Source organism: Streptomyces achromogenes, from assembly GCF_030816715.1.
GTDB classification, from domain to species: domain Bacteria; phylum Actinomycetota; class Actinomycetes; order Streptomycetales; family Streptomycetaceae; genus Streptomyces; species Streptomyces achromogenes_A.
The window spans coordinates 8480259-8536602 of sequence record NZ_JAUSYH010000001.1 but is presented as its reverse complement, the minus strand read 5'-3'; the positions used below and the strand labels follow the sequence as shown (position 1 = coordinate 8536602).

Annotated in this window: 53 protein-coding genes and 3 pseudogenes (2 of these 56 only partly in view); 34 read left to right on the top strand and 22 right to left on the bottom strand. The window is 71.8% G+C overall.

The annotated features are described in order from the left end of the window. On the top strand, positions 1-1275 hold the 3' portion of the coding sequence (locus QF032_RS37495; RefSeq protein ID WP_307059577.1) for a mucoidy inhibitor MuiA family protein. Its footprint begins 294 nt before the window's first position; only the last 1275 of its 1569 coding nucleotides appear in the window; its start codon lies beyond the left edge, outside the window; the stop codon is at positions 1273-1275. A 21-nt stretch (positions 1276-1296) separates the two neighbouring features. Here the strand turns inward: QF032_RS37495 and QF032_RS37490 are convergent, their stop codons facing one another. The 6 genes from QF032_RS37490 to QF032_RS37465 form a co-directional block, all read right to left on the bottom strand. Beyond that, positions 1297-1845: a hypothetical protein gene (locus QF032_RS37490; protein ID WP_307048952.1), complete on the bottom strand. Its 549-nt coding sequence runs from the start codon at positions 1843-1845 to the stop codon at positions 1297-1299. Between the two features lie 503 nt (positions 1846-2348). After that, entirely contained in the window at positions 2349-2660 is a 312-nt protein-coding gene (locus tag QF032_RS37485; RefSeq protein ID WP_307048950.1) for an L-rhamnose mutarotase, read from the bottom strand. Next, the gene (locus tag QF032_RS37480; RefSeq protein WP_307059575.1) at positions 2657-3721 is read right to left on the bottom strand and encodes an aldo/keto reductase; all 1065 of its coding nucleotides are present in this window, start codon (positions 3719-3721) and stop codon (positions 2657-2659) included. Before QF032_RS37480 ends, QF032_RS37485 begins: the two co-directional genes overlap by 4 nt. Continuing rightward, the gene (locus QF032_RS37475) at positions 3718-4476 is read right to left on the bottom strand and encodes an SDR family NAD(P)-dependent oxidoreductase (RefSeq protein ID WP_307048946.1); all 759 of its coding nucleotides are present in this window, start codon (positions 4474-4476) and stop codon (positions 3718-3720) included. The genes QF032_RS37480 and QF032_RS37475 overlap by 4 nt, the downstream gene beginning before the upstream one ends. Then, complete coding sequence (locus QF032_RS37470; RefSeq protein WP_306945913.1) at positions 4473-5810, bottom strand: L-fuconate dehydratase; 1338 nt, start codon at positions 5808-5810, stop codon at positions 4473-4475. The genes QF032_RS37475 and QF032_RS37470 overlap by 4 nt, the downstream gene beginning before the upstream one ends. An 11-nt stretch (positions 5811-5821) precedes the next feature. Further along, positions 5822-6673: a fumarylacetoacetate hydrolase family protein gene (locus QF032_RS37465; RefSeq protein ID WP_307059573.1), complete on the bottom strand. Its 852-nt coding sequence runs from the start codon at positions 6671-6673 to the stop codon at positions 5822-5824. A gap of 861 nt (positions 6674-7534) precedes the next feature. Here QF032_RS37465 and QF032_RS37460 point away from each other — a divergent pair. The 9 genes and pseudogenes from QF032_RS37460 to QF032_RS37420 all read left to right on the top strand — a co-directional run bounded on the left by QF032_RS37460 (position 7535) and on the right by QF032_RS37420 (position 20018). Next, positions 7535-8584 (top strand): sugar ABC transporter substrate-binding protein, encoded by a 1050-nt coding sequence (locus tag QF032_RS37460; protein WP_307048942.1) that lies wholly within the window; start codon positions 7535-7537, stop codon positions 8582-8584. A gap of 123 nt (positions 8585-8707) precedes the next feature. Further along, positions 8708-10309 (top strand): sugar ABC transporter ATP-binding protein, encoded by a 1602-nt coding sequence (locus tag QF032_RS37455; RefSeq protein WP_307059571.1) that lies wholly within the window; start codon positions 8708-8710, stop codon positions 10307-10309. 2 nt (positions 10310-10311) lie between these two features. Then, a complete protein-coding gene (locus tag QF032_RS37450) occupies positions 10312-11355 on the top strand; it encodes an ABC transporter permease (RefSeq protein ID WP_306945921.1) in 1044 nt (347 codons plus the stop codon). 87 nt (positions 11356-11442) lie between these two features. After that, positions 11443-12117: pseudogene (locus QF032_RS37445) on the top strand (FadR/GntR family transcriptional regulator); the annotation flags it as partial. A 797-nt stretch (positions 12118-12914) separates the two neighbouring features. Then, positions 12915-14054: a LacI family DNA-binding transcriptional regulator gene (locus QF032_RS37440; protein WP_307059569.1), complete on the top strand. Its 1140-nt coding sequence runs from the start codon at positions 12915-12917 to the stop codon at positions 14052-14054. 393 nt (positions 14055-14447) lie between these two features. Continuing rightward, the gene (locus QF032_RS37435; RefSeq protein WP_307059567.1) at positions 14448-15833 is read left to right on the top strand and encodes an ABC transporter substrate-binding protein; all 1386 of its coding nucleotides are present in this window, start codon (positions 14448-14450) and stop codon (positions 15831-15833) included. A gap of 72 nt (positions 15834-15905) precedes the next feature. Then, a complete protein-coding gene (locus QF032_RS37430; protein ID WP_307059565.1) occupies positions 15906-16847 on the top strand; it encodes a carbohydrate ABC transporter permease in 942 nt (313 codons plus the stop codon). Beyond that, on the top strand, positions 16844-17782 hold the full coding sequence (locus QF032_RS37425) for a carbohydrate ABC transporter permease (protein ID WP_307048935.1): 939 nt from the start codon (positions 16844-16846) through the stop codon (positions 17780-17782). The genes QF032_RS37430 and QF032_RS37425 overlap by 4 nt, the downstream gene beginning before the upstream one ends. A gap of 46 nt (positions 17783-17828) precedes the next feature. Continuing rightward, complete coding sequence (locus tag QF032_RS37420) at positions 17829-20018, top strand: beta-galactosidase (RefSeq protein ID WP_307059563.1); 2190 nt, start codon at positions 17829-17831, stop codon at positions 20016-20018. Positions 20019-20128: 110 nt separating this feature from the next. On the opposite strand, the pseudogene QF032_RS40780 reads toward QF032_RS37420, so the two are convergent. Both QF032_RS40780 and QF032_RS37415 read right to left on the bottom strand, forming a co-directional pair. Continuing rightward, positions 20129-20389, bottom strand: a pseudogene (locus QF032_RS40780) (hypothetical protein); the annotation flags it as partial. A 90-nt stretch (positions 20390-20479) separates the two neighbouring features. Next, complete coding sequence (locus QF032_RS37415; RefSeq protein ID WP_306945924.1) at positions 20480-20818, bottom strand: winged helix-turn-helix transcriptional regulator; 339 nt, start codon at positions 20816-20818, stop codon at positions 20480-20482. A 96-nt stretch (positions 20819-20914) separates the two neighbouring features. On the opposite strand from QF032_RS37415, the gene QF032_RS37410 reads away from it, so the two are divergent. The 3 genes from QF032_RS37410 to QF032_RS37400 are packed head-to-tail and all read left to right on the top strand — an operon-like array spanning position 20915 to position 24027. Then, positions 20915-21844 carry an NAD(P)-dependent oxidoreductase gene (locus QF032_RS37410; protein ID WP_307048931.1) on the top strand — a complete coding sequence of 310 codons (930 nt, stop codon included), beginning with the start codon at positions 20915-20917 and terminating at the stop codon, positions 21842-21844. 57 nt (positions 21845-21901) lie between these two features. Then, the gene (locus tag QF032_RS37405; protein ID WP_307048929.1) at positions 21902-23110 is read left to right on the top strand and encodes a T4 RnlA family RNA ligase; all 1209 of its coding nucleotides are present in this window, start codon (positions 21902-21904) and stop codon (positions 23108-23110) included. A 2-nt stretch (positions 23111-23112) separates the two neighbouring features. Further along, entirely contained in the window at positions 23113-24027 is a 915-nt protein-coding gene (locus QF032_RS37400) for a phosphatase domain-containing protein (RefSeq protein ID WP_307048926.1), read from the top strand. Positions 24028-24174: 147 nt separating this feature from the next. Here the strand turns inward: QF032_RS37400 and QF032_RS37395 are convergent, their stop codons facing one another. Next, on the bottom strand, positions 24175-24942 hold the full coding sequence (locus tag QF032_RS37395) for an NPP1 family protein (protein ID WP_307048924.1): 768 nt from the start codon (positions 24940-24942) through the stop codon (positions 24175-24177). Positions 24943-25308: 366 nt separating this feature from the next. Between QF032_RS37395 and QF032_RS37390 the strand changes: the two genes are divergently transcribed. From QF032_RS37390 to QF032_RS37380, 3 genes are all read left to right on the top strand, one after another. After that, entirely contained in the window at positions 25309-26100 is a 792-nt protein-coding gene (locus QF032_RS37390) for a hypothetical protein (RefSeq protein WP_307059561.1), read from the top strand. Beyond that, positions 26031-26843 (top strand): DUF1775 domain-containing protein, encoded by an 813-nt coding sequence (locus tag QF032_RS37385; RefSeq protein ID WP_307059558.1) that lies wholly within the window; start codon positions 26031-26033, stop codon positions 26841-26843. The genes QF032_RS37390 and QF032_RS37385 overlap by 70 nt, the downstream gene beginning before the upstream one ends. Before the next feature lie 556 nt (positions 26844-27399). After that, positions 27400-28044, top strand: a complete 645-nt coding sequence (locus tag QF032_RS37380; protein WP_307048919.1) for a hypothetical protein — start codon at positions 27400-27402, stop codon at positions 28042-28044. Between the two features lie 82 nt (positions 28045-28126). On the opposite strand, the gene QF032_RS37375 is transcribed toward QF032_RS37380, so the two are convergent. Then, positions 28127-29005, bottom strand: a complete 879-nt coding sequence (locus QF032_RS37375; protein ID WP_307048917.1) for a DUF3626 domain-containing protein — start codon at positions 29003-29005, stop codon at positions 28127-28129. A 383-nt stretch (positions 29006-29388) separates the two neighbouring features. Here QF032_RS37375 and QF032_RS37370 point away from each other — a divergent pair, with 383 nt between their 5' ends. Further along, the gene (locus QF032_RS37370; protein WP_373430434.1) at positions 29389-31020 is read left to right on the top strand and encodes a protein kinase domain-containing protein; all 1632 of its coding nucleotides are present in this window, start codon (positions 29389-29391) and stop codon (positions 31018-31020) included. Between the two features lie 8 nt (positions 31021-31028). On the opposite strand, the gene QF032_RS37365 is transcribed toward QF032_RS37370, so the two are convergent. The 3 genes from QF032_RS37365 to QF032_RS37355 form a co-directional block, all read right to left on the bottom strand. Further along, entirely contained in the window at positions 31029-31439 is a 411-nt protein-coding gene (locus QF032_RS37365) for a nuclear transport factor 2 family protein (RefSeq protein ID WP_307048915.1), read from the bottom strand. Between the two features lies 1 nt (position 31440). Then, a complete protein-coding gene (locus QF032_RS37360; RefSeq protein ID WP_307048913.1) occupies positions 31441-32247 on the bottom strand; it encodes an MBL fold metallo-hydrolase in 807 nt (268 codons plus the stop codon). 147 nt (positions 32248-32394) lie between these two features. Beyond that, entirely contained in the window at positions 32395-32736 is a 342-nt protein-coding gene (locus QF032_RS37355; RefSeq protein ID WP_307059557.1) for a hypothetical protein, read from the bottom strand. A gap of 367 nt (positions 32737-33103) precedes the next feature. On the opposite strand from QF032_RS37355, the gene QF032_RS37350 reads away from it, so the two are divergent. After that, complete coding sequence (locus QF032_RS37350; RefSeq protein ID WP_307059555.1) at positions 33104-34456, top strand: jacalin-like lectin; 1353 nt, start codon at positions 33104-33106, stop codon at positions 34454-34456. A 79-nt stretch (positions 34457-34535) separates the two neighbouring features. Here QF032_RS37350 and QF032_RS37345 read toward each other — a convergent pair. Beyond that, positions 34536-34676, bottom strand: a pseudogene (locus QF032_RS37345) (helix-turn-helix domain-containing protein); the annotation flags it as partial. Between QF032_RS37345 and QF032_RS40775 the strand changes: the two are divergent. The 5 genes from QF032_RS40775 (at position 34615) to QF032_RS37320 (ending at position 39162) form a co-directional block, all read left to right on the top strand. Continuing rightward, positions 34615-34908 carry an MBL fold metallo-hydrolase gene (locus tag QF032_RS40775; RefSeq protein ID WP_373430433.1) on the top strand — a complete coding sequence of 98 codons (294 nt, stop codon included), beginning with the start codon at positions 34615-34617 and terminating at the stop codon, positions 34906-34908. The pseudogene QF032_RS37345 and the gene QF032_RS40775 overlap by 62 nt on opposite strands. A 159-nt stretch (positions 34909-35067) precedes the next feature. Next, a complete protein-coding gene (locus QF032_RS37335; protein ID WP_307059553.1) occupies positions 35068-36789 on the top strand; it encodes a SpoIIE family protein phosphatase in 1722 nt (573 codons plus the stop codon). A gap of 311 nt (positions 36790-37100) precedes the next feature. Then, on the top strand, positions 37101-38009 hold the full coding sequence (locus QF032_RS37330; RefSeq protein WP_307059551.1) for a GNAT family N-acetyltransferase: 909 nt from the start codon (positions 37101-37103) through the stop codon (positions 38007-38009). Positions 38010-38132: 123 nt separating this feature from the next. Beyond that, complete coding sequence (locus QF032_RS37325) at positions 38133-38555, top strand: ATP-binding protein (RefSeq protein ID WP_307059549.1); 423 nt, start codon at positions 38133-38135, stop codon at positions 38553-38555. Between the two features lie 157 nt (positions 38556-38712). Continuing rightward, positions 38713-39162: an ATP-binding protein gene (locus QF032_RS37320; RefSeq protein WP_307059547.1), complete on the top strand. Its 450-nt coding sequence runs from the start codon at positions 38713-38715 to the stop codon at positions 39160-39162. Positions 39163-39215: 53 nt separating this feature from the next. Here the strand turns inward: QF032_RS37320 and QF032_RS37315 are convergent, their stop codons facing one another. After that, a complete protein-coding gene (locus QF032_RS37315; RefSeq protein ID WP_307048899.1) occupies positions 39216-40061 on the bottom strand; it encodes an RNA polymerase sigma factor SigF in 846 nt (281 codons plus the stop codon). 185 nt (positions 40062-40246) lie between these two features. Beyond that, complete coding sequence (locus QF032_RS37310) at positions 40247-41470, bottom strand: phospholipase D-like domain-containing protein (RefSeq protein WP_307048896.1); 1224 nt, start codon at positions 41468-41470, stop codon at positions 40247-40249. Positions 41471-41677: 207 nt separating this feature from the next. Here QF032_RS37310 and QF032_RS37305 point away from each other — a divergent pair, with 207 nt between their 5' ends. From QF032_RS37305 to QF032_RS37285, 5 genes are all read left to right on the top strand, one after another. After that, positions 41678-42298 (top strand): hypothetical protein, encoded by a 621-nt coding sequence (locus tag QF032_RS37305; RefSeq protein WP_307059545.1) that lies wholly within the window; start codon positions 41678-41680, stop codon positions 42296-42298. A gap of 313 nt (positions 42299-42611) precedes the next feature. Next, on the top strand, positions 42612-43358 hold the full coding sequence (locus tag QF032_RS37300; RefSeq protein WP_307059544.1) for a TSUP family transporter: 747 nt from the start codon (positions 42612-42614) through the stop codon (positions 43356-43358). A 124-nt stretch (positions 43359-43482) separates the two neighbouring features. Continuing rightward, positions 43483-44661 carry a spore photoproduct lyase family protein gene (locus QF032_RS37295; RefSeq protein WP_307059542.1) on the top strand — a complete coding sequence of 393 codons (1179 nt, stop codon included), beginning with the start codon at positions 43483-43485 and terminating at the stop codon, positions 44659-44661. 130 nt (positions 44662-44791) lie between these two features. Further along, positions 44792-45190, top strand: coding sequence for a DUF6153 family protein (locus tag QF032_RS37290; protein ID WP_307048888.1), 399 nt, complete (start codon positions 44792-44794; stop codon positions 45188-45190). 89 nt (positions 45191-45279) lie between these two features. Continuing rightward, positions 45280-45924 carry a DUF305 domain-containing protein gene (locus QF032_RS37285; RefSeq protein WP_307048886.1) on the top strand — a complete coding sequence of 215 codons (645 nt, stop codon included), beginning with the start codon at positions 45280-45282 and terminating at the stop codon, positions 45922-45924. 51 nt (positions 45925-45975) lie between these two features. On the opposite strand, the gene QF032_RS37280 is transcribed toward QF032_RS37285, so the two are convergent. Together QF032_RS37280 and QF032_RS37275 are read right to left on the bottom strand one after the other, a co-directional pair. Then, a complete protein-coding gene (locus QF032_RS37280) occupies positions 45976-46371 on the bottom strand; it encodes a DUF2267 domain-containing protein (protein ID WP_307059540.1) in 396 nt (131 codons plus the stop codon). Positions 46372-46522: 151 nt separating this feature from the next. Beyond that, a complete protein-coding gene (locus QF032_RS37275) occupies positions 46523-46957 on the bottom strand; it encodes an Hsp20/alpha crystallin family protein (RefSeq protein WP_306945973.1) in 435 nt (144 codons plus the stop codon). Positions 46958-47089: 132 nt separating this feature from the next. On the opposite strand from QF032_RS37275, the gene QF032_RS37270 reads away from it, so the two are divergent. Next, positions 47090-47845 carry a type III effector protein gene (locus QF032_RS37270; protein WP_307048883.1) on the top strand — a complete coding sequence of 252 codons (756 nt, stop codon included), beginning with the start codon at positions 47090-47092 and terminating at the stop codon, positions 47843-47845. Here the strand turns inward: QF032_RS37270 and QF032_RS37265 are convergent. From QF032_RS37265 to QF032_RS37255, 3 genes are all read right to left on the bottom strand, one after another. Next, the gene (locus QF032_RS37265) at positions 47772-48470 is read right to left on the bottom strand and encodes a hypothetical protein (protein WP_307059538.1); all 699 of its coding nucleotides are present in this window, start codon (positions 48468-48470) and stop codon (positions 47772-47774) included. The two genes, QF032_RS37270 and QF032_RS37265, sit on opposite strands and share 74 nt — an antisense overlap. A 217-nt stretch (positions 48471-48687) precedes the next feature. Then, positions 48688-48981, bottom strand: coding sequence for a putative quinol monooxygenase (locus tag QF032_RS37260; protein ID WP_306945979.1), 294 nt, complete (start codon positions 48979-48981; stop codon positions 48688-48690). Positions 48982-49153: 172 nt separating this feature from the next. After that, complete coding sequence (locus tag QF032_RS37255; protein WP_307059536.1) at positions 49154-50116, bottom strand: carbohydrate kinase family protein; 963 nt, start codon at positions 50114-50116, stop codon at positions 49154-49156. A gap of 334 nt (positions 50117-50450) precedes the next feature. Here QF032_RS37255 and QF032_RS37250 point away from each other — a divergent pair, with 334 nt between their 5' ends. From QF032_RS37250 to QF032_RS37235, 4 genes are all read left to right on the top strand, one after another. Continuing rightward, complete coding sequence (locus QF032_RS37250) at positions 50451-51467, top strand: sugar ABC transporter substrate-binding protein (RefSeq protein ID WP_306945981.1); 1017 nt, start codon at positions 50451-50453, stop codon at positions 51465-51467. 146 nt (positions 51468-51613) lie between these two features. Next, a complete protein-coding gene (locus QF032_RS37245) occupies positions 51614-52609 on the top strand; it encodes an ABC transporter permease (protein WP_307048877.1) in 996 nt (331 codons plus the stop codon). Further along, positions 52606-53442: an ATP-binding cassette domain-containing protein gene (locus QF032_RS37240; protein ID WP_307048875.1), complete on the top strand. Its 837-nt coding sequence runs from the start codon at positions 52606-52608 to the stop codon at positions 53440-53442. The genes QF032_RS37245 and QF032_RS37240 overlap by 4 nt, the downstream gene beginning before the upstream one ends. A 73-nt stretch (positions 53443-53515) precedes the next feature. Then, positions 53516-54538 carry a LacI family DNA-binding transcriptional regulator gene (locus tag QF032_RS37235; protein ID WP_306945986.1) on the top strand — a complete coding sequence of 341 codons (1023 nt, stop codon included), beginning with the start codon at positions 53516-53518 and terminating at the stop codon, positions 54536-54538. A gap of 81 nt (positions 54539-54619) precedes the next feature. On the opposite strand, the gene QF032_RS37230 is transcribed toward QF032_RS37235, so the two are convergent. Further along, the gene (locus QF032_RS37230; RefSeq protein ID WP_307048873.1) at positions 54620-54955 is read right to left on the bottom strand and encodes a YnfA family protein; all 336 of its coding nucleotides are present in this window, start codon (positions 54953-54955) and stop codon (positions 54620-54622) included. A 223-nt stretch (positions 54956-55178) separates the two neighbouring features. Between QF032_RS37230 and QF032_RS37225 the strand changes: the two genes are divergently transcribed. Then, positions 55179-56344, top strand: the 5' portion of a protein-coding gene (locus QF032_RS37225; RefSeq protein WP_307059534.1) for a cytochrome P450. Its footprint extends 22 nt past the window's final position; the window shows 1166 of its 1188 coding nt (coding positions 1-1166); its start codon is at positions 55179-55181; its stop codon lies off the right edge, out of view.

Below are 56344 nucleotides of genomic sequence, written 5' to 3'. Positions count from 1 at the left end.
CTGCTCGTCCTGGGCCGGCAGCGAGACCGGCTGCACACCCGCCTCGACACGCTCGGCCGCCTTGCCGCCGACCTGCTGCGCGAGATCGGTGAGGGCGCCGGTCACGGAGAGGTCGAAGGGCCGCGCTGGGACCGCGAACTGGACCGTCTGGACGGCGAGCGGGACTCCTGCGGAGAGCAACTGCGCACCGTGGACGCCCGGTTCGCCGCCCGCACCGCCGAACTCGCGGCGGCGCGGGGGGCGATGGACCTCGCTGAGGAAGAACCCGCCGAACTGACCGGCCACATCGAACTGACCGTGGAGGCCACGGCCGCGGGGCCGGCCGGTCTGCGGCTGAGCCACCTCACCGCCTGTGCGCTGTGGCGGCCCGTCTACCGAGCGGTGCTCGACGGGGACTCCCTCACCCTGGAGACCGACGCGATGGTCTGGCAGCGCACCGGCGAGGACTGGTCCGACGTGGCGCTGACCCTGTCCACGGCCCGTTCGGCGCAGGCTGCCGCCCCGCCGCGACTGCACGAGGACCGGCTCACCCTGCAGGACCGCTCCCCCGCGGAGCGCCGCATCGTCGACGTCGAACTGCGCGAGGAGGAGATCGCCGACCTAGGCCCGACTCCGGTGGTCGGCCTGCCGGGAGTGGACGACGGCGGCGAGACGCGGGTGCTGCACGCCCCCGCTCCGGTCCGCGTCCCGGGGGACGGGCGTGCCCACCGTGTGCCACTCTCCGCGTTCACCACGACCCCGGGCGTCGAGCACGCCTGCGCGCCCGAGTTGTCCCCGCTGGTCACCCAGGTGGCCCGGTTCGACAACCTCTCCGGCCACGCCCTGCTCGCCGGCCCGGTCGACCTGGTGCGCCGCAGTGGGTACAGCGGCCGCGGCGCGCTGGACTTCACCGCGCCCGGGGCCCGCGCCGAACTCGCCTTCGGCAGCCTCGACGACCACCGCGTCGTCCGGCAGACCGAAGAGGTCCGCGACACCTCCGCCCTCACCCAGCGGACCGTGCTGACCCGCACCGTCCGACTCCATCTGTCCCGCTTCTCCGCCCCCGACGCCCCGCACGCCCGCGAAGAAGGAGCGATCGTCGTGCGCGAACGGATGCCCGTCTCCGAGATCTCCGCCGTGCAGACGCGCCTGCTCGAAGACGCGTGCTCCCCCGCGCCCGATGCCGTCGACGCCGACGGCATCGTCCGGTGGAACCTCGCCCTCGCACCGGGCGGTCACCGCACCGTCACCCTCGTCTACGAGATGACGGCGAGCAGCAAGGTCAGCGGCCTCTAGCGGCCCGGGACCCCGCTCGTGTCAGTCCGGTACGACAACGTCCACCGACTGATCGTCGGCGGCGGGCAGGCCGGAGACCGGGGCCCTCACGGCCTGTTCCCACAACTCCAGCCCCACGAGGAGCAGTTCACGCACGGCCGAGGTCTCCTCGTGCGTCCAGGCCCCGTCGCCGGCGGCCGGCTCGAGGGCTTCGCCGCCGAAGATCTTCTCGTAGGCGCGGTCCTGGAGCGGTCCCCGGGAGGGCAGGGGCGGGACGTCGTCCAGGCTCTGGGCGAGGTCGTCGAAGAAGTTCCAGGCCTCCAGCAGCAGTCCCGCCGAGACCTGCCCGGGTTCGGGGTGTTCCACCCACCGGCGTACGACGGCGAGGTCGAGCGTGCCCTCGCCCTCCCGGACGAGGTCCCAGCCGTTGCGGTCGCAGTGGTTTCGGAGGGTGTCGAGGTCGTGGAACGCGAGGAGCCTTCCCCGGTCGTCGACGGCGAGCGCGTCGGGGTCGTCGCCCTCGCCGGGCCGCCAGATCAGGGTCACTTCCCCTTCCGTGGTGGCGATGCGGTACGGATAACAGTCGGCCATGCGGGACCTCCCGAGGTGCCTCAGTGCCGTGGCGTGCGGTGGCCACGGGGATCATCCTGCCCTGCCCGGTCGCCGCGTGGTGACCGGGACAGCAGGCGGAACCGGCGCAGCGCGCCGGTGACGACTCCACGGACGACGGGGTGTGTTCAGGACAGCGGGGCAGCTCTCCGCCGGGTGTGCCCTCGTTCTCGGAGGACAGCGACTCCTTGATCGCGCGGAGCAGGGATCGCCGCTCGACCAGTTGCGCTCCCGGTTCCTCCGCCAGGGGCTCTGGGTGTGGGCCGAAGCCGGACGCGGGAACGGGCAGGCCGAGCACCGCGAACGCCTCGTCGACGTGCTTGCGCGGATCACCGGTGCCGCGCAGCACCGCGGTGAGCGCACGATGATCGGCTGTGCCCTACGCGGTCGCCAGGGCGGTCGCCCTGGCCCGGAATCGGCTGCTGCCGGGCCGGCCCTCGCACGCGCGGTGGTCGTCCGTGCTGCCGGTCGGCACTCCCCTCAGGTCACAGCTGCCACACCACCGGCAGCGAGGCGTCCGCACCGTCCGCGGAGTAGTCGTGGGCGACGTCGAGCAGACCGGCCATCCGCGCCTGCCACGCGATGTTGACAGGCAGCTTCTCGAGTTCGGCGATCATCGCCGGGTAGTCCGCGACGTCCAGCAGGTGGAACAGGTCGGTGCCGCTGCGCCAGATGGTCCACTCGCTCACCCCCGCCGCGCGGATGGCGGCGGTCAGCTCCTCGGGCACCTCCCGGTGTGCGGCCTCGTACTCCTCCACGCGGTCGGCACGGACCTTGGTGTGCAGGGCGACCCTCATGACAGCTCCTTCGACGGCGTGACTCCCCCGACCGGGGCGGGGTGTCCGGCGGGTGCGGTCCGCCCGCTCGGCGTGGCCGAGGGGACGGGGGTGTCCGGGTCGAGCAAACCCTCGGCGCGCAGCTCGTCCCACAGGGCGTCCGGGATCGGGCGTCGCAGCTGGTCCACGGTGTCGTGCACCTCCTGCGGCGACCGCGCCCCGGTCAGGACGCTCGCCACCGCGGGATGACCGAACGGGAAGTGCAGCGCGGTGGCCCGCAGGGGCACGCCGTGGCGTTCGGAGACCTCCAGCAGCCGCAGCGCCCGGTCGAGCACCGGCCGGGGGGCCGGTGCGTAGTCGTAGGTGGCGCCGGGTCGGGGCGCGGTGAGCAGACCGGAGTTGAACACCCCGCCGACGACCACGGCACGGCCGCGGGCGGCCGCCTCCGGAAGCAGTTCGGCGAGCCCGTCCTGGTCCAGCAGCGTGTAACGGCCGGCCAGCAGGACCACGTCGATGTCGGTCTCCCGCACGAACCGGGCGGGCAGCGCCGACTGGTTCATCCCCACTCCGATCGCGCCGACCACGCCTTCGGCGCGCAGCCGCTCCAGTGCCGGGTAGGCCTCGCGCAGCGCCTGCTCGGCGTGGTCGTCCGGGTCGTGCAGCAGGGCCACGTCGACGCGGTCGACGCCGAGACGTCCGAGGCTCGCCTCCAGGGAGCGCAGCACACCGTCGGCGCTGAAGTCCCACACGCGGCGGTGGGTGGCCGAGACGGCGAAGCCGTGAGCGAGGTCGTCCTCGGCGTCCCCCTGCGGATGCGGGACGAGCAGCCGGCCCACCTTGGTGGAGAGGGTGTAGGCGTCCCGGGGGCGGTCGCGCAGCGCGGCGCCGAGCCGTCGTTCGGACAGGCCGAGGCCGTAGTGGGGGGCGGTGTCGAACGTGCGGATGCCGGCGTCCCAGGCGGCGTCCACCGTGGCCCGGGCGGCGTCTTCGGAGACCGGCCGATAGAGGTTGCCGAGGGCTGCGCAGCCCAGCGCCAGCTCCGAGACCGTCACCGTGCCGGCGCCCGGCCGCGTAATCCTCACGACGGGTCCGCCGGGCGCATCCGGAGCCCCTGCATGCCGCCGTCCACCGCGAGCGAGGTGCCGGTGACGGATGCCGCGGCGGGACTCGCCAGGTAGACGATGGCGGCGGCGACCTCGTCCGCTGTGACCAGGCGTCCCATGGGCTGGCGGGCGTTGAGGGCGGCGCGTTCGCTCTCGGGGTCGTCGGCGGCGTCGAGGAGCCGGGAGACCCACGGCGTGTCGGCGGTGCCCGGATTCACGCAGTTGACGCGGATGCCCTCGCGGACGTGGTCGGCGGCCATGGCGAGAGTGAGCGAGAGGACCGCGCCCTTGCTGGCGCAGTACAGGGCGCGCTGCGGAAGGCCCGCGGTGGCGCCGATGGAGCAGGTGTTGACGACCGCCGCGTGAGCGGAGCGACGCAGATGCGGCAGGGCGGCGCGGGTGACGCGCACGATGCCGAGGACGTTGACGTCCAGGACCCGGTGCCAGTCGTCGTCCGGGTTGTCCTCGATGGTGCCCACCGCGCCGATCCCCGCGTTGTTCACCAGGATGTCCAGGCCGCCGAGCCGCTCGGCGGCCTGGTGCACGGCGGTGCGCACCGAGGCGTCGTGTGTGACGTCGGCCCGCAGGCCGAGCAGCGGTCCGCCGACGCCGTCCGGGTCGAGGTCGAGGACGGCGACCGCCGCGCCCCGCGACGCCAGCGTGCGGGCGGTCGCGAGGCCGATGCCGGACGCGCCTCCGGTGACGATCGCCCTGAGCCCTGACAGATCGGTCATGCCGTGCCTCCCTGGGCAGCGCGATCGGCGGCCCAGAAGGCGCCGTCCGGGTAGTGGTAGGCGGCGACGGACTCCTCCCGCATGGTGGCGGAGAACCCGGGCGCGAGCGGCGCACGGTAGCGGCCGTCGCGCATGATCACAGGCGCGGTGAAGTGCTCGTGGAGGTGGTCGACGAACTCGATGACGCGGTTCTCGGTCGTGCCGGACAGCGTCAGGTAGTCGAACATCGACAGGTGCTGCACCAGCTCGCACAGGCCCACCCCGCCGGCGTGCGGGCAGACCGGGACCCCGAACTTGGCGGCGAGCAGCAGGATCGCGAGGTTCTCGTTGACGCCGCCGACCCGGGCCGCGTCGATCTGGAGGACGTCGATGGCGCCGGCCTGGAGGAGTTGTTTGAAGACGATGCGGTTCTGCACGTGCTCGCCGGTGGCGACCTTCACGGGCGCGACCGCACGCCGTACGGTGGCGTGGCCGAGGACGTCGTCCGGGCTGGTGGGCTCCTCGATCCAGTACGGGTCGAACTCGGCGAGCGCGTTGGTCCATTCGATCGCCTCGTCCACGTTCCATCGCTGGTTGGCGTCGATGGCGATGCGGATCCCGTTGCCGACGGCGGCGCGGGCGGTGCGCAGGCGGCGGATGTCGTCGTCCAGATCCGCGCCGACCTTCAGCTTGATCTGGGTGAAGCCGTCGGCGACGGCCTGCTTGGCCAGCCGGGTGAGCTTGTCGTCGGAGTAGCCGAGCCAGCCCGGGGAGGTGGTGTAGCCCGGGTAGCCGTTCTCGAGGAGGATCGCCTCACGTTCCGCGATGCCGGTGCGGCCCTCGCGCAGCAGTCTCAGGGCGTCCTCGGGGGTGAGGGCGTCCGCGATGTAGCGGAAGTCGACCTGGGAGACCAGCCATTCGGGGTCGGCGTGGGCGAGCAGCTGCCACAGCGGCTTGTCCTCGCGTTTGGCGGCGAGGTCCCACACGGCGTTGAGCACGGCGCCGATCGCCATGTGCATCACGCCCTTCTCGGGGCCGAGCCAGCGCAGTTGGCTGTCGCCGATCAGGTCGCGGCTGAGCGAGCCCGGATCGGCGCACAGTTCCCGGACGGACCGCCCGACCAGGTGGGGTCTCAGCGCCCCGATCGCGGCGACCTGGACATCGTTGCCACGTCCGATGGTGAAGGTGAAGCCGTGGCCCTCGTGTCCGTCACCGGCGTCGGTGCGCAGGACGACATAAGCGGCGGAGTAGTCGGGATCCGGGTTCATCGCGTCGGAGCCGTCCAGCTCCCGCGAGGTGGGGAAGCGGACGTCGTAGGTGTCGACCGCGGTGATCCGGGCGGAGGTTGCAGTCACGGTGCTGCCTTTCACGCTTGGGCGAAGGTCTGGCGCTGGCTGCCGAGACCGTCGATGGCGAGCTCGACGGTGTCGCCGGGGCGCAGGAAGGGAGTGCCGGGGAGCCCCAGAGCCACACCCGCGGGCGTACCGGTGTTGATCACGTCACCCGGTTCCAGGACCATGTACTGGCTCAGGTAGGACACGAGGTGGTCGACCGCGAAGATCATGTCGCCGGTGTGGCCCCGCTGCCGCTTCACACCGTTGACGCTCAGGTGCAGGGCGAGGTTCTGCGGATCGCCCGCCTCGTCGGCGGTGACCAGCCAGGGGCCGAGCGGGTTGAAGGTCTCGCAGGACTTGCCGAGGTCCCACTGGGAGGAGTACTCGAGCTGGAACTCGCGCTCGGAGACGTCGTGGCTGACCGCGTATCCCGCGATCACGGCCCGCGCAGCCCGGGGGCCGTCGAGATAGCGGGCCCGTCGTCCGATGACGACGGCGAGTTCGACCTCCCAGTCGGTCTTCACCGAGCCGCGGGGGATCAGCACCTCGTCGTACGGGCCGACGACCGTGCCCGGGTCCTTCATGAAGACCACCGGGCGCGGGGGGATCGCCGCGCCGGTCTCGGCGGCGTGGTCGCGGTAGTTCAGTCCGACGCAGACGATCTTGCCGGGGCGGGCGACGGGAGCGCCGACGCGCAGGCCTGCCGGGTCGAGCCCGGGCAGTTCCCCCGCCGTGACGGCCGCGCGGGCCCGGTCGACTCCGCCCGAGGCCAGGAAGGCGCCGTCGATGTCCGGCGTCACGGACGACAGATCGAGCAGCCGGCCGTCGTCGGTGCGGACGGCGGGGCGCTCCTGTCCGGGGGCGCCGACTCGAAGCAGTTTCACTGGGGCAACTCCTCTGCCATGCGGGTTTCGTCTGAGGGCGGCCGGCCGTGGGACGGGGCCGGTGGGGTCGTCCGGGCGTGGACTGTTCCGCGGCGCTCACTCATCCGCGCACACAGTCATCGGATGTATGGCGGCAGAGTGACCATAGATGCGGAATCCGCAGCTGACAATGGATTCCTCGGATGTATTTCCGCGGGCTTGTCGGCCCGGCCCCTTCCGGGCCCTTTCCTCCATGGTCGTGCCTGACGTGAGGGGGGCCACACGACTCGCCCTCCGATGAATCCCGCGCCGCGCGGTCGACGATCCGCCTCGATGAGGGCGGGATGAGTGGACATGTCACTGATTGATCCGAAGAAGGACCCCGGCTCCCGGGCGGCCGGCTCCGCCCCGCCCCCGCCCTCCCGGTGACGCCGTTGCCGAATCGTGAGCCCGCGGCAACCCGTCGCCAGAGACCCGCCCTTCCTTGAAATCGCAGGTCGGGAGGTACAGCGACCGGCAATCCCGGGAGCCGGAGCAGCGCCTGGACGGCTCACGGCACGATGTGCCGCAAATCGTCGACCGCGGACTCTTGTCAATCTCGGCAACGCCGTCGTAACGTCCTGGTCGTCCGAGATACATCGGAGGAATGGTTCGCATCGTCCCGGTGCGCCGTTCGGGCCGCACCCGTGTGGCCGCCCGCTGCCAACACCTCGGTCACCGGCTGACCCTCGATTCCCTTCTCCTCGGGCACGATCCGCGCATTCGGCACCAGGATCGGCACCTGCCCGGCCGGCGCCTCCGCCCCTCCCGACAGGCGGGTACGCCTCCCCTCCCACCGTCGCCCTGCGGCCCCGCGCCCCTGGCTTAGGAGAGAACACGGCCATGAAGCTCGCTCACACCCGTTCCACCGCCGCAGCCGTCACCGCCGTCGTCGCGGTCCTGGCCCTCGCCACCGCGTGCAACCGCGAGAGCACCGGCTCGACGGCCTCGGGCGGTGACAAGCCCGCCCTCGGCATCGACCTGCCGCGCTCCGACTCCGACTTCTGGAACTCCTACGCGCAGTACGTCAAGGGCGACATCAAGTCGGACGGCCTCAACGCCCTGCCGCTGAGCAACTCGCAGAACGACGTCACCAAGCTGGTCGCCAACGTCCAGGTGTTCCAGAACACCGGCGCGAAGGCCATCGTCATGGCCCCCCAGGACACCGGCGCCATCGCGTCGACCCTCGACACCCTCGCGTCCAAGAAGATCCCCGTGGTCAGCGTGGACACCAGACCCGACAAGGGCGACGTCTACATGGTCGTCCGCGCGGACAACCGCGCGTACGGCACCAAGGCCTGCGAGTTCCTCGGCAAGCAGCTGGGCGGCACCGGCAAGGTCGCCGAACTCCAGGGAGCCCTGGACTCGATCAACGGGCGCGACCGCTCCGAGGCCTTCGCGGAGTGCATGAAGACGAAGTTCCCGAAGATCAAGGTGTTCGAGCTGCCCACCGACTGGAAGGGCGACGTGGCCTCCGCCAAGCTGCAGAGCCTGCTCGCCCAGCACCCCGACCTGAACGGCGTGTACATGCAGGCCGGCGGTGTCTTCCTGCAGCCGACCCTGGCCCTGCTGGAGCAGAAGGGCCTGCTCAAGCCCGCCGGCCAGAAGGGCCACATCTCCATCGTCTCCAACGACGGCATCCCGCAGGAGTTCGACGCGATCCGCAAGGGCCAGATCGACGCCACCGTCTCCCAGCCCGCGGACCTCTACGCCAAGTACGCGCTGTACTACGCCGAGGCCGCGGCCGAGGGCAAGACCTTCAAGCCGGGTGCCACCGACCACGACTCCACGATCATCAAGATCCCCAACGGCCTCGAGGACCAGCTGCCGGCGCCGCTGGTCACCAAGGAGAACGTGGACGACAAGACCCTGTGGGGCAACAACGTCGGCTGACGGCCGGCAGTCGCAGCACACCGCGCCGGCGGGGACGGACCACGCCCGACGCCCGCCCCCGCCGGCCCGGGTACACACCCGCCCCCCGGTCCCAGCCCCCGTAAACGAAGGACGGTATCCACCATGGCGGACACCGCGACCGCCCCTGCGGCCGGCCCCGGCACCCCGGCCCCGGTGGCCGAGGCGGCCGGCATCAGCAAACGATTCGGCGCGACCGTCGCGCTGCGCGACGCCCGTATCGCCGTGGCTCCGGGCGAGTCGCACGCCCTGGTCGGGCGCAACGGCGCGGGCAAGTCGACGCTCGTGTCCATCCTCACCGGGCTCCAGCAGCCCGACACCGGCAGCCTGCGATTCTCCGGCGAGCCCGCTCCCGCCGTCGGCGACATCGACGCCTGGCGCTCCCGGGTCGCGTGCGTCTACCAGCGTTCCACGATCATCGGTGAGCTGACCGTCGCGGAGAATCTCTTCCTGAACCGGCAGAGCGGCGGCGCGGTCCGGCCCATTCGCTGGAAGCAGTTGCGCCGGCGCGCCGGAGAACTGCTCGGCGAGTACGGCGTGGCCGTCGACCCCACCGCGCGGGCCAGGGACCTCACCGTCGAGCAGCGACAGTTCGTCGAGATCGCCCGGGCCCTGTCCTTCGGTGCGCGCTTCATCATCCTCGACGAGCCGACGGCCAAGCTCGACGCCCGCGGCATCGAGCGGCTGTTCGACAAGCTCCGGGACCTCCAGCGCCAGGGCGTCGCGTTCCTGTTCATCTCGCACCACCTGCAAGAGGTGTACGACCTCTGCACCACGGTCACCGTCTACCGCGACGCGGCCCACATCCTCACCTCGCCCGTCGCGGAGCTCGGGCACCAGGCCCTGGTGGAGGCCATGACCGGCGAGTCGGCCGGTGTGGCGACCGCCGCGGGCCGGCCCCGGGCCGCACGGGCGAACGCCACGGAAGTCCTGGCGCTCGACGCACTGACGCTGCCCGGCGCCTGCGAGGACATCTCCCTCGCGGTGCGTTCCGGCGAGGTCGTCGGGCTCGCCGGGGCGACCGCCAGCGGAAACGTGCAGGTGGGTGAGGCGATCGCCGGGCTGCACCGGGCCAAGACGGGCCGGATCTCGGTCCGCGGCAGGACCGTGCGCACCGGCAGCGTGCCGTCCGCGCTCGCCGCCGGGGTCGGTTTCGTCCCCGAGGACCGCCATCTCCAGGGACTGGTCGGCAACCGCAGCGTGGCGGAGAACGCGACCCTGACCGTCACCGACCAGCTCGGCCCGTTCGGCACGGTGCTCCCCGCCCGGACCAGGGCGTTCGCCCGGAACATGATCCGCGACCTCGACATCAAGACCCCCGGCGCCGCCACCCCGGTCTCCGCTCTCTCCGGCGGCAACCAGCAGAAGGTCGTCGTCGCGCGCGCCCTGGCCACCGTCCCCGACGTGCTGGTGGCCATCCGGCCCACCAACGGCGTGGACGTCAAGTCCAAGGAGTTCCTGCTCGCCAGGATCCGGCAGGTCGCGGACGACGACAAAGCCGCGCTGATCGTCTCCGACGAACTGGACGACCTCAAGGTCTGTGACCGGGTCGTCGTCATGTTCCACGGGCGGGTCGTCGCCGAGTTCGACCGCGGCTGGAAGGACGAGGACGTCGTCGCCGCCATCGAGGGCGTCTCCGGCGGTACGGCCCACGCCATCGCGTCACCCCTGTCCGCCTCATCCGGCGCAGACGAGCACGGAAGGTAGTCATGTCCGCCACCACAGATCTCACCGAGCCCACCGCGAGCAAGGCCGGGCCGGCCGGCGGCGACACCGTCCGCCGCCGGGTCGACCTCGGACGCTTCCGTGAACTGTCCCTCGTCCCGGCCATCCTCGTCCTGGGCCTGATCGGGTTCATCGTCTCGCCGGCCTTCCTCACCGCCGACAACCTGATCGGTGTGGCCCAGCAGTCCACCGAGCTGAGCCTGCTGGTGCTCGCCACGACGTTCATCCTGATCGCCGGACGGATGGACCTGTCGCTGGAGTCCACCATCGGCGTGGCCCCCGTCATCGCCGTGTGGCTCGTACTGCCCTCCAGCGGCGGCCGGTTCAACGGGCTCGGCCTCCTCCCCGAGTGGACGGCCGTCCCGCTCTGCCTGCTGGTCGGCGCGCTCATCGGGGCCGTCAACGGCTTCCTCATCCTCAAGCTGCGCCTCAACGGGTTCATCGTCACGCTCGGCGCCCTGACCATGCTCCGCGGTCTGCAGGTCGCCCTCTCCGAGGGCCAGTCCATCGTCGAGCTGCCCTCGTCCTTCACCTACCTGGGCAAGGCGTCCTGGCTGGGCATGCCCGCCGCCATCTGGGTGTGCGCGCTGCTCTTCGCCGTCGGGGGCAGCGCACTGGCCTGGCTCCGGCACGGCCGGGCGCTGTACGCGATCGGAGGCAACGCGGAGGCGGCCCGTACCGCGGGCATCCGCGTCGACCGCATCGTGTGGACCGTCCTCATCCTCGGCAGCGTCCTCGCCGCGTTCGCCGGCATCCTCTACAGCGGCCACTACGGCTCCATCTCCGCCACCCAGGGCAGCGGCTGGATCTTCCAGGTCTTCGCCGCGACCGTCATCGGCGGGGTCAGCCTCAACGGCGGCAAGGGCTCCGTGTTCGGCGCCCTCACCGGCGTCCTCACCCTGCAGCTGGTCGTGAACGTCATGACGCTGGCGGGCGTGCCTCCGCTGTGGAACCAGTTCCTCAACGGCGCCATCATCATCGTCGCCCTGATCATCTCCCGCTTCGCCTCCGGCGAGAAGCAGGAGTAACCGCCTCCCACCTGCGGCTCCGCCGGCGCCGTGCCGGGCCCGGCGGAGCCGCCGCACACACACCCCCCAGCACGGAGAGGCACGTTCGTGGCCCTGACGGACGACGCGATCGACAAGATCAAGGCGATGATCGTCGCCGGCGAGCTCGCGCCCGGTTCCCGGCTGCCGAAGGAGGAGATCCTCGCCGAACAGCTCGGACTGTCCCGGAGTTCGCTGCGCGAGGCCGTCCGTGCGCTGGCCGCCATGCGCATCCTGATCACCCGCCAGGGCGACGGCACCTACGTCTCCAGCCTGGAGCCCCATCTCCTGCTGGAGACCCTCTCCTTCGCCGCCGACGTATCCCAGGGCCACGCGGCCCTGCAGTTGCTCCAGGTGCGGCGGCTGCTCGAACCGCAGGCGACCGGGCTTGCCGCCGCGCTGCTGAAGCCGGAGGACCTCGGGGAACTGCGCGACATCCTCGACCGTTCCCGGAGCGTCGCCACCGTGGAGGAGTTCGTCGCCCACGACACGGCCTTCCATCTCAAGATCGTCGAAGCCGTCGGCAACCCCGTGCTGTCGATGCTGCTGCAGGTCGTCTCCACCCGCACGCAGCGCGTCCGCATCGTCCGCGGCAGCCGGACCCGTCATGCCCTGGACCACGCCCATCGGGACCACGAGCAGATCCTCGCCGCGCTCACCTCACGCGATGCCCTGCTCGCCGCCTCCGCCGCGACCGTCCACATCACCGCCGTAGAACAGTGGCTGGCCGCCAGCCTGACCGACACCTCGGACGAGCCGCCGACGCCCGCCCCTTCCGGCTCTTCCCTCCCTTCCGGCTCTTCCGGCTCCTTCGGGTCTTCCGTCCCTTCCGGGTCTTCCTGCTCTTCCTGCTCTTCCGGCCCTGGCGCCGTGCCCGAGGCCGTCCGATCCGCCTCATCTGCGGTCCCTGCCCCGCCCTGTCCCGGCGGCGGCCCGGCCCGCGCCCCGGGCGCCGCGCCCGGTACGGGGGCGCAGGCGGCCCGATCGGTCTCCGGCTCGCACCACGGGCGCACGGGAATCACGCCGACCCGCTGAGAGCTGCCCGGCGACGCCATGGGCACGCGGGCGGCGCTCGCACGGGGGTCCGTGGCGCCGCGAACGCCTCCCGCCGACGAGCCCCTCCCGGCCGCCGATGACGAACGTCCGGCGGGCCGTGCCGCTGGATCCGACGGGCGGCGCCACAGGACCCGGCGGGCCGTGCCGCAGGAGCGTCCGGCGGGTCATGAACCGGGAACGGGGCAGGCGAGCGGCTCGAGGCTCGGCGCGCCGGACTCGCAGCGCGCCACCGCATTCCGGCCACCCGCTTCGGATATGTCTACGCAGTCAGACGGGGGACGTCAAGACATGCGACGAACCCCGCACCCGCCCTTCGCGCAGGACGCCCGGCGGGCCCGTCCCTCGGGTTTCGAGGGCGTCACGAATGTATTCCGGACACTTGACGGCTTCCGTCTGACTGCGTAGACATGGCAGCGCAGTCAGACGGAATCGGCCGGGCAGACGTCCACCGGTGCCGCTGGAACTCACGACGGCCGGGAGACACCATGACGCGAGGGGCAAGACGGGGCGGCAGTTCCGGCGCACCGCGCAGTGTGGACGTGGCCCGGGTCGCGGGCGTCTCGCAGAAGACGGTGTCCCGGGTCTTCAACGACGAGCCGTACGTCTCCGCCGATGTGCGCCGACGCGTCCTCGAGGCCGCCGACGAACTCGGCTACCGGCTGAACAACGCCGCCCGGGCACTCGCCTCCGGCCGCACCCGTTCGATCGGCGTCGTGACACTGGGAACCGCCCTGTACGGCCCCGCCTCGCTGATCATGGGCGTGGAGCGCGCCGTTCGGGACACGGGCTACGCCCTGCGCGTGGTCAACACCATGGAGGGCGACCCCGCGGGCGTCGCCCCCGCCGTCCATTCACTCCTCGACCAGGGCGTGGACGGCATCGTCATCTCCGAGCCGATCGACGACGGGCGGGACGGAGATCTCGCGGCCCGCCTCGACGTGGACGTACCCGTCCTCGTCCTCGGCGCGCCGCCGTTCTCGACGCCGAGGTCGCTGGTGGCCGGTGTCGACGCCGACGTCATGGCGCGGACGGCGACCGAATACCTGCTGGACCTGGGGCATGTGACGGTCCATCACCTGGCGGGGCCGCAGCGGTGGTTCGCCGCCCGCGACCGTGCCCAGGGCTGGCGTTCCGCACTGGTCGGGAACGGCAGGGCGGTGCCGCCCGTCATCGAAGGCGACTGGTCGGCGGCCTCCGGTTACGCGGCCGGCCGCCGGCTGGCTTCCGACGCCGGCGTGACAGCGGTGTTCACCGCCAACGACGACATGGCCATCGGCCTCATCCGGGCCCTGACCGAGGCCGGCCGACGCGTGCCGGAGGACGTCAGCGTGGTCGGCTTCGACGACATCCCCGTCGCGGCCTACGTGACTCCTCCGCTCACCACGATCCGGCAGCCGTTCGACGTCGTGGCGCAGGAGGGGATCAAACGCCTCGTGCACATCATCGAGAACCCGCAGGCGGACCCCTTGCCGGCGAGCGAGCCGCCGGTCGACCTCATCCTCCGCGCCTCGACCGGGCCGCCTCCCACCCGGCCACCCCGGGATCGTGGCCGCCGCATCGCCCACCGTCCGGACGGGGGCGGCCCCGCCCCGCCCGCGCAGGCGACCGCCCCCGCCCAGAACTGACCGGGGCGCGCGGCCCGGGCGACAGCCTCCGCCTCCGGGCGCCCGATCGCAGGGCCCGGGCCGCGCGCAGGTCACCGCGCCGGCCGTGCCCTGCCGACGCCCCCGCAGGCCGCGGAAACCCTGCGGCGGCGAGGGCGCCCCTCCCTTCCTCACCCCGCGGCCGGGCAACGGACCCGCCGCAGCACCTCTCCCTCCCTCCTCTCCCTCCCCCGGCCACCGGATTCCCGCCGCAGCGGCGGCAGGCCCGCCGGGTGAGGCCTTGAGGACGTATTCCCGGCCCCGTCGGACCCGTGTCCCGGCCGTCACGTCCGACCCCTGTCCCTCCCTCGTCACCCCTTGTTCCGCATGCCCTCGTCCGGCGTGCCCTTCCTCAGCCATCGGCGGGAGTTCACCATGTACAGACTCCGCTCCACCCCCAGCCCGTCCCAGATGAGCCGTCGGCTTTTCCTCACCGCCGCGGGTGCGGTGTCGCTGGGCGCCGCCCTCACCGCCTGCGGCGACAGCGGCGGCGGCTCCTCCGCATCCGCCGAGCCGGTGAGCCAGGCCGACATCGACAAGGCGATGAAGACGCCGACCGAGCTGACGTTCTGGACGTGGGTCCCGGACGTCGCCAAGGAGGTCGCCCTCTTCGAGAAGAAGTACCCGGCGATCAAGGTCAAGGTCGTCAACGCCGGTCAGGGCACCCCGCAGTACACCAAGCTGCGCACGGCGCTGAAGGCCGGCAGCGGCGCCCCCGACATGGTCCAGATCGAGTACCAGGCGATCCCCACCTTCACGATCACCAACAGCCTGCTGGACCTGCGGCCCTACGGCGCCGCCGCCCTGAAGGACACCTTCGTCGACTGGACCTGGGGGCAGGTCAGCGGCACGAACGGCGAGGTGTGGGCGATCCCGCAGGACACCGGCCCAATGGGCATGCTCTACCGGCAGGACATCTTCGACAAGCACGGCATCGAAGTCCCCACCACCTGGGACGAGTTCGCCGCGGCGGCGCGCAAACTCCACAAGGACGACCCCGACGTCTACCTCACCAACCTCGCCGCCAACCAGGTCGCCGCCTGGCACGGTCTGCTGTGGCAGGCGGGCGCCAAGCCGTACGTCACCTCCGGCAAGAGCGACATCACCATCAGCGTCGACGACGCCGTCTCGCAGAAGCTCGGCACGTACTGGGGCGGCCTGGCGAAGGAAGGTGTCATCGGCGTCGAACCCGACTTCACCGACTCCTGGTACGCCGCGCTCAACAAGGGCAAGTACGCCACCTGGATCACCGCGGCCTGGGGCCCCGTATTCCTCTCCGGCTCCGCCAAGGCCACCGCGGGCAAGTGGCGAGCGGCCCCGCTGCCGCAGTGGGACGCCTCGAAGCCGAGTTCGGGCAACTGGGGCGGCTCGACCACCGCGGTCATCCGGTCCACCAAGAACCCGATCGCGGCCGCGCAGTTCGCACAGTTCCTCAACAGCGACCCGGCCAGCGCGAAGATGTTCGCCACCGAGCAGTTCTTCTTCCCCGCGACCAAGGCCCTGCTCACCGACGCCTCGTTCGTGGGCGACGCGCCGGCCTTCTACGGCGGGCAGAAGGTCAACCAGATCTTCGCCGACATCAGCTCCACGGTCAGCTCCTCCTTCCAGTGGCCGCCGTTCCTCGACCAGGCGGCCACCGACTGGACCGAGACCGTCGGCAAGTCGCTGGCCGACGGCACCGACACCGCCCGCGCGCTCGGGACCTGGCAGTCGAGGCTCACCACCTACGCCAAGAAGCAGGGCTTCACCGTCAACTCCTGACGGCCCGCCGGGTCCCGCCCCACGGGCGGGACCCGCCCCCCACCAGTCATCCCTCCTCAGAAAGGGCCGATGATGACCGCCACAACCACGGCCTCTCCCAAGGGCCGGCGCCGGGACGGGCCGGCACGGCCCGGGCGCGGCGGTGCGAGCCGGCGACGGTCGGCAGGGCCGCTGTTCGTCGCACCGTTCATGGTGCTGTTCCTGCTGCTCTACCTCGCGCCGCTCGGCTATGCCGCCTACCTCAGCCTCTTCCAGGAGCGTCTGATCGGCGGCACGGCGTTCGTCGGCCTCGACAACTACACCCAGGCCCTCACCGATCCGCAGTTCCTCCACGGCGTCGGCCGCGTGGCGCTGTTCTTCGTGATCCAGGTGCCTCTCATGCTGCTGCTGGCGCTGCTGTTCGCGCTCGCCCTCGACAGCGGCCTGCTGCGGCTCGCCCGGGTGATCCGGCTGGGCATCTTCGTCCCGTACGCCGTGCCGAGCGTGGTGGCCTCGCTCATGTGGGGCTATCTGTACGGCCCGGACTTCGGCCCGTTCGCCCGGATCGCCCGGAAGGTCAGCCTGCCCGTCCCCGACTTCCTCAGCGACGGCTGGATGCTCGGCAGCCTGGCCAACATCGTGACCTGGGAGTTCGTCGGCTACAACATGATCATCCTGTACGCCGCGCTGCGCACGATCCCCACCGAGCTGTACGAGGCCGCGTCCATGGACGGCGCCGGCGCCTGGCGCATCGCCTGGTCGATCAAGATTCCCGCCCTGCGCCCGGCGCTCCTGCTCACCCTGCTGTTCTCCGTGATCGGCAGCTTCCAGCTGTTCAACGAGCCCAAGCTGCTCATGAACATCGCCCCCGACGTCATCACGAGCTCCTACACCGCCAACCTCTACGCGTACACGCTCGCTTTCACCGGCCAGCAGGTCAACTACGCGGCCACGGTCTCCTTCCTCCTCGGCCTCGTCATCGTGATCGCCTCCTACGCCGTCCTGCTCACCGCGAACCGCAGGAGGACACCGTGACCGCCCTCACCCCCGAGGCCACCGTCGCACCGGCCGTCGAGCCCACCGCCGACGAGCAGGGCCGCAAGCGGCATCGGCAGTCGGCCCGCCGCCGCAGCACCCCGCTGACCATCGCGATGCTGGCCGCCCTCGCCTACTTCCTCCTCCCGCTGCTCTGGCTGCTGATCGCCTCGACCAAGAGCACGCAGGACCTGTTCAACAGCTTCGGCCTGTGGTTCTCGCACGCTCCGCAGCTGCTGACGAACATCGAGGACACCTTCACCCAGGACGACGGCGTCTTCGTTCGCTGGCTGCTCAACACGGTCGTGTACGCGGGCGTCAGCGCCGTCGGTGCCGCACTCCTCGCCGCCGCCGGCGGGTACGGCTTCTCCAAGTTCCGCTTCCGCGGCGACCGCACCGCCTTCAGCCTGGTGCTCGGGGCCGTCATGGTGCCGACCACCGCCCTGGCGATCCCGACCTACCTGCTCTTCGCGAAGGCGGGCCTGGTCAACACCCCGTGGGCGATCATCCTGCCCTCCCTCGTCAACCCGTTCGGCCTCTACCTGATGCGCGTGTACGCCGAGGACGCCGTCCCCGACAGCATCCTGGAGGCCGCCCGGATCGACGGCGCCGGCGAGGCCCGGATCTTCTTCCGCATCGTCCTGCGGCTGCTGAGCCCCGGCCTGGTGACCGTCCTGCTGTTCACGCTGGTCGCGACCTGGAACAACTACTTCCTGCCGCTGATCATGCTGAACGACCCTGATCTGTACCCGGTCACCGTGGGCCTCTCCTCGTGGGCGGCCCAGGCGCAGAACGGCGGAGCGGGCGCCAGCAGCGACATGTTCGCGCTGGTCGTGACCGGTTCCCTCATCTCGATCGTCCCGCTCGTCGTGGCGTTCCTGATGCTGCAGCGGTACTGGCAGAGCGGACTGGCCTCCGGCGGCGTCAAGCAGTGACGCGCACCACCCGTACCTCTCCCCGTCTTCTCGGAGGTTTCCCCTCATGGCGGCTCTGCCTGCCCGTGTCCTCTTCGGCGCCGCGTACTACCACGAGTACACGCCCGCCTACGATCCCCAACTGCGGCCCGACGAACGGCTGAAGACCGACCTGGACCTGATGGCCGAGGCGAACTTCACGGTGATCCGGGTGGGCGAGTCGGTCTGGTCGACCTGGGAGCCGGAGAACGGACGCTTCGACCTCGACTGGCTCCAGCCGGTCCTCGACGGCGCCCACGAGCGCGGCATCTCCGTCGTCCTCGGCACGCCGACCTACGCCGCGCCGCTGTGGCTGGCCCGCCAGTACCCGGAGATCGCCGGCGAGCGGCGCACCGGCGAGCGCATCGGGTTCGGCGCCCGCCAGGAGGTCGACTTCACCCACCCGGCGTTCCGCTTCCACGCCGAACGGGTCATCCGGAAGATCGCCGCCCGCTACGCCGGCCACCCCGCGGTCATCGGGTGGCAGGTGGACAACGAGCCGGGGCTGCACCTCCTCCACAACCACGGCGTCTTCCAGCGTTTCGTCGACCACCTGCGCACCACGTACGCAGACGTGGAGACCCTCAACCGCGAGTGGGGCCTGGTCTACTGGTCGCACCGACTGTCCACCTGGGCGGACCTGTGGACGCCCGACGGCAACGAGCAGCCCCAGTACGACGTCGCGTGGCGCGCGTTCCAGGCCCGTCAGGTCACCGACTTCATCGGCTGGCAGGCCGACCTCGTCCGGGAGTACGCGCAACCGGGGCAGTTCGTCACCACCTGCATCTCCTACACCCGTCAGGGGGTGGACGACGACGAGATGAGCGACCGTCTCGACATCGCCTCCGGCAACCCGTACTACGACATGCAGGACGGCCTGCTGCTGCCCGATCCGACACCGGACACGCACGAGCAGATCTGGAAGACCACCGGCGTGTGGGCGATGTACCAGACGGCCGACTGGATGTTCTCCTCCCGCCAGGCGCCGTTCCTGGTCACCGAGACCAACGCGAACTCCATCGGCTTCCCCTGGGACAACCGCCCCGGCTACGACGGCCAGTGGCGTCAGACCGCGTGGGCGCACGTCGCCCGCGGCGCCCGGATGATCGAGTACTGGCAGTGGCAGACGCTGCGCTTCGGCGCGGAGACCTACTGGGGCGGCGTCCTCCCGCACAGCGGACAGCCGGGCCGCACGTACGCCGAAGTGACCCGTCTGGGAGCGGAGTTCGACAAGGCCGGACCGCTCGTCGCCGGTCTCGAACCGGACTGCGACATCGCCATGGTCTACTCGATGCCGAGCAAGTGGCTGATGCAGAAGTACCCGCCGCTGTCGAATCCGGACGGCGCGCCGGACCCCGCCTCCTACCACCGTGTCTTCGACCCGTTCTACCGCGGCGCCTTCGAGGCGGGCCGTCAGGTGCGGATCGTCCACGCGCGGCAGTTGCACGACCCCAGCGGGCAGCGGGAGGGGATGACACCCGAGGACGCCGTGCGGCGCCATCCGGTGCTCGTCGCGCCCGCCCTGTACGTCGTCGACGACGCCACGGTCGACTGGCTCGCGGCCTACGCCCACGCGGGCGGTCACCTCGTACTCGGCCCGCGCACCGGCTACGCCGACCAGGAGGCCCGCGCCCGCCTCGAAGCGGCCCCCGGACGCCTCACGGAGGCGGCGGGCGTCCACTACGACGAGTTCAGCAACCTCCTGCACGACGTGCCGGTCCGCGGCGTACCCGGCGGCACGCTCGACGTGCCCTCCGACGCGACGGCGACCCACTGGGCCGAAGGGCTCACCGTCACCGACGCCGAGGTCCTGGCCTCCTACGAGCACCCGCACTTCGGACGCTGGCCGGCCGTCACCACCCGCCGGCACGGTGCGGGCCGGGTGACCTGCGTGGGCACGGTTCCCGGCCGTGGTCTCGCCCGGAGCCTGGCCGCCTGGCTGGCTCCGGCCCCCCGCAGCGGGTGGCAGGGGCTCCCCGCCTCCGTGACCGCGACGACCGGCGTCTCGCCCGACGGACGCCGCGTGCACATCGTGCACAACTGGAGCTGGGAGCCCACGAGCGTGGACGCTCCGGCCGACCTGACCGACGTCCTCGACGACCGGCCCGCGCCGGCGGGCGCCGCGCTGCGCCTGGGCCCGTGGGACGTGCGCGTGCTCGTCTCCGACACCGCCGGCCCTGCCTCCGGCGCGGGCGCCGGCACCGGCCCGGACAACTGAACCGGTATCCCTCCCTGACCACCCAGAAGAAGGAACCATGCAGAGAAGAAGCCTGGGAAAAACGCTGGGAGCCTTCGCCGCCGCGTCCGCGCTGCTGGCCGTGCCCGCGTTCACCGCGCAGGCGTACAACCCGACGGGCGGCACCCTCTAACGTCCTCCGAGTGCTCGGCCAGCCAGCGGCCGACGGGGTCCCGGGCGGCCTCCCGGACGCAGGCGTGCACCCGCCTGCCGTCCAGGGGTGTCCGCGTGGCCCCGAGGAACTCGGGACGGTCCAGCTTCACCGACACGACGCCCGTGACGCCCTCCCGGATCCCGTCGGCGCCGGCGTTGGCGGCGGCCGCCGTCAGCAGCCCCGTTTCGAGCCCGTACGCCCTGACCGCGGTCGCCGGCCCCTCCCCCTGGACGAGCGGCTGCGACCGGTGTCTTCACCACGGAGAACGGTCCGGCTTCTCCTCCGGCCCTCAGGGGGTCGTCCGTTCGCGGCCCCAGTCGGCCAGCGGTCGGAGTGCGTCGTTGAGGCGTCTGCCGTCCTCGGTCAGTGAGTACTCGACGCGGGGCGGCACCTCGTCGTAGGAGACACGGTGCACGACACCGTCCGTTTCCATCTCACGCAGGTGGGAGGCCAGCACCTTCTCGGTGACCCCCGGAAGCAGGCGACGTAGCTCGCCGAAGCGACGGTGCGGGTGCTCGTGGAGCGCCCAGAGGATCAGCACCTTCCACTTGCCGCCGATCACCTCCATCGCGGTGTCGATCCCGCAGACGTGTCCCTCCGGTGTGCCCGGCCGGTTCAGCGTCGTCATGCCCCACCCTTCCGACGTGCTCGCTCACCTCGGGGTAACCACCCACTGTCAAGTACGTACTTGATCGTCTCCGGTTCTGCGACCAGCCTGATCGGCATGGCACAGAACACCGTGGAGAAGACTCCCGTCACGATACTGGGGCTCGGCGCGATGGGCACCGCGCTGGCTCGCACCTGGCTCACCGCCGGTCACCCGCTCACCGTCTGGAACCGCACCCCGGCCCGCACCGGGGCGTTCGCCACCGAGGGTGCGAGCGTCGCGGACACCGCGGCGGCGGCGGTCGCGGCGAACACCCTGGTCGTCGTCTGTCTGCTGGACGACGCCTCCGTCGACGAGGCGTTGGCCGGCGCCGACCTGGCCGGCCGGGATCTGGTCAACCTGACCACCAGCACCCCCGCCCAGGCCCGCGCACGCGCGCAGTGGGCCCGCGAACGTGGGGCCCGCTACCTGGACGGCGGAATCATGGCCGTCCCTCCGATGATCGGCGTCCCCGAAGCCGGCGGCTACGTCTTCTACAGCGGCTCGCGCGCACTGTTCGAGCGATACCGGGAGACCCTGGCGGTCCCCGTCGGCACCGCGTACGTCGGCGAGGACGCGGGCTTCGCGGCCCTGCACGACGTGGCCCTGCTCAGTGCCATGTACGGGATGTTCGCCGGCGCCGCGCACGCGTTCGCTCTGATCCGCAAGGAGGACGTCGACCCCGCGGCGCTCGCCCCGCTGCTCTCCGACTGGCTCGTGGCGATGGCCCCGGCCGTCCACCAGACCGCCGAGCAGTTGCGGAGCGGCGACTACACGAAGGGCGTCGTCTCGAACCTCGCCATGCAGGTGGCCGGCACGCCGACCTTCCTGAGCACGGCCGAACAGCAGGGCGTCAGCCCTGAACTGCTCACTCCCTACTTCGAGTTGATGCGCCGCCGTCTGGCCGAGGGTGACGGCGAGGAGGATCTGACGGGCGTGATCGATCTGCTGGTGCGCCGACCAGCGGCGGCGGTGGGCCTGCCCCGCGCCGTGTCCGAAGCCAAATGACTGTTCAGCGGCGCTCTCCTCGCGTGACAATCAGGGATCACCAAGGGGAGGAACACCATGAGCCAGGTCAACCTGACTCTTCATGAGCTGCTGCCGCCGCAGGAGTTGACGGCCGCGCTCGACGCGGGGCACGTCACGCGCAAGCCGCACCCGGAACTGCCGCTGTCCATCTACACGTACACACGGGTGTGCCAGTACGAACGGGTGTGGAACCGGGTGACGACCCGCTGCCGCGGCCTGGTCGCCGACGACGTCACCGGTGAGATCGTGGCGCTGCCGCTGCCCAAGTTCTTCAACGTGGGTGAGCACGAGGCCCGTCAGCCCTACGCGCCCGAGCTGCCGGACGAGCCGTTCGAGGTGTACGAGAAGGTCGACGGCAGTCTGGCGGTGGTCTTCCACTACGCCGGCCGGTGGCGGGTCGCGTCCAAGGGCTCGTTCATCAGCACCCAGGCGACATGGGCGCAGCGGCTGCTCGACGGGAAGGACACCTCCGGTCTGGTCCCCGGGGTGACCTACCTGGCCGAGATCCTGTACCCGCAGAACCGGATCGTCGTCGACTACGGCGAGCGACGTGACCTCGTGCTGCTGGCCGCGTTCGCCAAGGACGGCACGGAAGTCGCCCTGGCCGAGGCCGCGACGCACTGGGGTGACATCGGTTCGGTCGTCACCGTGTGGCCCGCCATGCCGCTCGACGAACTGCTGGCCCTGGCCGACGGCAACCGGCTCCCCGGCGGCCGGGCGGCCACCGGCACCGAGGCCGAGGGGTTCGTGCTGCGCTTCGCCTCCGGTGTCCGGGCCAAGGCCAAGCTGTCCGAGTACGTCCGGCTCCACAAGGTGCTCACCGGTGTGACCGAACGGGACGTCTGGCGCGGTCACGGCATCCAGCGGTTCGCGGGGCTGCCCGCCAAGCAGGTGGCCCAGGCGCTCGGCTGTTCGGCCGAGGACGTCACCGCGTCCGGTGGCCGGCCGCTGGACGCGCTGCTCGAGCAGGTGCCCGACGAGTTCGACGCCTGGGTGCGCGGTGTCATCGCGGGAATCGAGAAGCAGGTGGCCGACCGCGAGCAGGCGATCGACGAGGCGTTCCGGTCCCTCGCCCCGCTCGCCGGCGACCGGGGGGCCTTCGCCCGCGCAGCGGGCGCACTGCCCGACGCGGCGCTGCGCCCGGCGATGTTCCTGCGCCTGGACGGGCGCCCGACGGAGCTTGTGACGTACCGTTCCACCCGGCCGGAGGCGTCCGACCCGTTCAAGACCGACGAGGAGAACTGACCGTGCCCGTAGTACACGTCATGACGGGGCTTCCGGCCTCGGGGAAGACGACCGCCGCGCGCAGGATGCAGGCGGAGTCCGAGGGCCGGATGCGTCGTGTCAACCTCGACGATCTGCGGACGATGCTCGACGTCCCGGCGCCCGAGCGCGGCCGGTCGCACGCGCATGAGCAGACCGTGCTGGAGATCCAGGACGCGGCGGTGCGCGCGGCCGTCGACGGCGGTTTCGACGTCGTGGTCGACAACACGCACATGACGCCGCACATACCGAAGCGGCTGAAGGCAGCCGTGGCGGGACAGGCCACCTTCGTCGTGCACGACTTCACCGACGTGCCGGTGGAGGAGTGCATCCGGCGCGACGCCGAGCGGGAGCGCGTGGTCGGCGAGGAGATCATCCGGCTCCTCGCCCACAAGCACGGCGTGGCCAAGCGGGGCGGCTGGCGGCTCACCGCGGAGTGGCTCAACGACGAGCCGTCCGTCGAGCCGTACATCGCGGACCCGGCTCTCCCCTCGGCCGTCATGTGCGACATCGACGGCACGCTCGCCCTGCGGGGCGCCCGGGGCCCGTTCGACTTCACTCGCTGCGGGGAAGACCTGCTCAACGTGTCGGTGCGCGATGCGCTGCGCTCCTTCCGGGGCGCCGACGGCGATGTCGTCGTCCTGCTCTCGGGACGCGGTGAGGAGCACCGCGAGCGGACGGAGGCGTGGCTGCGGGCGCACGAGGTTCCGTACGACGAGCTGTGGATGCGTGCCGCGGGTGACGGCCGCCGCGACGACGTGGTGAAGGCGGAGCTGTTCGACCGGCATGTGCGTCACCGCTTCGCGGTGCGGGTCTCCCTCGACGACCGTGATCGCGTCGTCGCGGTGTGGCGCCGGATGGGCCTGCCGACCTGGCAGGTCAACTACGGCAGCTTCTGACCGCCGGCGGGCGCGGTCGTCGCATCGCGACGTCCGTCCCGGATCAGCCGCCCCGGTGCGCGGGGGCGGCTGATCGTCGTGACGGCGGGGCCGGGCCGGTGGGCCGGGCCGCCGCGAGGAGTTCGCAGGGTCCGCGCCTGGTGGGTGTCAGGCGTACGGGGCGAAGGGGATCCCGGACGGCTTGGCCTTGTTGAGCGTGTCGTTGAACTTGGAGTCCTGGAGGGGGAGGTTGGCGTCCCCCCAGTCGGAGCCGTTCAGGGTGTTGCGCAGGTTGGGCGCCAGGTTGTCCCAGGTGAGCAGGTTCTCCTGGTGCCAGGCGCCGGTGTCGTTCTCGGCCGTCTCGCCCCACTGGGCGAAGCGGAAGGCGTGGGTGCTGGCGCCGTCCTTGTGGTAGACGGCCATGACGCGCTGACCGCTCATCGGGACGTCGGCGATGGGATGGGTGCTGAACCCGCCGTGCCGGGAGGCGGACAGGTACGACGGTGTGTTCGCGCCCTCGGGGACCCAGACGACCATGCACTCCCAGTCGTGGCGGTGGCCGATGCCGGGCGACGCCTCGTCCTTCTCGAAGTAGCTGGCGTAGATGATCCCGCACCAGCCGTTGTTGCACTTGGCCCGCGAGTAGGTGTTGGCATGGTCGAGGTGACCGCCGCGGCACTGGCCCGTGATGGAGCCGGTCGGCTTCAGGCCGCCGTTGAGGTTGCCTGCCGGGTCGATGGCGGCGGCCGGGTAGCACGAGTCCGTGTCGTAGTCGTACACGGGCTCGAAATACGTCTGGAGCGCGGTGGCGTTCTCGGGGAGGTTCTGCAGCACGCCTGCGGAGGCGCTGCCCGACAGGGTGACGGTGAGCGCGAGGGCGCTGCCCGCGACGGACGTGGTTCTGACGAGCCGGGAGGTCCTGCTGGTTCGAGGCATGGGGGGGTCCCATCGGCGGATCGGTGGTCGCGGACATGACATCCGCGGTGTGCAGGAAGAGAGTGACAAGCGGAAGGGGCGGGGGAAGGGCTTTCCACAAAACTCGTGGGGGACTTTCGACGAACTGATCAACGGCGGCCGGACGTTCCGCGGCGGGTTGCCCCGCGCGGTCGTCCCGGCCGCCCGGGCGTCGCTCGCGGTCGCGGCGCCGCCGTCGCCGCGGCCGGGGGCCCCGTTCACGGGACCGCGCACACCGCCCCGCGGATCCCGTCCTGGGTTCCACCCAGGTGAACGGGCCCGCCCGATCCGCCGTATACGACGAGGTGAACGCTCGGAGGATGATGGGCCACCGTGCCGCCTGATCACGTGACCGGAGACCACCGACGCGCCGGAGCAGTTCGGGCCGGCCACGCGGGGACCTGCGCGCGGGCCGGACTGTTCGCCGCGCTCGGCACCCTCCTCGCGGCGTTCGGCCATCACGCGGTCGCCGAAGGCACCGTGCCCTGGCGGCTGGTGGCCGTGCTGACCGTGGCGCAGTTCTCGGCGGTCTGGCCGCTCGCGCGTCGCCATTGCACCCCGGTCGCCACCATCGCCGTCACGTCGGCGACGCAGGGTGTGCTGCATCTCGCGTTGTCCTGCGCGGACGGCGACGCCCCGATGGCCCGGACCCGGCATGCCTCGCACGCCGGGCACATGACCGCCGTCGGTGACGGCCACTCCTGGCACCACGCCGGAGCGGCGATGACCATGGTGCACACGACCGCCGCCGTGGTCGTGGCATGGCTGCTGCATCGGGCGGACAGCCGGATGAGGGTGGTGCTCGGCACACTCCGCACCCTCGCCGGGGCTGCCGCGGCCACGCTGACGCCGATGTGGCCCCGGGCGGTCACCGATCCTGACCGGCCGGCCCCCCGGCTGCCCCGTCGGCGGTCCGGTGTGTTCTTCGAAGCGGCGGCGCAGGCACGGGAGTGGGTGCTGGAGCACGCGGTGGTGCGCAGGGGACCACCAGGGCTGGGACGCCTTCCGGTTCCTCACCGGCCCCGGTCTCCACGGGGCCGCGTCCACCCGTGTCAGCAAGGAGTTCCCCCGTGCCCCTCTCCACCCGTCCGCCGGTGCGTGCCGGCCGTCGTCTCGTCCTCGCCGGCGCCCTCGCGTTGACGGCCACCCTCGCCCTGGCCGCCCCGGCCGCCGCGCACGCGGAGGTCGAGGCCGACAAACCCCAGGCTCTGGCGGAGAACGTCACCCTGAGCTTCGTCTCCGAGGCCGAGTCCGGCTCAGCGGGCTTCACGAACCTGCGCGTCGTCCTGCCCGAGGGAATCGCCCCGGCCGACATCGCCCTCGACGAGGGCCCCAAGGGCTGGAAGCTGACCGCGGCCGCGGACGGTTACACCCTCGCCGGCCCGGCGCTGAGAACCGGTGTCGACGCCGAGTACAAGATCAAGGTCCGGCAGCTGCCGGACGTGAAGGAGCTCGTGTTCAAGACCGTCGAGACCTACAGCGACGGTGAGGTCTCCCGCTGGATCGAGCTGCCCACCGGCGGCAAGGAGCCCGAGCAGCCCGCGCCGGTCCTGAAGCTCAAGGCCGCGGCCCCGGGCGCCAAGCGGGTCGACGCGAGCCCGACGGCGACGCCGAGCCCGACGCCCAGCGCGGCCGCCCCCGCCGCCACGGCCGGCACGCCGGACGCCTCCCCGAAGGCCGACGACATGGCCGGCGACGAGGACGACGGCATGTCCACCAGCGCCCTCGTCGCCGTGATCGTGCTCGCCCTGCTCGTACTCGGCGGCGGAGCCTGGTGGCTGGCCAAGCGCGGCTCCTCCGGCTCCTCGGATCCCTCCGGCCCCTCCGGCCCGTCCGGCTCATCGGACTCCTCCGGTTCCTCCGGTTCCTTTGGCGGGAGCTGACCGGCATCGTCGGCGGCGGGGTGGAGCGGTGACCGCCTCACGTCGCCGCCCACTGTGTGACCAACCGAGGCGGCACGCCACGCGGACGGCCACCGAGTCTTCGCTCGTCCTCGACGAGGTCGGCCGGTCGTCCGCGGGCCCCTGGCCGTCCGGCCACGACCTTCGGCATCACCTTGGGGCAGGGGCTGCCCGGGCCCAGGTCGGGAAGCGACAGGGAGGTGTCCCAGGTCGAGGACGACGATGCGTGAAGGCTTGTACGGCCAGGACCACGGTCGGTAACAGGTTCTGCACTCGGGTCACAGAAGACGCCTCCATCGCATTGACGAAAATCAATGCGGGCTAATGGCTTCGCGTGGCGTTCTCAACGCCTCTTTCCGGCCCATTCGATGCGTGCGGGTGCGGGTGTCGCCGGGGGTGATGCAGGGATCCTGCCGCCGCCCCGGTAACCACTCTTCCGCACCCTGCCGGGTGGCTCGGCGCGAGCGCGCCGGGGACGATGGAGCCGCGTGACCAAAAGGCGTGAACAGCGGGAAACCTTGACGAAGGGTCCGACCTGATGAACGACGGTGCGTCCGGCGTGCAGGCAAGACCGCTGCGGGGGCGCGTCGCTTCCGCCGTCGCCGGTCTGATCGTGACGGCGGCGGGTGCGACGACGTTGGTCTCGTGCAGCAGCGGCGACGGTGACGGCGGCGGCGCTTCCTTCACCCCGCGCCCCTCCGCTCCCGACACGGCGTCCTTCTCCGGTGCCGCGCCGTCCGCACTCGCCTCGCTCGGCGCGTCCGTCGAGGAGTCCGTGCGCGCTGCCGCTTCCGCCGCCGCCTCCTCCGCCTCGGCGCGCGCCTCGGAGTTCGAGGCGTCGGTGTCCGCGGAGGTCGCGCGCGCCAACCAGGCCGCCGAGAAGAAGCTGAAGAACCTCGAAGGCCGGGGCAACGCGACCGCGGACGTCTCCCTCACCGGCAAGCCGCGCGCCGAGGCGGGCGGCCTGCTCGCCGTCATCGTGAACATCACCAACAGCACGGACGAGACGGCGTCCTACGCCGTCCAGGTCGATTTCCGCGACGCCGACGGCGAGGTCGTCGAGACGCGGTTCGTCGGCGCGGACGACCTCGCGCCCGGCGCCCGGGCCCACCCCCTCGCCATCAGTCGCAAGCCGCCCGAGCCGGCCCTGACCGCCGAGGTCGCCAAGGCCCAGCGCTCCTGAGCACTGCGGGTACCCCGGCCCCCGCTCCCGCCGTCCGGCCCTTCGGCGCCAAAAGAGTACGTGGCTTCTCCGTCCATGGCGGCTATCCGCTTCCCTGCACCGATTGGCCTGTGTCGTTCGTCCTCACGGGAGCGCCGAAGCGGGCCAGGCAGTGCCACACCTTCTTGACCGCCTGCGGGTCGTGGCGGCCGTCACGTGCCGCGTCTCCCAGGATGCGAGGGTCGAGCACGCCGTCGACGGCGATCCGCGCGCCCAGGTCGACGTACTCCTGACCGCGGTAGCCGGGGCGCCGCCGCAGTTCCTCGACCTGGAGGCGGAATCCGGAGTGCCACTCGACGGGACAGCCGAGACGCATCGCCGCGGCCTCGACGGCCGTGCCCCGGTAGCACGCGTCCAGGACCAGGGCCTCCACATGACGGTCCAGCCGGACCGGCCCGTGCACTTGGGCCTCGATGTAGTCGTCGAGGTCGTCCTGACGGTCGGCCAGGGCGAGCGCGATCAGCCTCATACGGGAGGCGACACCGAAGTCCGAGGGTTCGAGGAAGCTGTCCGGATAGCAGAACGTGGTGCGCGTAGCCGTCTGAACCGTCAGCCGGAAGTGCGCGGAGCCGAATCGCGGAGCCCCGCCGGCCGGCTTCCGGCGGAAGTTCAACGCCCCGTAGACGGGCCTGTCGTGAGCGGGCGCCGCGTCGTAGGCTCCGTCGAAGATCCGGCTCTCCCAGGCCCATCTGTCGCCGCCGGGATGCGCGGTCAGCCCGCCGTTTCCGGTCCCCGTGACGAACTGCGAGCGGTACAGCCCGTCCTCGGCCAGCGCCTCCACCGTCAGCCTGTCGCGGAAGACCCGGTCGGGATGGAAGTTCAGCGTCACTCGCAGTGTCGGGTCCATCGGCGGGCCGGACGCCAGCGTGGCGACATGACGCAGAGCCCGCTCCTGAGGGGTGTGCGAGACTTCGGAGATCATCCGCGCAGTGTCTCCCGGGCCGGTCCACGCGTGCACGTGGATTCCGTCGCCGCCGGGCAGGCGTCGCTGTTCACGCGGGCCGCTCGCCACGCGCCGACACGGCACGCATTTCCTCCGGCGGACCGGAGGGGACGCCTCCGGTGGGTGGGCAGAAGTGACCGAATTGCTGAACGAGCGCGCAGGCTGGGCTAGCCTCGTATTCCATGAGGGCGAACTAGCGTTCATCGAAAGTAACTTCGGGGGAATTCTTGTCGGGACAGCGACCGGGACCTGCTGACGATGCGGCGGCGACGCTGCGGCAGACCGGTGCCTCACCACTGCGGCTCGGCGATCCCGGGCGCGTCGGCCCGTATACGCCGGTGGCACTGTTAGGCAGTGGCGGCATGGGACGGGTCTACCTGGCCCGCCCCGGGGACGAGAGTCCCGGACTGGTCGCGCTGAAGGTGATCAGGCCTGAATACGCGGAGGATCCGAGCTTCCGGCGCCGGTTCGAACGGGAGGCGTCGGTGCACGCCCGGCTTCGGACGCCGCACACGCCACGGCTGTGCGGTACGGGATTCGAGGACGAACTGCTGTGGATGGCCACGGAGTACCTCCCCGGCTTCGACCTGGCGGAAGCCGTACAGGAGGACGGCACCCTGGAGACGTCCGCGGTCTGGCGTCTGGTGGGGGACCTGGGCCGGGCGCTCGCCGGGCTCGCCGTCGAGGGGATCGTGCACCGGGACCTGAAGCCGTCCAACGTGCTGCTGTCCGTCCGGGGCGCGCACGTGATCGACTTCGGCATTTCCAAGGCCGCCGACGCGAGTGCGATCACCGGTACGGGCAACCGCGTGGGCACACCGGCCTACATGTCCCCCGAGCACCTGAGGGAGGGCCGCTCCGACACGGCGTCGGACGTGTTCTCGCTCGCCGGGACGCTCGCCTACGCGGTGACGGGCCGGGCTCCGTTCGGCGACGGCACCGGCGTCGACGTGATGCACCGGGTGGCGTTCGAGGAACCCCACCCCGAGGTGATCGGTGAGATCTCCGCGGCGGACCCGGAGCTCGGCGCGCTGCTGACCGCGTGTCTGGCCAAGGAGCCCGCGCAGCGGCCCACGCCGCAGCAGCTGATCGCCGCGGCCGAGAGCCACGCCGTCCCGTCCGCCGTGCCGTCCGACTGGCCGGAGCCGCTGAACGCGAAGATGCAGGCCCGGCAGCGGGCGTACGAGAAGCTGCTCCGCCTGCCTGTCGCCGGCACGCCCCGGCTCCGGTCGACGGGCGCCCCGTCGGCGCTCCTCGCCGCACGCAAGCCTGAGTCCGGGCCGCCCGTCGCGTCACCGCCGGCGGCCGAGAGCGACCCGGCCGCGCCACCGTCGGGGCGGTCGGGACCGGCACAGGCCCCCGCCCGGAACCGGCGCAAGCCCCTGCTGATCGCCGCCGCGGCCCTCTCGACCTGCGCCGTGGGCGCGGCGGCCTTTCTGCTCACCGGCCAGGACCCTCCCGCCACCGCCTCTCCGGAAGCCGGGGTCACGAGGGCCGTCGACGGCGGATCCGGTCACGTCTCCACGGCGTCGGTCTCCCCGAGCGCGAGCGCTCACGCCCGCCCCGACGTCGACGGCGCAGCCGTCGAGAACCGCGGCGGCACGACCGCCACCGCCCCGGGCGCCGGGCCGTCGGCCTCCCCCGTCGGCCGTCCCGTCAACGCCTCCGCTCCCGGAACCGCACCGGAGAGTTCTCCCTCCGCCACCCCGTCCGCCGCCGACCCGTCCGCCGTGACCGACACGGCGCCCTGGCTCTCCGAGTGCACGTACTACTCGGGCAAGGCCCGCACCCGCCTCGGCGACACGGGCCGACGCGTCCAACAGGTTCAGTGCATGCTGTCCAAGCGCGGGTACAGCGAGGGAAGCACCGACGCGGACGGTGAGTTCGGGTCCGGTACGCAGGCCGCGGTCCAGAGCTTCCAGAGCGAGCGGGGGCTCAAGGCCAACGGCGTCGTGCGACCCGACACCTGGACCGCGCTGCGCACCACCGAGTGACGGACGGGTCAGTCGGTCATCGCGTCGCGGACGAGCGCGGTGTCGACGAACTGCTCGAAGCGGACGATGAGTCCGCCGCGCACGACGAAGTGGTGCGCCACCCGGACGTCGATCGGCTTGCCGGTGGCGTTGTTGACGGCGGTGTAGCGGGCCAGGACGACGACGTTCTCACCGTCGACGACGTAGGCGTCGTCGTGGGCGGTCCAGCCCGTCCAGTCCTTGCCGAGCTGTGCCATCACGTTGGCGGTGACGCCGTCGGGAGTGCGGTAGGTGCCGGCGAGGGGGAAGCCGGCCATCTCCGTCCACTCGACGTCCGGGGCGAGGGTGGCCCGAAGTGCCTCCAGGTCACCTGCCGCGGAGGCCAGGTACTGGCGGCGTACGACGTCGGCGGGGGCCGCGGAGGTCGCGAACTCGCTCATGTCAGCCCCACTTCATTTCGCCCTTGGCGACCTTCGCGCCGATCTGCGCGGCGATCAGCATCCCGTTGTCCGGGTAACGCCTGACCAGCGCCTCGGCCAGGGCGGCGCCGTCGGCGGCCTTGCCGAGCTCCTCCTCGAAGGCGAGCAGGTAGTCGCGGGTCGCGGTGATGGCGGTCGGGTCCGCCGCCGTGCCGGGCAGGCGGTGACCCGGCACGACCAGTTCCGGGTTCAGGGCGGCCATCTCGCCGAGCAGGTCGATCCAGGCGGCGCGGTCATCGGGGGTGGGCGTGTCGGCGACCCAGACGTGCTCCTGCTGGAAGAGCAGGACGCCGCCCAGCAGGGCATGGTGCTCGGCCTGCCACAGGTAGTGGCGGTCCGGCAGCGCGGCCGGGCCGCCCTTGAGCTCGAAGGTGTGGCCTTCCAGGGTGAGGTCCCCGGTGAGGGGCTCCAGGTCCACCAGGCGGGTGGGCAGGTTGGGGCCGAGCGCCGCCCACGCCTTGAGCTTGCCCTCGTAGGAGTGCTGGATGTGCTCGATGACGAGCGGGGTGGCGACGAACGCCGCTTCCGGGAAGGCGTCGGCGAGAACCTCCGCGCCGAAGTAGAAGTCGGGGTCGGCGTGACTGACGAAGACGGTGGTCAGCCGCTTGCCGGAGTCGAGGATCGCGGCGGCCAGGCGGTGCCCGTCGGCGCGGGTGAAAGCGGCGTCGACCAGCAGCGCGTCGGTCTCGCCGGTGACGAGGGTGGCGGTCTTGTTCTTGCTGCCGACGGGGAAGTCCAGGTCGAGGATCTTGAAGTCTAGCGTGCTCATGACGGTTCCTTCGGGGGTGATCTGGGACGGGGCAGTGGTCGGGGACGGGGCAGCGGTCGGGAGAGGGGGCAGCGGTCGGGAGAGGGGCCGGCGATCGGGCGGCGGTCGACGGAAGGGTCGGCGGTCGGGTCGGCGGGACGGGGTGGGTCAGGAGGGGCGGGTGGCGGAGAACGCCGCGAGGCGTCGCTCCACGTCGTCGGCGGTGGCTCGGCCGCGGGCCAGCGCGGTCGTGCGCTCCCCGTCGACGGCGAGGAGGGTGGGGAAGCCGTCGACGCCCAGCCCGGCGGCGCGCGCGAAGTCGGCTTCCGCCGCCGTCCGTGTCCCGGGCGCTCCGAAGGCGGCGGCATCCTCCGCACCCAGGCCCGCCTGCCCGCCTCCGGAGACGACCTCGACGGCGAGCTCCGGATGCCGCGAGATCACCTCGCGGAGCGTCGGGGAGAAGCCGTGCGACCAACCGCAGTAGGCGTCGAAAACGTAGATCAGCTTCATCGAGGACCTCGGCAGAACGGTGTGGCGCCCACCTGATGCGAGCGGTTCACCTGACCAACAATACCTGACTCGTCAGATATTCCGGCGATCACGCGGGCATCCCGCCGCCCACGCCCGCCGCCCACCCATCCTTTGCCGCCACCCACGAACCCCGCCAGGAACCTCAGGCCGAACGCCCGCCGCACACAAGCCCGTTCGGGCGCATCCGAAAGGTTCACCTGCCCGACACCGGGCGGCAAGCCACAGCCTGACCCATGGACCAGACCACGCGGTCAAGTTTTGATCTCCCTTGACAGAGGCGACGACAGAAGCGGGTTACCAGCGGTAGGTTCCCGCTGCCCCTCCCCACACACAGGAGTTCCACTTCATGCGCCGTCTTCTCACCTGCCTCACGGCCGCGGCCATCACCTGCGGCGGATTCGTCGCGACCGCGACCCCCGCCGCCGCCGTCGCCGCGGATCCGGCATCCGGCTCCTTCAGCACCCTCACCTACAACGTCGCGGGCCTGCCGGCGATCATCTCCAGCGCCTCCACGCCCCGCGACACCAGTACGACGGCCATCGGACAGCGCATCGCGCCCTACGACATCGTGCACGTCGAGGAGGACTTCAACTACCACTCCTACCTCTACGCCGCCGACACCGCACACGCCTACCGCACCCCCACCAGCGGCGGCGCCGCCATCGGCAGCGGCCTCAACACCCTCTCGAAACTCCCCTACGACGCCGACGACTTCGAGCGGGTGCGCTGGAACTCCTGCCAGGTCGACTCCGGCGACTGCCTGACCCCCAAGGGCTTCACCTTCATCCGGGAACGGCTCGCCGAGGGCGTCTACGTCGACTTCTACAACCTGCACACCAACGCCGGCACCAACGACGGCGACCTCGCCTCACGCGCGGACAACCTCGCCCAGCTGACGGCCTTCATCAAGACCCACTCCGCCGGCAACGCCGTCGTCGTCATGGGCGACACCAACACCCGCTACACCCGCTCCGGCGACACCATCGCCGAGTTCGGCGCCGCCAACAAACTCACCGACGCCTGGGTCCAGTTGGTCCGCGGGGGCACCCCGCCCGCCAAGGGCAGCGGCGACCTCGTCTGCGTCCAGACCGGGCCCACCGTGCCCAACACCTGCGAGGTCGTCGACAAGGTCCTCTACCGCGGCAGCAGACTGGTCACGCTCAACGCCACGTCCTACAACAACGAGCACGCCAAGTTCCTCACCGGCGACGGGCTCATGCTGTCCGACCACGACCCCGTCGGCGTCGGCTTCTCCTGGTCGCGCAACCCGGACCTCCAGCTCAGCGACCAGTTCGGCGGACCCCACGGCGACTACTACAACGACATCGACGCCGTACCGGCCGGCGTGAGTCCCGTCAGCCTGTCGCTGCGCAGCGGCTCCCGCGTCGACGGCGTCGCCCTGACCCTCGCGGGCGGCAAGGTGCTCACCCACGGCGGCACCGGCGGCACGGTGTCGACCCTGACTCTGGGCAGCGGTGAGTACGTCACCTCCGCCCAGCTGTGCCAGGGCCAGAAGGACGGGCTCACGCGCGTCTTCTCCGCCAAGTTCACCACCAACCTCGGCCGCGGCCTGTCCGGCGGTACCACCACGTCCGACTGCGTGACGCGCACCGCGCCGTCGGGATGGCAGGTCGCCGGGTTCCACGGCCGCGCCGGGGGCGAGATCGACAAGCTCGGTCTCATCTACACGAAGCGCTGACCCCGTCCCCTGCGCCGAACACGCGGCAGCGGCCTCCGGGCCGTCGCCGCGTGCCGCTGCCGGCTCGCACGAGCCCGACTCACGGCTGGCTCTGGTGCGCCTGCCGGAAAGCACCGGGGGTGACTCCGGTGTGACGGGTGAAGAACTTGCCGAAGTAGGTGGGTTCGGGGAAGCCGAGGCGGCGGCCGATCGTCGCCACGGGTTCGTCGGTGTGGGCGATCGTGATCGACGCCCAGCTGAACCCCGTCTACGCGGACGAGGCCGCCGCCTACGCCAGGGGGCTCGGCAAGCCGCTGGACCGGCTCATCGTCACCCACGCGCACCCGGACCACCACAACGGCGCGGCGAGCTTCGACGCGCCGGTCCACGTGATCGCCAACCGGTCCCTGTTCCCCGCCACCGCGCCGGCCGGCGCCGCCCCGGACGCTGCCGGAAGGCCCGCCGCCCCTTGAGCCGGCGCGCTGCGCCCACCGTCCTCCGGCCCGTGGCGGTCCCGACGCGAGGCGGGACAGGACCGCTCCTCGCGGCGGCTTCGTTTCGAGCTGCCGGGGCAGTCGGGAAGCGGATATCGTCGAGCGGGCGTGCCGGCGGTGAGCTGAGGAGATGTGGGCATGGCAGCAGAACCGGAGCGGGAGGAGAGCCACGGAACGGGGCCGCTGGCGGCACCTGTCACCGCGCCGGCCGAGGGACTCGACGCCATCGGGACCGGGGCTTACGTCGTGGACGAGCAGGGCCGTATCCTCGCCGTCAACGCACTCACCGAGCAGCTGCTGGACCGACCCGCCGCGGATCTGCTCGGCCACGACGCGCACGACCTGCTGCATCGGGACGCCCACGGACAACCCCTGCCTAGAAGCCAGTGCAAGATGCGGCAGGCGTTCCACGCCGCTCGTACCGAGCAGGCCCCGGAGGACTACTTCGCACGCGGGGACGGTTCCCTGCTGAAAATCGCGTGGCTGATAACCCCGTTCGGCCTCGCAGGCCACGCGAACACCACGCTCGTCCTCTTCCACGCGCCTCATCCGGGGGAGGCCGGCGCACGGCCCGAGCAGGCGCCCACGCTGCTGCCGGAGATCGAGCGTCTCGCGCTGCTGGCCGCGACGACCACGCAGCTGACGTCCACCCTCGACGTCGAGGAGGCGCTGCGCCGGCTGGTGACCCTGGTGCTGCCGCGGCTGGCGGACTGGGCCGTCATCGACCTCATCACCGAGCGCGACGAGGTGTGGCGCACCGTCGTCGTGGAGGCGGACGGCGGCGAGCTGGTGCGCCACGAGGAACTCGAGGGACCGATGCCGCCGATCCCCGAGGAGTCCCCGATGCCCCTGTCCCGGGCGCTGCGCGGGGTCGCCTCGACCCTGGCCGGCCCGCAGACCTACCAGGGGCCGCCGGATTCCGGCATCGCGGTCGAGCAGCGCCGTCTGTTCGAGGCCACCGGCGTGCACTCCGCGGCCATCGCGCCCATCCGCAGCACACGGGCGGTCCTCGGGGCGCTGACCCTGGGCCGCGCCAAGCAGCCCGGTGACTTCCACACCACCGACCTTCCGCTGCTCGAGGACATCGCCCGGCGTACCGGCCTCGCCCTGGACAACGCGCGCCTCTACCAGCGCCAGCGCAAGGTCGCCGAGACCATGCAGAACCACCTGCTGCCCCAGATGCCGCGCGTGCCCGGCCTGCAGATGACGGTCCGCTACCTGCCCGCGCCCGACGCCTCGCAGGTGGGGGGCGACTGGTACGACGCCTTCTCCCTCTCGGACGGCGCCACCGCGCTGGCCGTCGGCGACGTCGTCGGTCACGACCTGGAGGCGGCGGCCGGCATGGCGCAGGTACGCAACATGCTCCGCGCCTACGCATGGGCTCTGCACGAGCCCCCCAGCCAGATCGTGGCCCGACTCGACGAGGCGGTCATGCACATCACCGACGTCGCCATGGCCACCCTGATCCTCGCCCGGGTCGAAGCGGCCGACGACGGCAACTGGCGACTGTCCTGGACCAACGCGGGCCACCCGCCACCCCTGTTGATCAGTCACGACGGCCTGGCCGAATACCTCACCGGAGGACACGGCATCCTCCTGGGCACCGGCGCCCGCAGGCCCCGTGCCGACGCCACCGTCCTGCTGCCGCCCGGGTCCACCCTGCTCCTCTACACCGACGGCCTGATCGAGGAACCGGGCCACACGCTCGACGAGGGCCTGCATCGGCTGCGCCGGCACGCCGCCGCCCTGGCCCACCGCCCTCTGGCCTCCTTCACCGACCTGCTGCTGCGCCGGGTCCGCCCCGTCGCCAACGACGACGACGTCGCCCTCCTCGCCCTGCGGACACCCGCCCGGACATGACAGGCGTCCGGGCCGGGTGGCCGCGGCGCCGGGTCTCGGCGTGCCGTGCCGTCGGGGGTGCGGCCCGAGGAACGTTCCACCGCCGGCGTCGACGACCCGCCCGGTGGTCCGGCGCGCCGCGTCGGCGACGTCCTCGGGCCCGCTTGGACGATCGAGCGCCGTCGCCGCCGCGATGAACTCCGCCGGGCCCGGCGCTTGGAACGACGCTCCGTTCGCCGCGGCCCGCGTGGCGCCGTGTCCATTGCCGGACGCACCGCACGAGCGGCAACTCGCCTGCGAGAGCGTGCCGTTAGAGTGCTCACGTGACACACGTGGCAGCATTCACCCTCCTTGACGACAGCGCGGAATGGCGGTCCGACTTCGAGCGGCGGCGACGTGCCTCATACACGGCGGCCGGTCTCGGAGCCGCCGCGGCGGACCGCATGCTGGAGGACGCCGGCGCCGGTGACTGGACCGTCGCCGAGATCACGGACGCCGGGACCCGGGTGGGTCATGTCGCGGTCGTGGTGACCGACGCCGACGGCATCCTCGTGGGCCGTATCGGCGATCTCCGCGTCGACGCCTCCCACACGGGCCGGGGGCACGAGCGGGCCGCGCGGGAGTGGGCCGAGCAGTGGTGCGCGCGGCGCGGCGCGAGCAGGGTGGAGGTGCGGCTCACCGAGCCCGCCGGCAGGCTGTTCGACGGTTACCGTCTCCGCGGCCAGCTCAGAGCGCGGCGCGTCGACTCCCCGCCGACAGCACTGGAGGGTGTCACCGCACGGCCGATGACACCGGCCGAATATCGCGGGTGGCTCGACGCGGAGAAGGCCGCCTACATCGCCGACATCGTCCGCTCGGGAGCCCTGAGCCCCGAGGGGGCCGTGCACAAGTCGGACCGTGACTTCGCCGAGCTGCTTCCCGAGGGCCTGGCGACGCCCGGCCACGCCTTCCTGGTGCTCGAGGCGGCCGGAGAGCGGATCGGCACCGGCTGGCTGAGGCACGGGCACCTGCCGGGCGTCACCTACGGCTACTCGCTGCACGTCGAGGAGCGGCACCGCGGCAAGGGGTTCGGACGTGCCGCGATGGCGGCAGGCGAACAGGCCGCCTTCGCGGCCGGTGACGGCGCGCTGATGTTCACCGTGTGGGGCGGCAACGACGTGGCCATGAGCCTGTACACGAGCGCCGGTTACCGCGTCGTGGAGGAAAGCCGCTCGACCGACGTTCCGCGCCCCACTGCCTGAGGCGCCTGAGCGCTCCCCCCGCCCCCGCATGGGGGCGCATTCTCCTGCGGCGACCTTGGGTCCGGTATTTCTGGGCAGACGGGACATCGACGACGGCTCGTTCGGTTGGCGCAAGGAGAGACAGTGGCGAAGGACTCATCGCTGAGGGCTGTGGGGTGGGCGCGCTCACTGCCGCTGAACAGCGGGGCGAAGACGGCCCGGGACTGGACGCGCGCGCACCTGGAGACGCTGGCCTGGTCGAGGACCTCGCCCGACCTGGTGGATTCCGTGGTGCTGGCCGTGTCCGAACTGGTCACCAACGCCCATGTGCACGCCCACAGCGCGGCGCAGCTGATCCTCACCTGGGACGAGGAGTGCCTGCACGTGACCGTGCACGACTCCTCCCCCCGGCTCCCCGAGCCGCGCGACCCCGGCACCTCGGCCCCTGGGGGGCGCGGTCTGCTGCTGGTCGACGCTCTCGCCGACGACTGGCTCGCCTATCACTGCCCCCGCGGCAAGAAGGTCACCGCCTGCTTCCAGCCTCCGCCTCAGCCGGATCCGCGGTGAACGGCGTGGCGTGAGGCCCGGCGCAGGCCCCGGAACGGGCCGTCACGCGGCGCACGGGCCTCCGGCGCCTCATGAACGGAAGGTCAGCGGGTATCCGCATCACACGACCACGACGACCCCTGACCCATCGACGAGGACGACCCCCGGGAAGAGTTCTATGGCCACCCCCCTTGAAGACCGGGCATCGCACGCACGCAAGCCCCCGACCCCGCTGCTGTTCAGCGCCGCCTGGGACACGCCGGGTGCGTCCATCGCCGACGCCCGTGCGGCGGTGCGCACGCTGCTGGCCCGGGCCGGACACCACCCCGACCAGCGGCCGAGCCAGGACGCCCAGCTCGTCGTCAGCGAACTGGTCACCAACGCACTGCGTCACGCGCCCGGACCGGGCGGGCTGGCGCTGGAAGTGACACCGGACGCCGCCCTGCTGCGCGTCACCGTGAGCGACAGCTCTCCCCGCCCGCCCGAACTGCGCGCCCACGACGCCGGCCGGATCGGCGGACACGGCCTGCGTCTGGTGACCCGGCTGTGCGACCAGTTGCAGACCGTCGCCCTGGAAACCGGCAAACGCGTCGTCGCGCATCTGCGTCTGTACGCGCCCGCCCACTAGTCGGCCCACTGTTGCCCGTGGTCGGCCGAGTGTTTCCGGTGGCCCCGGTGTGTTCAGCGCTCGGTGAGCATGCCGTCCCGCAGTCGGGCGAGCGTGCGCGACAGCAGCCGGGAGACGTGCATCTGCGAGACGCCCAGACGTTCGCCGACCTGGGCCTGGGTGAGCTCCTCGACGAACCGCATGTGGAGGATCTGCCGGTCCCGCTCGTCGAGTCCGGCGATCAGCGGGGCCAGGGCGTGGAAGTCCTCGACCAGCTCCAGCGCCTGGTCCTCGGCTCCGATGAAGTCCTGCAGCGCCGCTTCGCCGTCCTCGTTGCCGCTGACGGCGGCGTCCAGGGAGGAGGAGTGGTAGCCGTTGGCGGCGAGGCGCGCCTCGCACACCTCGTCCTCCCCGAGGCTCATCAGCTCGGCGAGCTCCCTGGTGGTGGGCGTACGGCCGAGGCGGCTGCGCAGTTCCTCCGTCGCGCGGGCGAGCTGGACGCGGGCCTCCTGCAGCCGGCGCGGCACATGGACGGCCCACGTGGTGTCCCGGAAGAACCGCTTGATCTCACCCACGATGTACGGCACCGCGAACGAGGTGAACTCGACCTCACGGGTCAGCTCGAACCGGTCGATCGCCTTGATCAGACCGATCATGCCGACCTGGACGATGTCCTCCATCTCCTCCGGCCCCCGACTGCGGAACCGGCCGGCCGCGAACCGGACCAGAGACATGTTCATCTCGATCAGCGTGTTCCGCGCGTACTGGTACTCCGGCGTCCCCTCCTCCAGCACCGCGAGCTGGTCGAAGAAGATTCGGGAGAGTTCGCGAGCGTCCTTGGGCGCCACCTGCGAGGGGCGGGCGATGTCCGGCAGTTCGTGCGCCTGCCTGTCCGTTGCCGTCGCGCTCCTGAGCGTCATGACCTGTCCCTCCCGCATCGTCGAAGCCACCCGCGGCGCCGCCCGAACGGGGTCGGCGCCGTCCGGCGGATACCCCTTTATTCTGCCTCCATGCCTGCGCTCACAGGAAATGCGGGGTGACCTCGGGGATCAGCGCCACGAACCATCAGGGCGCCTGGCGGCCGGCGAGCGGCGGGGGCGGCGGGTCACAGGAAGCGGCGGATGGGCACGACGGCCGCCTCTCGCGCCCTCTGCAGCACGGAACGCCGCTTCCACCGCCCCTCCCGGATCAGCGTGGCGGCCCGCACGTCGTCGTCGAAGTGGCGGTCGAGGGTGCCTGTGAAGCTCTCGTCCAGCACGGCGAGCATGATCTCCTCGTCGTGATCCAGGGAGCGGCGGTTGAAGTTGGTGGAGCCGACCAGTGCGGCGACGCCGTCGACGGTGATGACCTTGGCATGCATCATCGTCGGCTGGTACTGGTAGATCTTCACCCCGCAGGCGGTGAGCGCCTCGTAGTGGTGCTGGCCGGCCAGCTGGCAGACCCGCTTGTCGGTGTGCGGTCCGGGCAGCAGGATCTCCACCTCGACGCCCCGCCGTGCGGTGGCGCAGAGCAGGTCGACGAAGTACTCGTCGGGTGCGAAGTAGGCGGTGGCCAGGCGGAAGCGGTGCTCCGCCGACTCCAGCACGACCCGGATCAGCGTCTGCATGTCCTGCCAGCCGAAGCTGGCCGAGCCGCGCACCACCTGCACCACCGCGTCGCCCTGCGGACGGTGCTGGACGAAGCGGTCGCGCTCGTCGAAGAGTGCGTCGTGGCATTCGGCCCAGTTCTGCGCGAAAGCGGCGGCTATGCCGTCCACGGCCGGCCCGCGGACCTCGACGTGGGTGTCGCGCCATTCGTGTGCGTTGCGGGCGTCGCCGCACCATTCCTCGGCGATGCCGACCCCGCCGGTGAAGGCCGTCTGCTCGTCGACGACCAGGACCTTGCGGTGGCACCGGTGATTCTGCTTCAGCGGTGACAGGAGCAACGGTCTGCGGAACCAGGCCACTTGCACGCCGGCCTGTTCCATCTCCGCCAGCAGCTCCTTCTCGATCAGTCTGCTTCCGAAGCCGTCCAGCAGCAGCCGTACCCGCACACCGGCCCGGGCCCGGTCGGCCAGTGCCCGCGCGAAGTCCCGGGCGATGTCCCCCTTCCAGTACACGAACGTCATCATGTCCACCGTGTGCTCGGCGGACCGGATGCCCGCCAGCATCGCCGGGAAGATCTCGTCACCGTTGCGCAGAGCGGTGAGCGCGTTGCCCTCGGTCGCCGCGATGCCGATCAGCCGCTCCAGTCGACGGCGTATGCGTGCGGCGCGCTCCTGCGCGGTCCCCCGGGCCGGGACGCCGGCGAGGGAGGCGGTGGACTCGGGCCGTTCCTGCGTACTGGTCATGACTCATCACCTGGCCGGCGCTCATGGGAGACGAAAGCCGCACTGCCCGGACCGGCTCGGGACGCGGCGAGCAGCAGGTACCCCCGAGTTCCCGCGACACCCGTCGGTCGGGGCGAGTCGTCCCTCACTGCGGCGGCGCGTGGCCGGACACCGCAAGGGGTAGCCGTTCCCCGAGGTGTGTCGCGTGCGAAGGGCGGGAGAACCGGCATGAGACTGCGCTTCGACGGCTGGATCGCGGGCCTGGGCACGTCCCACGGAACGCGCCTCGTGCTGGGGCACTGGGCGCGGTCGCCGTTCGGGGCGTTCAGCGATGTGATGGTGGAGCGTCCCGACGGAGAACGGCTGCTGTTCGCCCCCACCCGGGAGACGGCGGACTTCGTCAGCGGGACCTATGTCTTCGACCGTGTGTGCGTCGTCCCGGTCGACGTGAGCGTCGACGGCGACACGTGGACCGTCGCGGCCGGCCCGCTCCTGCTGCGTTTCACCACCGGCCGGCGGGGGCTGCTGGGCCTCCTGCTGCGCGTCGTGCCCGGCTCGCTCGCCCGTCGTCCGGCATGGAGCGCGCTGACGGACCTCCCCGCCCGGGTGCTGCTGCCGGGCGTGCGCACCCGCGGCAGCGCCGGCGGGGACCGCAAGGAGTGGTACGGGGCCCGTGACCTGCGGCCGGTCCGCACGGTGTCGGCGACGTTCGAGGGCGGCGACCTCGGTGTCGTCGCACCCGTCGATCCGCCCGTGCGGTTCGGGTTCGGTTCGGTGCCGCGCACTCCCGCCCTCACCCGGGTCACGACGACCGTGCGACTCGGCACGGAGGAACCCGGCCCCTCGTGACAGGCGCCCGGCCGCCGCGGTCTCGGCCCTCGCCCCGACAACCCCCGTCGCCCGGGCTCCTGCCGTCGGCACGGACGTCACCTGGGCGTTCGGAGCCCCCGCTCGTGCAACTCGTCCACGGTAGGCAGAACCCCGCCGACTGCGCCTTCTGGCGATATCCGCTCCTCGACGGGCCCCCGCGCGTGAACATCTCGTTGCCGACCGGCCGCGCCGCCCGCGGCCGTGGTCATACTCGTGCGGCGGCCGAGGGGAGCGACGGTGGAATGGTGGACGGTCCTGGGAGGGCTGGTGGCGGGGGCTGTCGATCGCGGTCGTGACCGCGCCGGTCGGCGTGTCCGGGGCGGTCTTCCTCCTCCCGGTGCAGCTGAGCGTGTTCGGCGTGCCGAACCCCGCGGTCACGCCGACCAACCTCCTCTTCAACCTCGTCGCCGGACCGGGCGCGTTGTGGCGCCACAACCGGACCGGCGTGCTGCACGGCCCGCTCACGCGGCGCCTGGTGACCGGCACCGTGCCCGGCGTGGTCCTCGGCGCCACGATGCGGGTCTTCGCCCTCCCCGGGCCGGGTGTGTTCCGCCTCCTCATCGCGGCCCTCCTCCTCCCGCTCGGCCTGTGGCTGTGCGCACGCACCCTGCGGCCCGCGCCCGCCCGGGGCACCGGCGCCGCCACCGCCGCCGATGGGCCGCCTTCCTCCTCCGTCACCGTGCTCGCTCTGGCCGTCGGCATCGTGGGCGGGATCTACGGAATCGGGGGCGGGTCGCTGCTCGGTCCGATCCTCGTCGGCCGTGGACTGCCCGTCGCCCTCGTCGCGCCGGCCGCTCTCGCCTCGACGTTCGTCACCTCGGTCGTCGGCGCGATCACCTTCGCCCTGCTGTCGACGGTCAGCGGCGGGGAGGCGGCGCCGGACTGGCTCCTGGGCCTCGCCTGCGGAGTCGGCGGCCTGCTGGGCGGGTACCTCGGCGCACGTCTTCAGCCCCGACTCCCGGAGACCGCTCTGCGGCTCCTCCTCGGCGCGCTCGCCACGGCGATCGGCGCCCTGTACGTGATGCAGGCCGCTCGCTGAGGGCGTGCCCCACCCCGGGACACGGTCGGCGCTGATCCAGGCGGTCGTACAGTGGGTAGTCCGTACGCCTTCGCTGTCGATCCGGCCAGTTCCGCTCGTCCACCTCCACCCCACCGGAATGTGTATGCGCCAGCCGTTCGCCGCCTCGGCCGACGACGCCGACGCCCTGTTCGGGCTCGACGCCCTCGGCCCCGAGCCCGTGACGGCGAGCTCCGGCCGGCCGTCCTTTCGCGACTCCGACGCCGCACACCGTCTGTTGTGCGTGCGGGAGATCCACGCCGAACCCGCGGCCGCGGCCTCGCCGCGGGGCCGGCAGATCATCGGCCGTTTCCCCGGGGCCCGTCTGGTCGAGGTCGAGTCCCACTGGCGCATCCCCGGGCTGCACGGCAATGAGGGCAACGTCGCGCGCTGGGTGCGCGTCAAGGGCGAGACGCTCGTCCTCGGCGAGCGGAAGTCACTGAGGACACGTCCCAACGGCCGGTCCGCCGACTGGATCGCACCGGGCGCCTCCAACGGCTGCGCGATGTCCTGCGCCTACTGCTACGTGCCGCGCCGCAAGGGATACGCCAACCCGATCACCGTCTTCACCGACATCGACCGGATCGTCGCCCACATCGGCCGTCACATCACCCGGCAGGGCTCGAAAACCGAGCCGAACCAGTGCGACCCCGAGGCCTGGGTGTACGACATCGGGGAGAACGGCGACTGTTCGGTGGACGCCCTGATCAGCGACAACACCGCGGATCTCGTGCACGCCTTCCGGCGGTGGCCGACAGCCAAGGCCTCCTTCGCGACGAAGTTCGTCAACCCCGACCTGCTGGCGCTGGACCCCCGTGGCCGGACCCGCGTCCGCTTCTCGGTGATGCCCCCGGAGGACTCCCGGCTGCTGGATGTGCGCACGTCACCGGTCGCCGAGCGGATCGCCGCCGCCGCGGACTTCCTCGACGCGGGATACGAGGTGCACTTCAACCTGTCCCCGGTCGTCGTCCGTCCGGGCTGGGAGCAGGCCTGGGCGGATCTGCTCGGGCACCTGGACGACGTCCTGCCCGACCGGGTGAAGCGGCAGGCCGCCGCCGAGGTGATCATGCTGACGCACAACCGGGAGCTGCACGAGGTCAACCTCAGGTGGCACCCTCGCGCCGAGGACGTCCTGTGGCGACCGGACCTGCAGGAGACCAAACGCTCCGAGAACGGCGCCCTGAACGTCCGCTACGCGAGCGCCACCAAGTCGCCGGCCGTGTCACGCCTCCGTGCGCTGGTGGCCGCCCGAGCCCCCTGGCTGCGCATCCGCTACGCGTTCTGAGCGCCGCGGCTCGCGACGCGCGCCGCCCGGCGGTGAACGCCGACGGGCCGACGACCGTACCCACGGCTGACACCGCCGAGCCGACACCGTCGATGAGTCCGTCCGCGACGTTCCCCCTAGGATGAATCCGATGACGATCCCGGAGCAGCGCCTCGCGCCGTCGCCTGTACGGCGGTGGCGTGCGCTGCTGGTGTTCGGGTTGCTGGCGGGTCTCCTGGCCATGCACGCCCTGGCGCCCGGGGGCGCCGTCCGCGAGCACGCCGGGCCCGGGCACATGAGGGCTGTCGCGGTCGGCGCGCACGAGCACTGCGCCGGGGACCACGGCGGGTGCGACGGGGGCCACCTCCATCACGCCGACCCCACCTGCGCGGCGGCCGCGGTGAGCGGTGCGCCGACTCTCGCCGCTCTCGTTCCCGACCCGGTGGCCGTGCCCGTGCGCACCGACGCCGCGCGCTCGTACGCGGCCCGGGTCCCGGACGAGGCACGCGCGCCGCCCTCTCTGGCGGAACTGCAACTCCTGCGGATCTAGACAGCACGCACCACGCCGCCTGCACGGCGACCCTCTGTGCCGCGGCATGTCCGGATCCCCTTTTCGCACGACCCCACAGGAGTTTCAGCATGCGCAACACTCGTACCCTGACCCGCCGCGCCGCCGTCTCGGCCGCCTGCGCGGTCGCCGCGCTCGTTCTCGCCGCCTGCGGTGGCGGCGGCGACAGCAGCGGCAGCGGCAGCGGGCCTACGGCCGCTCACGGCTCCACGTCGGCGTCGGCCGGCGCGCACAACGCGCAGGACGTGTCCTTCGCGCAGGGCATGATCCCGCACCACCGGCAGGCTCTGGAGATGGCGCGGCTGGCCGCCGGGCGGGCGTCCTCGGCCCGGGTCGAGGACCTCGCCGCGCGCATCGAGAAGGCGCAGGAACCGGAGATCAGGACCATGAGCGGCTGGCTGACGTCCTGGGGTGAGGATGTCCCGGGCTCCTCCGGCAGCGACGCGGAGTCCATGCCCGGCATGGATCACTCGGGCTCCGGGATGCCCGGCATGATGGCCGCCTCGGACATGGCCGCCCTCGGGAAGGCGTCCGGCAAGGACTTCGACGCCAGGTTCCTCGCGATGATGGTCGACCATCACAAGGGTGCCGTGGACATGGCCACCGCCGAGAAGAAGAAGGGCGCGTACGCGCCCGCCACGTCCCTGGCCGACGACATCGTCGCCGCGCAGACCGCCGAGATCACCGAGATGAACGAACTTCTCGGCAACGGCTGACCGTGGAAGAGGGGAGGGGGCGCTCGCGGTACGCCCCCTCCCCTCCCCGGTTCAGGCCGCCTGGGTGAGTTCGGCGCGGCCGAACAACAGGGCGTAGCCGGAGGGGAGCCGGTCGAGGACACGGCCGAGCAACTCCTCGCCGGCGAGTTGGGCCACGACCCGCAGGACGGTGCTGGCGTCCCAGCGGGTGGTGGCCGCCGTGGCGCCGGTGCGGGACGCCAGGTCCTTGACGAAGCCCCAACCCGTGAGGCGTTCGGCGTCGGAAGTCGCCGATGTGAAGGCGACGGCCGCCTCGTGCGGCAGCCTGGCGGCGAGCTCCACCCGCTCGTCGCCCGCGAGTTGACGCCCGAGCGCGGCCAGCACGGCGCGCGCGGACTCCTCGGCCTGGGCGCGGGTCGGATACGCGCCTTCGTACCGCACTCTTTCCAGCATCTGCTCGAACGTCATGCCCACGGTGGACCGGCATGGCTCCTGCAGGGTGATCATCGGTGACGCGGATGCCTTTCTCGTCTGAGGTGATCGGGGTCGGGTGGGGAAATCGGGGAGCGGTGGCCGGCGGTTCGCCCGCCGGCCACCGCAGTCGCCCGGGAGCGGGGAGTCAGCCGCTGATCTGCCGGTGCGAGGAGCCGCGGCCGATGGCGACCTTGCGGGGCTTGGCGCGCTCGGCGATGGGGATGCGCAGGGTCAGCACACCCGCGTCGTAGTCCGCCTCGATGCGCTCGGTGTCGAGGGTGTCCGCCAGTACGAGCTGCCGGGAGAAGACCCCCAGGGGCCGCTCGCTGAGCTCCATCTGCACGTCGTCCGCCTTGGCGACGGGCCGCCGCTCGGCCTTGACGGTCAGCATGTTCCGCTCGACGTCGATGTCGATGGCGTCCGGGGAGACACCGGGCAGGTCGAGGGCGATCACGTACTCCTCGCCCTCACGGTAGGCGTCCATCGGCATCGCCGACGGGCGCGACCACGTTCCCGTGGTGTTCAGGAGCTGCTGGGTGAGTCGGTCGAGCTCGCGGAACGGGTCGGTGCGCATCAACATCGGGAAACACCTCCAGTGTTCGGTTCAGGCACTTGCTGCCAATGCGGGGTGACCTGCCACCGTTGTAACATGTCATCGAAACGATGACAAGCAAGATGTCGTCCATACGATGACGACGCCCCCGGAGGCGACATGACCGACGCCGATCACCACCGCCCGCACCCCGTCACGCCCGCGTCCTTCCTCGCGGCCGCGGCCCTCGACACGATCAACGAGGCGCTGCGCACCGCCGGGAGCCCGCCGGCGGGCGGGCCTCCCGCGTCCACCCGGCCCAGCTCGGAACAGGCGCTCGCCGCACTCCTGTTGCTCCGCGAAGTGCGCGACAGGCTCGCCGGATGGGAGCCGGGCCTGATCGAGGAGGCCCGGGAGGCGGGCGCCAGCTGGGCCGACCTCGCGCACCCCCTCGGCGTCTCCAGCCGCCAGGCCGCCGAACGCCGCTACCTGCGCGTTCGCCCCGGGAACCCCGGCTCCACGGGCGAGCAACGCGTCCAGGCCACCCGCGACCGCCGCGCCGCCGACCGCACCGTCACCGCCTGGGCGCGTGCCAACGCCGCCGATCTGCGCCGGCTCGCCGGACAGATCACCGCGCTCGGCGACCTGCCCGCCGCCGCCCGCACCCCCCTCGTCGAACTCTCCGCCGCCCTCGCCGCCGACGACGCGGCGGCCCTCGTCGGCCCCCTGGCCGGCACGCGCTCGTATCTGACCCCGGACCATCCCGAACTCGCCGCGCGCGTGGACGACGTGGCCCGCCACACCGACCGCCTCCGCCGCGACAGCGGCGACCAGCGCCGGGGGCCGGTTTCCGCCGACCGGCTCAACTCCCGGGACGTGCGACGTGGGCGTGGGGCTGATGGGGCTGATGGGGCTGATGGGGCTGATGGGGCTTGAAGAGGACCAGCACCTCGACGTCGTGGCCGCCGCCGGGCGGCTGGGCCAGCCTGGGAAGCGTCGTCATCAGCGCCGAGTGGCCCTGGGCGACGCCCTTCTGACACGGGCCCCGACCGGCCGCCTCGGCGAGGTCCGTCGCGGCCGCGGCGAAGACGTCCCGGCTTCCGAACAGGAAGAAGGTGCCGGCGTGGGTGGCGTGCCGCACCTGGTCTCGGAAGTCGGCCCACCTCTCGCGTTCCACCCACCGTGCGGCGTCCCTGGCGGTGCGGCTCTCGTCGGTGCCTGCGGTCAGGGGCGTGCCGTGCACCAACTTGCGCCGCAGTTCTGGCCACTTGGCGGCGCGCAGACCGAGCGTGTGATGGATAAGGACGAGGTCGACCGGTGTGCCGAAGCCCTCGTCGGGCTGAGGGGAGTCGCGCAGCGGCACGTGGACGATCGTGTGCCGGGAGTAGGCGGCGAAGGAGAACAACCCCGAGAGCAGGCGCAGCCCTCCCTGGTCGCCGAACAGGGCGCCGATGGGCTCGGGTGCGCTCAGCGAGATCCGGCGCGGAGGCTCCCACGGCTGGACGACGCGATGCTCGTGCGGACCCGTGCGGGGCCTGAACTGCCGCAGCCTCAGCCGCATACGACGTACCTCATGGCCTCAGGATCGCGGCCGGCACCGCTTGTCGGCAACGGAGATTACGCGTGCGGCGATCAGCCGTCTTCGCCGCCGCCCCGCACTCCGGACGACGGCCGGTCTCGCCCGACGATCCCCCGTCCCCCCGTCCCCCCGTCCCGCCGTCCCCCGTCCGCCCGAATGTCCGCCGGTCCACCCGTCCGCTCGCCGGTCCGTCCGTCCGTCAGGCCAACGGGTCGAGGAAGGTCAGCACGGAGGCGGTCTCCTCGATCAGCGGAGTGAGCGCGGCGTTGAAGGGACCGCCGTACGGGGCGTTCAGATGGGCCTGGAAGGCGTCCTCGTCCCGGTACACCTCGAAGATCCAGAAGGCGCGCGGCTCGGCGGCCTTGGTGTAGACGTCGAAGGCGATGTTGCCCTCTTCCTCGCGCACCGCGAGGGCGTAGTCGCCGATCAGGCGGGCGACCTCGTCCTGCGCTCCTTCGCGGGCGGTGAACTCGGCGAGCAGGGTCTTCTTCACGGTCTCGTGTCCTTGTCCGTCAGGGGCGGTGTGGCGAGCTGTGCGCGGCGGCCGTTCGACGTCGCCGCCGGCTTGTGTCATCGATGACATCGGGTGGGCCGATGATGGGCGCGGTCCGCCCCGCGCGTCAACGGCCCGGCGTGGACCGCGTCCGGCCGGTCGGTCCGGACGCTCAGGCTCCGCCGGTGGGCGAAAGCTCTGCCAGCTGGTCCAGCCACGGCGGATTGGGGCCGGCGACCGAGCACGTCAGGGCCGCGACCCGAGCGCCGAACCGGCAGGCTTCCGCGACCTCGTCGAGGCCGAGACCGGCCAGCCGGCCGCCGAGGAGTCCGCGGGCGCCGAGGTGGTGCAGAAGTCCGGCGGTGAAGGAGTCCCCGGCGCCGACGGTGTCGACGACCCGCGTGGTCACCGCGGGCACCCGCACCCGTTCACCGTCGAGCGACGCCAGTGCGCCGTCGGCGCCGAGCGTGATCACCACGAGCCGCACCCCCGCGGCGTGCCAGGTGTCGCAGGCCTGCTCCGGCCCGGCGCCCGGCATCAGCAGCTCCAGGTCGTCCTCGCTCAGCCGCAGGATGTCGGCGAGGGAGCACCAGTGCGCCAGCCGGGCACGGTAGACCTCGGGGCGCACGAGCAGCGGCCGGACGTTGGGGTCGATGCTGATGGTGGCCTCGGGAGCCGCCGCCGCCAGGAACTCCTCCACGACCGCTCCGCCGGGTTCGCGGACCAGTGCCAGCGACCCGGTGTGCACGCAGGCCGTCCCGGACAGGTCCACCGCCGCCAGTTCCCCGGCCGTCCACTGCCAGTCGGCCGTGTTCTGCGCGTGGAACGAGTAGGCCGCCTGACCACGGGCGTCCAGCTCCGCCACCGCCAGTGTGCTGGGCTCGGCGGCGGAAATCGCGTACGACAGGTCCACGCCGGACTCCTCCAGATGGGCCCGGAACAGACGGCCGAACACGTCGCCTGACAGCCGTGCGAGGAAGCGGGCCGGGGTGCCGAGCCGGGCCAGCGCCACTGCCGTGTTCGCGGGTCCGCCGCCCGGCAGCACCCGCAGAGCGAGTTCGTTCGAGGCGTTGACCGGTTCCGCGAAGGCGTCCGCGACGCACTCTCCCAGAACGGTGATCTGACGCGGGCTCATGGGCTGCTCTCTCTCGGAAAGGCGGGGAAAAGGCTCGGAAACAACTCGGAGAACGGTACGGAAAACGACTCAGGACGGCTGTGGACGGCTGTGGGCGGCTCGGGCGGACGGGACGGAGGGGCGGCCCGGAGCCACCGCGGCCGAGCGGCTGCGCGGAGACGGCGGCTGGGGGCGTTGCCGATTTGTGACGGGTGGAAGGCATTGACGTTGCCGGGATCCGGAGTCCATCATCCTCGCCAGGAAGTGTCAACGATGACATAAGTCAACGATGACACCCCGGGCGGCACGCTCTGATCCCTACCCGGTGCCGCCCGCTATCCCACAGGAGTCGATCATGTCTCGCACCACTCGCCTGTCCTCCTCCCTCCTCAGAGTCGCCGCGGTCACGGGCGTCGCGGCCCTCACCCTGACGGCCTGCGGGTCCGGCTCCGGTTCGGGCTCCTCGAGCTCCGGCTCGGGCGAGGTGAAGGTCGGGCTGATCACGAAGACCGACACCAACCCCTTCTTCGTGAAGATGAAGGAGGGCGCGCAGAAGGCGGCCAAGGAGAACGGCGCCCAGCTCTCCACCGCAGCGGGCAAGTTCGACGGGGACAACGCCGGGCAGGTCACCGCCATCGAGAACATGGTCGCCGCCGGGGTCAAGGGCATCCTGATCACGCCGAGCGACTCCAAGGCGATCGTGCCCGCGATCGCGAAGGCCCGTGCCAAGGGTGTTCTGGTCATCGCCCTGGACACGCCGACCGACCCGCAGAGCGCGGTCGACGCCCTCTTCGCCACCGACAACCTGAAGGCCGGCCAGCTGATCGGCGAGTACGCCAAGGCCGCCATGAAGGGCAAGACCGCGAAGATAGCCGCCCTGGACCTGGCGCCCGGCGTCTCCGTGGGCGTCCAGCGGCACGACGGCTTCCTGAAGGGCTTCGGCGCCACGGACAAGGACGTCGTGTGCGCCCAGGACACCGGCGGCGACCAGGCCAAGGGCCAGACCGCGATGGAGAACTGCCTGCAGAAGTCCCCCGACATCAACGTCGTCTACACGATCAACGAACCGGCGGCGCTGGGCGCCTACACCGCGCTGAAGGCGAAGGGCCGGGAGAAGGACGTCCTGATCGTCTCCGTCGACGGCGGCTGTACCGGCACCCAGGCGGTCAAGGACGGCAAGATCGCCGCGACGTCGCAGCAGTACCCGCTGAAGATGGCGGCCGAGGGCGTCAAGGCCGTCGTGACGTACGCCAAGGACGGCAAGAAGGCGTCCGGTTACACCGACACCGGCGTCACGCTGATCAGCGACAAGGCACAGGACGGGGTCGCGTCGAAGGACACCGCCTACGGCCTGGAGAACTGCTGGGGCTGAGCCGCCCCGCAGGACCGTACGACACGTCACTCCCCTCAGCGGGGCGGCCGGCCCACCTCCCCGGACGACCGCCCCCCTTGTCCCGGCGGCGGGGGCTTCGCCCCCGTCCTCCGACAAGGACAACTGTCTTCCGACAAGGACTTCGCATGACAGCCACGACCACGCCGTACTCGGAGCTCAAAGCACCGACCACGGTCCGCAGACTGCTCACGGCGCCGACCACCGGACCCCTGGCAGCCCTCCTCCTGGCCTGCGCCTTCTTCTCCTTCTCGACCGACCAGTTCCTGACCGGCGGGAACTTCTCGCTGATCGTGCAGCAGGTCATGGTCGTCGGCACCCTCGCCATCGGACAGACCCTGATCATCCTCACGGCGGGGATCGACCTGTCGTGCGGGGCGGTGATGGCCTTCGGCAGCATCGTGATCGCCAAGATGGCCGCCGAGGGTTCGGTCCCGCCGCTCGTCGCGATCGCGCTGGGTCTGGCCGTCTGCGGCGGCTTCGGGCTGCTCAACGGGCTGCTCGTGCAGAAGATCCCGCTGCCGCCGTTCATCGTGACGCTCGGCATGCTCAACGTGGCGTTCGCGCTGACCCACATCTACTCCGAGGAGCAGACGGTCACCAGCCTGCCGGGCTCCCTGACCGCGCTCGGGGAGACCTTCCCGCTCGGTCACACGGACATCACCTACGGCTCGCTGGTCACCATCGCCCTGTTCCTGCTCCTCGCCTACGCGCTGAGCAGCACCGGCTGGGGCCGGCACGTATACGCGCTGGGCAACAGCGCCGAGGCCGCCCGCCTCAACGGCATCCGCACCTCGCGCCTGACCATCGGCATCTACACCGTGGCCGGACTGCTGTACGGCATCGCCGCCCTGCTGCTCATCTCCCGTACCGGGGTGGGCGATCCGCAGGCCGGACAGACCGACAACCTCGACAGCATCACCGCCGTGGTCCTCGGCGGCACCAGCCTCTTCGGCGGACGCGGCTCGGTGCTCGGCACCTTCATCGGCGTCCTCATCGTCGGTGTGTTCCGCAACGGACTGCAACTGATGGGCGTCGCCTCCATCTACCAGACCCTGATCACCGGCGTCCTGGTGATCCTCGCGGTGACCGTCGACCAGATCTCCCGGAAGAAGGCCCGATGAGCGCCACCTCCTCCCCCACGCCCGTGCTGCAGGCCCGCGGCCTGGTCAAGCGGTACGGCCAGGTCACCGCCATCGACGGCGCCGACTTCGACCTCCTGCCCGGCGAGGTCCTGGCCGTCATCGGCGACAACGGGGCCGGCAAGACCAGCCTGATAAAGGCCCTCACCGGCGCGGTCGTCCCGGACGCGGGCGAGATCCGGCTGAACGGCAGCCCCATCACGTTCTCCGGTCCGCAGAGCGCCCAGGCCCACGGCATCGAGACGGTCTATCAGGACCTCGCCGTGGCCGCCTCCATGGACATCGCCTCCAACATGTTCCTCGGGCGTGAACTGCGCCGCACCGGCGTCCTCGGCAGCGCCCTGCGCATGCTGGACAAGAAGCGCATGCGCCAGGAGGCGGCCGAGCACATGGCCGACCTGAAGATCGGACTGCGCTCGCTCACCCAGGCCGTGGAGACCCTCTCCGGCGGACAGCGCCAGGCCGTCGCCGTCGCCCGCGCCGTCGCCTGGGCCCGCTCGGTCGTCGTCATGGACGAACCCACCGCCGCCCTCGGCGTGAAGGAGTCCGGCCAGGTCCTCGACCTGATCCGCCGCGTCCGCGACAAGGGCATGCCGGTGGTCCTCATCAGCCACAACATGCCGCACGTCTTCGAGATCGCCGACCGGATCCACGTCCACCGCCTCGGCCGGCGCGCCGCCCTGATCAAGCCCTCCGACTACTCCATGGCCGAGGTCGTCGCCATCATGACCGGCGCACTCACCGTCGACGAGGCCGGGGATACTGTCGTAGCGGATTCGGAGGCCGCCAAGGCCGCCGGTGTCCAGGCCACCTGACAGCACAACCGCTCTCGCCGTTCCGGCCGAGGCCGCGGCCGGAACCGAGAGCCCTCAGGAGACGGTTACCTCCATGGCAGCCAACCGCCGCCCCACCCTGGCCGACGTCGCGCGAGAAGTCGGCGTCAGCGCCAAGACGGTCTCCCGGGTCCTCAACGAGGACGGGCCCGCCTCCGCGCAGACCAGGGAACAGGTACTGGCCGCAGTGGCCAGGCTCGGCTTCCAGCCGAACCTGATGGCCCGCAACATCCGCGTCGGAGGCCCGGACACCACCATCGGCCTGGTCATCCCCGACCTCGCCAACCCGTTCTTCGGAGCCGTGGCCCGCGCCATCGAGGACACCGTCCGCGACCGCGGACTGACCCTGCTCATGGGCTCCTCCGCGGACGACCCCGACCGCGAACGCGCCCTGACCGACAAGTTCCTGGCCCGCCGGGTCAGCATCCTGATGGTCGTCCCGTCCGTCGGCGCCGACCACTCCCACCTGAAGTCCCACCGCACGGCGGGCCTCCCCGTCATCTTCCTCGACCGTCCCGGCGTCGGGCTGGCCACGGACAGCATCGTCAGCTCCAACCGTGCCGGAGCCCACGACGGCGTCGCCCACCTCATCGCCCACGGCCACCGGCGCGTCGGCTTCGTCGGCGACCTCCCCGTGAAGCTCTACACGCGCCGCGAACGTCTGGCCGGCTACCGCTCCGCACTGGCCGAGGCCGGCATCGCCCACGACCGCGCACTCGTCGCCAACGCCCATGACCAGCGGGGCGCCGAGGAGGCGACCGCCCGGCTCCTCGGCCTGGCCGACCCGCCCACCGCGCTGTTCGCCGGCAACAACATCATGGCGCTGGGCATAGTCGCCCAACTCGCCCGCAGCGGACGCAAGGACGTCGCCGTGGTCGCCTTCGACGACGTGGCGCTCGCGGAGGCCCTCGAACCGGCGCTGACCGTGGTCGCCCAGGACGCGGAGGAACTCGGCAGGGCGGCGGCCACCACCGCGCTGAGCCGGCTCGACAGCGACCGCGCCCGCGCCCACACCATCACCGTCCCCACCCGGCTGATCGTCCGCGGCTCGGGGGAGCAGCCCGCGCCCCTGGCGTAGGACCTGTCCCGGCCGGCGCTCGGGCGGCGGCGAAGGAGCCGTGCGGCGGCCGCACCCCGGAAAGGCGCGCGGCGGTCCGGGTCAGTTCCCGCGCGGCGCGTACATCAGGACGGCCATGCCGGCCAGACAGACGAGGGCGCCGACGACGTCGTACCGGTCGGGTCGATAGCCGTCGGCGATCATGCCCCAGGCGATCGACCCGGCGACGAACACGCCACCGTAGGCGGCCAGTACACGGCCGAAGTGGGCGTCGTGCTGCAAGGTGGCGACGAAGCCGTACAGGCCGAGGGCGACGACGCCCGCGCCGGCCCAGATCCAGCCCCTGTTCTCGCGCACCCCCTGCCAGACCAGCCACGCCCCGCCGATCTCGAACAGGGCGGCGGCGAGGAACAGGACCAGGGAGCGCGCGACGGTCATGGGCGGCACTCTACGCAGCCCGCCGTCGGACTCCGGCTCCCCTTCCGCGGCGCAGCCGAACCGGGGTTTCGCGACGCTTGCGCCCGAGCAAGATCAGGAAGGTTGTCCGGCCGGCCCGGCACGAAAGGAACGTCGTCGACCACCCCTTCCCCGCGCCCAGTTCGTCGGCCATCCCCTCGTGTAGTTCGTCGACCATCCCCCCACGCACCTCCAGGAGAGACCCATGGCTGTCGTGCCCTGCGCAGAGATCGACATGTTCGCGTCCTCGGACCGAAGCATCCGCTACGAGCAGTACCGGCAGCTGCGGGAGCTGGGCGGCGTCGTCCGGCTGCGCGAACCGGACGTCTACGCGCTCACGCGGTACGACGAGGTGAAGGCCGCGCTGGCCGACCACGACACGTTCCTCTCCGGCGAGGGCGTGGGATTCGATCCCGACGTGAACCGGCTCATGCGGGGCGTCACCCTGGTCAGCGATCCGCCGGAGCACGACGTGCTGCGCTCCGTCGTCGGGGCGGGACTGCGGCCGGGCTCCGTGCAGGGCCGCGGCGAGGAGATAGCCCGCAAGGCACAGGGCCTCGTCGCCGAGGTCGTCGCCCGGGGTGCGATCGACGGCGTCGCCGAACTGGCGCAGGCGATGCCCATGTTGGTCATACCCGACTACCTCGGCCTGCCCGACAGGGGCCGTGAGCACCTCTACGAGTGGGGCCAGGTCGGCAACGACCTGCTGGGCCCGGTCACGGAACGCACCCCGCACAACATGGAGATGACGCAGCGTCTCTTCGCGTTCGCCCACGAGCTCGCGGCGAACGGCGAGCTCGCGCCCGGGAGTCCCGGGGCCGCCATGCTCGAGGCCGCCGAGCAGGGTGTCATTCCCCGGGAGAAGTGCCCGCTCCTCCTCGTCGACTTCATCGGCCCGTCGCTGGAGACCACGGCCGCCGCGATCGGCCATCTGCTCGTCGTCTTCGCCGAGCGCCCGGACCAGTGGGCCGCCCTGCGCGCCGAGCCCGGGCTCGTGGCCTCGACGATCAACGAACTCCTGCGGTTCGAGACTCCCGTGCGGGGCCTCACCCGTGTCGCCGCGCGCGACACGCGGCTCGGCGGGGTGACGATCCCGCAGGGCGCACGGGTGTGGGCCCTGTTCGCCTCCGCGAACCGTGACGAACGCAAGTGGGAGCGCGCGGACGAGTTCGACCTGCGCCGCAATCCGCGCGACCACCTCGCGTTCGGTTACGGCGCGCACGGCTGTGTCGGTCACGGCGTCGCCCGCCTCGAGCTGCACGCCCTGATCCACGCGCTGCTCGACTCCGTCGAGCGGATCGAGCTCACCGGCGACCCGGTGATCGCGCAGAACACGATCCTGAACACGTACGCCGAGGTGCCCGTCCGGCT

Excerpts from the sequence above, each read along its gene's own strand:
- QF032_RS37370 (WP_373430434.1), top strand. The coding sequence starts at position 29,389 with ATGGGACGGGTCTACCTGGCCCGCCCCGGGGACGAGAGTCCCGGACTG.
- QF032_RS37270 (WP_307048883.1), top strand. The coding sequence starts at position 47,090 with ATGACCGACGCCGATCACCACCGCCCGCACCCCGTCACGCCCGCGTCC.
- QF032_RS37310 (WP_307048896.1), bottom strand. The coding sequence starts at position 41,470 with ATGACCAGTACGCAGGAACGGCCCGAGTCCACCGCCTCCCTCGCCGGC.
- QF032_RS37435 (WP_307059567.1), top strand. The coding sequence starts at position 14,448 with ATGTACAGACTCCGCTCCACCCCCAGCCCGTCCCAGATGAGCCGTCGG.
- QF032_RS37295 (WP_307059542.1), top strand. The coding sequence starts at position 43,483 with ATGCGCCAGCCGTTCGCCGCCTCGGCCGACGACGCCGACGCCCTGTTC.
- QF032_RS37395 (WP_307048924.1), bottom strand. The coding sequence starts at position 24,942 with ATGCCTCGAACCAGCAGGACCTCCCGGCTCGTCAGAACCACGTCCGTC.
- QF032_RS37285 (WP_307048886.1), top strand. The coding sequence starts at position 45,280 with ATGCGCAACACTCGTACCCTGACCCGCCGCGCCGCCGTCTCGGCCGCC.
- QF032_RS37420 (WP_307059563.1), top strand. The coding sequence starts at position 17,829 with ATGGCGGCTCTGCCTGCCCGTGTCCTCTTCGGCGCCGCGTACTACCAC.
- QF032_RS37410 (WP_307048931.1), top strand. The coding sequence starts at position 20,915 with ATGGCACAGAACACCGTGGAGAAGACTCCCGTCACGATACTGGGGCTC.
- QF032_RS37290 (WP_307048888.1), top strand. The coding sequence starts at position 44,792 with ATGACGATCCCGGAGCAGCGCCTCGCGCCGTCGCCTGTACGGCGGTGG.
- QF032_RS37440 (WP_307059569.1), top strand. The coding sequence starts at position 12,915 with ATGACGCGAGGGGCAAGACGGGGCGGCAGTTCCGGCGCACCGCGCAGT.
- QF032_RS37305 (WP_307059545.1), top strand. The coding sequence starts at position 41,678 with ATGAGACTGCGCTTCGACGGCTGGATCGCGGGCCTGGGCACGTCCCAC.
- QF032_RS37460 (WP_307048942.1), top strand. The coding sequence starts at position 7,535 with ATGAAGCTCGCTCACACCCGTTCCACCGCCGCAGCCGTCACCGCCGTC.
- QF032_RS37335 (WP_307059553.1), top strand. The coding sequence starts at position 35,068 with ATGGCAGCAGAACCGGAGCGGGAGGAGAGCCACGGAACGGGGCCGCTG.
- QF032_RS37365 (WP_307048915.1), bottom strand. The coding sequence starts at position 31,439 with ATGAGCGAGTTCGCGACCTCCGCGGCCCCCGCCGACGTCGTACGCCGC.
- QF032_RS37235 (WP_306945986.1), top strand. The coding sequence starts at position 53,516 with ATGGCAGCCAACCGCCGCCCCACCCTGGCCGACGTCGCGCGAGAAGTC.
- QF032_RS37475 (WP_307048946.1), bottom strand. The coding sequence starts at position 4,476 with ATGACCGATCTGTCAGGGCTCAGGGCGATCGTCACCGGAGGCGCGTCC.
- QF032_RS37230 (WP_307048873.1), bottom strand. The coding sequence starts at position 54,955 with ATGACCGTCGCGCGCTCCCTGGTCCTGTTCCTCGCCGCCGCCCTGTTC.
- QF032_RS37415 (WP_306945924.1), bottom strand. The coding sequence starts at position 20,818 with ATGACGACGCTGAACCGGCCGGGCACACCGGAGGGACACGTCTGCGGG.
- QF032_RS37350 (WP_307059555.1), top strand. The coding sequence starts at position 33,104 with ATGCGCCGTCTTCTCACCTGCCTCACGGCCGCGGCCATCACCTGCGGC.
- QF032_RS37280 (WP_307059540.1), bottom strand. The coding sequence starts at position 46,371 with ATGACGTTCGAGCAGATGCTGGAAAGAGTGCGGTACGAAGGCGCGTAT.
- QF032_RS37255 (WP_307059536.1), bottom strand. The coding sequence starts at position 50,116 with ATGAGCCCGCGTCAGATCACCGTTCTGGGAGAGTGCGTCGCGGACGCC.
- QF032_RS37485 (WP_307048950.1), bottom strand. The coding sequence starts at position 2,660 with ATGAGGGTCGCCCTGCACACCAAGGTCCGTGCCGACCGCGTGGAGGAG.
- QF032_RS37380 (WP_307048919.1), top strand. The coding sequence starts at position 27,400 with ATGAACGACGGTGCGTCCGGCGTGCAGGCAAGACCGCTGCGGGGGCGC.
- QF032_RS37455 (WP_307059571.1), top strand. The coding sequence starts at position 8,708 with ATGGCGGACACCGCGACCGCCCCTGCGGCCGGCCCCGGCACCCCGGCC.
- QF032_RS37245 (WP_307048877.1), top strand. The coding sequence starts at position 51,614 with ATGACAGCCACGACCACGCCGTACTCGGAGCTCAAAGCACCGACCACG.
- QF032_RS37355 (WP_307059557.1), bottom strand. The coding sequence starts at position 32,736 with ATGAAGCTGATCTACGTTTTCGACGCCTACTGCGGTTGGTCGCACGGC.
- QF032_RS37450 (WP_306945921.1), top strand. The coding sequence starts at position 10,312 with ATGTCCGCCACCACAGATCTCACCGAGCCCACCGCGAGCAAGGCCGGG.
- QF032_RS37320 (WP_307059547.1), top strand. The coding sequence starts at position 38,713 with ATGGCCACCCCCCTTGAAGACCGGGCATCGCACGCACGCAAGCCCCCG.
- QF032_RS37250 (WP_306945981.1), top strand. The coding sequence starts at position 50,451 with ATGTCTCGCACCACTCGCCTGTCCTCCTCCCTCCTCAGAGTCGCCGCG.
- QF032_RS37275 (WP_306945973.1), bottom strand. The coding sequence starts at position 46,957 with ATGTTGATGCGCACCGACCCGTTCCGCGAGCTCGACCGACTCACCCAG.
- QF032_RS37240 (WP_307048875.1), top strand. The coding sequence starts at position 52,606 with ATGAGCGCCACCTCCTCCCCCACGCCCGTGCTGCAGGCCCGCGGCCTG.
- QF032_RS37375 (WP_307048917.1), bottom strand. The coding sequence starts at position 29,005 with ATGATCTCCGAAGTCTCGCACACCCCTCAGGAGCGGGCTCTGCGTCAT.
- QF032_RS37360 (WP_307048913.1), bottom strand. The coding sequence starts at position 32,247 with ATGAGCACGCTAGACTTCAAGATCCTCGACCTGGACTTCCCCGTCGGC.
- QF032_RS37405 (WP_307048929.1), top strand. The coding sequence starts at position 21,902 with ATGAGCCAGGTCAACCTGACTCTTCATGAGCTGCTGCCGCCGCAGGAG.
- QF032_RS37265 (WP_307059538.1), bottom strand. The coding sequence starts at position 48,470 with ATGCGGCTGAGGCTGCGGCAGTTCAGGCCCCGCACGGGTCCGCACGAG.
- QF032_RS37490 (WP_307048952.1), bottom strand. The coding sequence starts at position 1,845 with ATGGCCGACTGTTATCCGTACCGCATCGCCACCACGGAAGGGGAAGTG.
- QF032_RS37430 (WP_307059565.1), top strand. The coding sequence starts at position 15,906 with ATGACCGCCACAACCACGGCCTCTCCCAAGGGCCGGCGCCGGGACGGG.
- QF032_RS37315 (WP_307048899.1), bottom strand. The coding sequence starts at position 40,061 with ATGACGCTCAGGAGCGCGACGGCAACGGACAGGCAGGCGCACGAACTG.